53 protein-coding genes and 1 tRNA gene (1 of these 54 running past the window's edge) are annotated in these 57,671 nt (G+C 40.3%); 19 read left to right on the top strand and 35 right to left on the bottom strand.

Translation table 11 applies throughout. The annotated features are described in order from the left end of the window. Positions 1-266, top strand: the 3' end of a protein-coding gene (locus tag CWC04_RS02550) for a chorismate mutase (RefSeq protein WP_055253024.1). It extends 892 nt beyond the left edge of the window; 266 of the gene's 1,158 nt are visible here — the last part of the coding sequence; its start codon lies beyond the left edge, outside the window; it ends in the stop codon at positions 264-266. Positions 267-370: 104 nt separating this feature from the next. On the opposite strand, the gene tyrA is transcribed toward CWC04_RS02550, so the two are convergent. The 6 genes from tyrA to ffh form a co-directional block, all read right to left on the bottom strand. Continuing rightward, the gene (gene tyrA / locus CWC04_RS02545) at positions 371-1,504 is read right to left on the bottom strand and encodes a bifunctional chorismate mutase/prephenate dehydrogenase (protein WP_029773468.1); all 1,134 of its coding nucleotides are present in this window, start codon (positions 1,502-1,504) and stop codon (positions 371-373) included. Between the two features lie 252 nt (positions 1,505-1,756). Further along, the gene (gene rplS, locus CWC04_RS02540) at positions 1,757-2,116 is read right to left on the bottom strand and encodes a 50S ribosomal protein L19 (RefSeq protein WP_004587324.1); all 360 of its coding nucleotides are present in this window, start codon (positions 2,114-2,116) and stop codon (positions 1,757-1,759) included. A 33-nt stretch (positions 2,117-2,149) separates the two neighbouring features. After that, complete coding sequence (gene trmD, locus CWC04_RS02535; protein ID WP_138684523.1) at positions 2,150-2,917, bottom strand: tRNA (guanosine(37)-N1)-methyltransferase TrmD; 768 nt, start codon at positions 2,915-2,917, stop codon at positions 2,150-2,152. Next, the gene (gene rimM / locus CWC04_RS02530) at positions 2,917-3,453 is read right to left on the bottom strand and encodes a ribosome maturation factor RimM (protein ID WP_004587326.1); all 537 of its coding nucleotides are present in this window, start codon (positions 3,451-3,453) and stop codon (positions 2,917-2,919) included. The genes trmD and rimM overlap by 1 nt, the downstream gene beginning before the upstream one ends. Positions 3,454-3,470: 17 nt before the next feature. After that, entirely contained in the window at positions 3,471-3,719 is a 249-nt protein-coding gene (gene rpsP / locus CWC04_RS02525; RefSeq protein ID WP_004587327.1) for a 30S ribosomal protein S16, read from the bottom strand. 250 nt (positions 3,720-3,969) lie between these two features. Then, the gene (gene ffh / locus CWC04_RS02520) at positions 3,970-5,349 is read right to left on the bottom strand and encodes a signal recognition particle protein (RefSeq protein WP_138684522.1); all 1,380 of its coding nucleotides are present in this window, start codon (positions 5,347-5,349) and stop codon (positions 3,970-3,972) included. A gap of 253 nt (positions 5,350-5,602) precedes the next feature. Between ffh and CWC04_RS02515 the strand changes: the two genes are divergently transcribed. Both CWC04_RS02515 and CWC04_RS02510 read left to right on the top strand, forming a co-directional pair. Continuing rightward, on the top strand, positions 5,603-6,409 hold the full coding sequence (locus CWC04_RS02515; RefSeq protein WP_024031858.1) for a cytochrome C assembly family protein: 807 nt from the start codon (positions 5,603-5,605) through the stop codon (positions 6,407-6,409). A gap of 61 nt (positions 6,410-6,470) precedes the next feature. Continuing rightward, the gene (locus CWC04_RS02510) at positions 6,471-7,739 is read left to right on the top strand and encodes an HlyC/CorC family transporter (RefSeq protein WP_004587330.1); all 1,269 of its coding nucleotides are present in this window, start codon (positions 6,471-6,473) and stop codon (positions 7,737-7,739) included. 61 nt (positions 7,740-7,800) lie between these two features. Here the strand turns inward: CWC04_RS02510 and CWC04_RS02505 are convergent, their stop codons facing one another. Together CWC04_RS02505 and gshA are read right to left on the bottom strand one after the other, a co-directional pair. Next, positions 7,801-8,412, bottom strand: coding sequence for a transglycosylase SLT domain-containing protein (locus CWC04_RS02505; protein ID WP_024031857.1), 612 nt, complete (start codon positions 8,410-8,412; stop codon positions 7,801-7,803). A gap of 133 nt (positions 8,413-8,545) precedes the next feature. Beyond that, positions 8,546-10,132, bottom strand: coding sequence for a glutamate--cysteine ligase (gshA, locus tag CWC04_RS02500; protein WP_126006354.1), 1,587 nt, complete (start codon positions 10,130-10,132; stop codon positions 8,546-8,548). Between the two features lie 616 nt (positions 10,133-10,748). Between gshA and CWC04_RS02495 the strand changes: the two genes are divergently transcribed. Beyond that, positions 10,749-12,296 carry a methyl-accepting chemotaxis protein gene (locus CWC04_RS02495; protein WP_138684521.1) on the top strand — a complete coding sequence of 516 codons (1,548 nt, stop codon included), beginning with the start codon at positions 10,749-10,751 and terminating at the stop codon, positions 12,294-12,296. A 46-nt stretch (positions 12,297-12,342) separates the two neighbouring features. Here CWC04_RS02495 and clpB read toward each other — a convergent pair whose 3' ends face one another. From clpB to rluD, 3 genes are all read right to left on the bottom strand, one after another. Further along, entirely contained in the window at positions 12,343-14,919 is a 2,577-nt protein-coding gene (gene clpB / locus CWC04_RS02490; RefSeq protein WP_138684520.1) for an ATP-dependent chaperone ClpB, read from the bottom strand. A gap of 97 nt (positions 14,920-15,016) precedes the next feature. Further along, on the bottom strand, positions 15,017-15,748 hold the full coding sequence (gene pgeF / locus CWC04_RS02485; RefSeq protein ID WP_138684519.1) for a peptidoglycan editing factor PgeF: 732 nt from the start codon (positions 15,746-15,748) through the stop codon (positions 15,017-15,019). Then, positions 15,748-16,725, bottom strand: a complete 978-nt coding sequence (rluD, locus tag CWC04_RS02480; protein ID WP_004587336.1) for a 23S rRNA pseudouridine(1911/1915/1917) synthase RluD — start codon at positions 16,723-16,725, stop codon at positions 15,748-15,750. Before rluD ends, pgeF begins: the two co-directional genes overlap by 1 nt. 141 nt (positions 16,726-16,866) lie before the next feature. On the opposite strand from rluD, the gene CWC04_RS02475 reads away from it, so the two are divergent. Then, entirely contained in the window at positions 16,867-17,631 is a 765-nt protein-coding gene (locus CWC04_RS02475) for an outer membrane protein assembly factor BamD (protein ID WP_138684518.1), read from the top strand. A gap of 277 nt (positions 17,632-17,908) precedes the next feature. Here CWC04_RS02475 and CWC04_RS02470 read toward each other — a convergent pair whose 3' ends face one another. Continuing rightward, complete coding sequence (locus tag CWC04_RS02470) at positions 17,909-20,131, bottom strand: TonB-dependent receptor (protein WP_029773462.1); 2,223 nt, start codon at positions 20,129-20,131, stop codon at positions 17,909-17,911. A 414-nt stretch (positions 20,132-20,545) separates the two neighbouring features. Between CWC04_RS02470 and CWC04_RS02465 the strand changes: the two genes are divergently transcribed. Beyond that, on the top strand, positions 20,546-21,136 hold the full coding sequence (locus CWC04_RS02465; RefSeq protein WP_029773461.1) for a LuxR C-terminal-related transcriptional regulator: 591 nt from the start codon (positions 20,546-20,548) through the stop codon (positions 21,134-21,136). On the opposite strand, the gene CWC04_RS02460 is transcribed toward CWC04_RS02465, so the two are convergent. The 6 genes from CWC04_RS02460 to CWC04_RS02435 form a co-directional block, all read right to left on the bottom strand. Then, the gene (locus CWC04_RS02460; protein WP_064386813.1) at positions 21,126-21,971 is read right to left on the bottom strand and encodes a hypothetical protein; all 846 of its coding nucleotides are present in this window, start codon (positions 21,969-21,971) and stop codon (positions 21,126-21,128) included. The two genes, CWC04_RS02465 and CWC04_RS02460, sit on opposite strands and share 11 nt — an antisense overlap. Continuing rightward, positions 21,961-24,372 carry a fimbria/pilus outer membrane usher protein gene (locus CWC04_RS02455; RefSeq protein ID WP_138684517.1) on the bottom strand — a complete coding sequence of 804 codons (2,412 nt, stop codon included), beginning with the start codon at positions 24,370-24,372 and terminating at the stop codon, positions 21,961-21,963. Before CWC04_RS02455 ends, CWC04_RS02460 begins: the two co-directional genes overlap by 11 nt. Continuing rightward, the gene (locus CWC04_RS02450) at positions 24,369-25,010 is read right to left on the bottom strand and encodes a fimbrial biogenesis chaperone (RefSeq protein ID WP_249326018.1); all 642 of its coding nucleotides are present in this window, start codon (positions 25,008-25,010) and stop codon (positions 24,369-24,371) included. Before CWC04_RS02450 ends, CWC04_RS02455 begins: the two co-directional genes overlap by 4 nt. 86 nt (positions 25,011-25,096) lie before the next feature. After that, positions 25,097-25,795 carry a fimbrial biogenesis chaperone gene (locus CWC04_RS02445; RefSeq protein ID WP_138684516.1) on the bottom strand — a complete coding sequence of 233 codons (699 nt, stop codon included), beginning with the start codon at positions 25,793-25,795 and terminating at the stop codon, positions 25,097-25,099. A 54-nt stretch (positions 25,796-25,849) separates the two neighbouring features. Continuing rightward, complete coding sequence (locus CWC04_RS02440; RefSeq protein ID WP_024031845.1) at positions 25,850-26,326, bottom strand: hypothetical protein; 477 nt, start codon at positions 26,324-26,326, stop codon at positions 25,850-25,852. A 55-nt stretch (positions 26,327-26,381) separates the two neighbouring features. Beyond that, on the bottom strand, positions 26,382-26,852 hold the full coding sequence (locus CWC04_RS02435; protein WP_024031844.1) for a hypothetical protein: 471 nt from the start codon (positions 26,850-26,852) through the stop codon (positions 26,382-26,384). Positions 26,853-27,365: 513 nt separating this feature from the next. Between CWC04_RS02435 and CWC04_RS02430 the strand changes: the two genes are divergently transcribed. Continuing rightward, positions 27,366-28,511 (top strand): porin, encoded by a 1,146-nt coding sequence (locus CWC04_RS02430; RefSeq protein WP_138684515.1) that lies wholly within the window; start codon positions 27,366-27,368, stop codon positions 28,509-28,511. Positions 28,512-28,523: 12 nt separating this feature from the next. Then, on the top strand, positions 28,524-28,931 hold the full coding sequence (locus CWC04_RS02425; protein ID WP_126006344.1) for a type 2 periplasmic-binding domain-containing protein: 408 nt from the start codon (positions 28,524-28,526) through the stop codon (positions 28,929-28,931). Positions 28,932-29,159: 228 nt separating this feature from the next. Here CWC04_RS02425 and CWC04_RS02420 read toward each other — a convergent pair whose 3' ends face one another. The 8 genes from CWC04_RS02420 to rlmE all read right to left on the bottom strand — a co-directional run bounded on the left by CWC04_RS02420 (position 29,160) and on the right by rlmE (position 37,240). After that, positions 29,160-30,785 carry a methyl-accepting chemotaxis protein gene (locus CWC04_RS02420; protein ID WP_024031841.1) on the bottom strand — a complete coding sequence of 542 codons (1,626 nt, stop codon included), beginning with the start codon at positions 30,783-30,785 and terminating at the stop codon, positions 29,160-29,162. A 209-nt stretch (positions 30,786-30,994) separates the two neighbouring features. Further along, positions 30,995-31,079: transfer RNA gene (locus CWC04_RS02415), tRNA-Leu, on the bottom strand. A gap of 86 nt (positions 31,080-31,165) precedes the next feature. Continuing rightward, a complete protein-coding gene (gene secG / locus CWC04_RS02410) occupies positions 31,166-31,513 on the bottom strand; it encodes a preprotein translocase subunit SecG (RefSeq protein ID WP_004587340.1) in 348 nt (115 codons plus the stop codon). 1 nt (position 31,514) lies between these two features. Continuing rightward, positions 31,515-32,264 carry a triose-phosphate isomerase gene (gene tpiA / locus CWC04_RS02405; protein ID WP_055253015.1) on the bottom strand — a complete coding sequence of 250 codons (750 nt, stop codon included), beginning with the start codon at positions 32,262-32,264 and terminating at the stop codon, positions 31,515-31,517. An 80-nt stretch (positions 32,265-32,344) separates the two neighbouring features. Beyond that, positions 32,345-33,685 (bottom strand): phosphoglucosamine mutase, encoded by a 1,341-nt coding sequence (glmM, locus tag CWC04_RS02400; protein WP_096042054.1) that lies wholly within the window; start codon positions 33,683-33,685, stop codon positions 32,345-32,347. Continuing rightward, on the bottom strand, positions 33,685-34,530 hold the full coding sequence (folP, locus tag CWC04_RS02395; protein ID WP_138684514.1) for a dihydropteroate synthase: 846 nt from the start codon (positions 34,528-34,530) through the stop codon (positions 33,685-33,687). The genes glmM and folP overlap by 1 nt, the downstream gene beginning before the upstream one ends. Before the next feature lie 70 nt (positions 34,531-34,600). Next, positions 34,601-36,544 (bottom strand): ATP-dependent zinc metalloprotease FtsH, encoded by a 1,944-nt coding sequence (gene ftsH, locus CWC04_RS02390; RefSeq protein WP_004587344.1) that lies wholly within the window; start codon positions 36,542-36,544, stop codon positions 34,601-34,603. 66 nt (positions 36,545-36,610) lie between these two features. After that, positions 36,611-37,240, bottom strand: a complete 630-nt coding sequence (gene rlmE, locus CWC04_RS02385; protein WP_138684513.1) for a 23S rRNA (uridine(2552)-2'-O)-methyltransferase RlmE — start codon at positions 37,238-37,240, stop codon at positions 36,611-36,613. A gap of 88 nt (positions 37,241-37,328) precedes the next feature. Between rlmE and yhbY the strand changes: the two genes are divergently transcribed. After that, positions 37,329-37,625 (top strand): ribosome assembly RNA-binding protein YhbY, encoded by a 297-nt coding sequence (gene yhbY, locus CWC04_RS02380; protein WP_004587346.1) that lies wholly within the window; start codon positions 37,329-37,331, stop codon positions 37,623-37,625. Between the two features lie 135 nt (positions 37,626-37,760). Here yhbY and CWC04_RS02375 read toward each other — a convergent pair whose 3' ends face one another. Continuing rightward, on the bottom strand, positions 37,761-38,906 hold the full coding sequence (locus tag CWC04_RS02375) for a serine hydrolase domain-containing protein (protein WP_138684512.1): 1,146 nt from the start codon (positions 38,904-38,906) through the stop codon (positions 37,761-37,763). 115 nt (positions 38,907-39,021) lie between these two features. On the opposite strand from CWC04_RS02375, the gene CWC04_RS02370 reads away from it, so the two are divergent. From CWC04_RS02370 to CWC04_RS02345, 6 genes are all read left to right on the top strand, one after another. Continuing rightward, positions 39,022-39,825: a hypothetical protein gene (locus CWC04_RS02370; protein WP_138684511.1), complete on the top strand. Its 804-nt coding sequence runs from the start codon at positions 39,022-39,024 to the stop codon at positions 39,823-39,825. Positions 39,826-39,912: 87 nt separating this feature from the next. Continuing rightward, a complete protein-coding gene (locus CWC04_RS02365) occupies positions 39,913-40,770 on the top strand; it encodes a MipA/OmpV family protein (RefSeq protein WP_004587349.1) in 858 nt (285 codons plus the stop codon). Beyond that, positions 40,760-41,143, top strand: coding sequence for a DUF3019 domain-containing protein (locus CWC04_RS02360; RefSeq protein WP_004587350.1), 384 nt, complete (start codon positions 40,760-40,762; stop codon positions 41,141-41,143). The genes CWC04_RS02365 and CWC04_RS02360 overlap by 11 nt, the downstream gene beginning before the upstream one ends. A gap of 195 nt (positions 41,144-41,338) precedes the next feature. Beyond that, the gene (locus CWC04_RS02355) at positions 41,339-42,046 is read left to right on the top strand and encodes a response regulator (protein WP_138684510.1); all 708 of its coding nucleotides are present in this window, start codon (positions 41,339-41,341) and stop codon (positions 42,044-42,046) included. Positions 42,047-42,063: 17 nt separating this feature from the next. Further along, positions 42,064-43,356, top strand: coding sequence for a HAMP domain-containing sensor histidine kinase (locus CWC04_RS02350; RefSeq protein ID WP_138684509.1), 1,293 nt, complete (start codon positions 42,064-42,066; stop codon positions 43,354-43,356). A gap of 205 nt (positions 43,357-43,561) precedes the next feature. Continuing rightward, the gene (locus CWC04_RS02345) at positions 43,562-44,914 is read left to right on the top strand and encodes a sodium-dependent transporter (RefSeq protein WP_138684508.1); all 1,353 of its coding nucleotides are present in this window, start codon (positions 43,562-43,564) and stop codon (positions 44,912-44,914) included. Positions 44,915-45,015: 101 nt separating this feature from the next. Here CWC04_RS02345 and CWC04_RS02340 read toward each other — a convergent pair whose 3' ends face one another. Beyond that, a complete protein-coding gene (locus tag CWC04_RS02340) occupies positions 45,016-45,465 on the bottom strand; it encodes a GNAT family N-acetyltransferase (RefSeq protein WP_004587354.1) in 450 nt (149 codons plus the stop codon). A gap of 58 nt (positions 45,466-45,523) precedes the next feature. After that, positions 45,524-46,267 carry a sporulation protein gene (locus CWC04_RS02335; protein ID WP_029773443.1) on the bottom strand — a complete coding sequence of 248 codons (744 nt, stop codon included), beginning with the start codon at positions 46,265-46,267 and terminating at the stop codon, positions 45,524-45,526. 266 nt (positions 46,268-46,533) lie between these two features. Between CWC04_RS02335 and CWC04_RS02330 the strand changes: the two genes are divergently transcribed. Next, positions 46,534-48,108, top strand: a complete 1,575-nt coding sequence (locus CWC04_RS02330; RefSeq protein ID WP_054982159.1) for a cation:proton antiporter domain-containing protein — start codon at positions 46,534-46,536, stop codon at positions 48,106-48,108. A 405-nt stretch (positions 48,109-48,513) separates the two neighbouring features. Then, positions 48,514-48,735, top strand: coding sequence for a DUF3820 family protein (locus CWC04_RS02325; protein WP_004587357.1), 222 nt, complete (start codon positions 48,514-48,516; stop codon positions 48,733-48,735). A gap of 311 nt (positions 48,736-49,046) precedes the next feature. Here the strand turns inward: CWC04_RS02325 and CWC04_RS02320 are convergent, their stop codons facing one another. The 6 genes from CWC04_RS02320 to ilvY form a co-directional block, all read right to left on the bottom strand. Beyond that, positions 49,047-50,294 carry an ATP-binding protein gene (locus tag CWC04_RS02320; RefSeq protein ID WP_126006328.1) on the bottom strand — a complete coding sequence of 416 codons (1,248 nt, stop codon included), beginning with the start codon at positions 50,292-50,294 and terminating at the stop codon, positions 49,047-49,049. Between the two features lie 23 nt (positions 50,295-50,317). After that, on the bottom strand, positions 50,318-51,010 hold the full coding sequence (locus CWC04_RS02315) for a response regulator (RefSeq protein WP_024031826.1): 693 nt from the start codon (positions 51,008-51,010) through the stop codon (positions 50,318-50,320). Positions 51,011-51,024: 14 nt separating this feature from the next. Beyond that, positions 51,025-51,405, bottom strand: a complete 381-nt coding sequence (locus tag CWC04_RS02310) for a DUF3019 domain-containing protein (protein WP_171038551.1) — start codon at positions 51,403-51,405, stop codon at positions 51,025-51,027. A 1-nt stretch (position 51,406) separates the two neighbouring features. Next, the gene (locus CWC04_RS02305; RefSeq protein ID WP_138684506.1) at positions 51,407-52,216 is read right to left on the bottom strand and encodes a MipA/OmpV family protein; all 810 of its coding nucleotides are present in this window, start codon (positions 52,214-52,216) and stop codon (positions 51,407-51,409) included. A 164-nt stretch (positions 52,217-52,380) separates the two neighbouring features. After that, positions 52,381-53,427, bottom strand: coding sequence for a GGDEF domain-containing protein (locus CWC04_RS02300; protein WP_004587362.1), 1,047 nt, complete (start codon positions 53,425-53,427; stop codon positions 52,381-52,383). 121 nt (positions 53,428-53,548) lie between these two features. After that, entirely contained in the window at positions 53,549-54,454 is a 906-nt protein-coding gene (gene ilvY, locus CWC04_RS02295; protein ID WP_121637162.1) for an HTH-type transcriptional activator IlvY, read from the bottom strand. A gap of 139 nt (positions 54,455-54,593) precedes the next feature. On the opposite strand from ilvY, the gene ilvC reads away from it, so the two are divergent. Both ilvC and CWC04_RS02285 read left to right on the top strand, forming a co-directional pair. After that, entirely contained in the window at positions 54,594-56,066 is a 1,473-nt protein-coding gene (gene ilvC, locus CWC04_RS02290) for a ketol-acid reductoisomerase (RefSeq protein ID WP_126006323.1), read from the top strand. A 164-nt stretch (positions 56,067-56,230) separates the two neighbouring features. Beyond that, positions 56,231-57,671, top strand: a 1,441-nt coding sequence (locus tag CWC04_RS02285) for a methyl-accepting chemotaxis protein (RefSeq protein WP_138684505.1), incomplete at its 3' end; no start/stop codon positions are given.

Here is a 57,671-nt window from a genome sequence, read left to right as displayed (position 1 = left end):
TTATTATGGCCACTAAACAACAAGCAGGTTCATTGGCTGATGCGCTAATGGTGTTTAAGCAACATCAAATAAACTTAGTTAAACTAGAGTCTCGTCCTGTACCGGGTAATCCGTGGGAAGAAGTGTTTTATGTAGACTTAGAAGCAAACCTTGCCGATAGCCAAGTACAACATGCCTTAGAGGAGCTAAAAGAGCATACTCAATATGTGCGCGTTTTAGGCTGTTATCAAAGTGAGTCTTTACAAGCTGTGAGTGTAAATACCTAACCTAACACGCAAATACTAAAAAGGGCCTAAGTAGGCCCTTTTTTAATCGCTGATTTAAAATGCTTTCAACGTATAGCTTAAGTAACTACACATTTTTAACCCTTTTAATCTAATACCTTGGCGTCATTTGCTTTATTTAGCAGGCTACGGCTTTGCGTTAAAAAGTGCGCGGTCGAGTCTGAAAAATACGCTTTAGCATCAGCAAATGCATCGATGAGTGCGCCTTTATCTCCCGCTTTTAGCTTTTCAAGAGTTTGTGCAAAGGTCTCTTGGTATTGCGCTAGTAAACTCTCAACATTATCAAACTGGGCCAACATTATATCTGAGTATAGCTCAGGAGATTGTGCAAATAGGCGCCCTACCATCATCAACTCTAACTGATAAATAGGAGACGAGCAGCTTCTTAGTTCCTCAAGCGTATGGCTTTGCTTTGCTAAAAACTGCCCATAAACAAAGGTCGTTAAGTGGCGCATTACTTGTATAATTTGCATTGCTTCATCATGCTTTTTAGCATCTAGCTCAACAAGTTGGCAGCCCCATACTTGCAACTGCTGTAGTAAGCCTTTTGCAGCATCATGCGCTCGGCCTTCACACACAACAACAGTTTGTTTAACCCAGTGAGAAATATCAGGGCCAAACATAGGATGTAAACCAACAACGGGCCCAGAGTGCGCCGCCTTTAATGCCTTAATGGGTGATTGCTTAACTGAGGTAATATCAACAAGCAAACAGTCATCATCAAGTTTAGGTAGCTTAGCAACAACGGCCTCAAGTGCATTGATAGGCACACTGATCATCACTAATTTTGCGCCAGCTAAAATGGCTTTAGCATCGTTTTGCTGATCTTTATCTAAAATCTTAACTTCATAACCTGAACGAATAAACTGCTGAGCAAATAACTGGCCCATTGCCCCTTGCCCACCTACAATTACAATAGGTGATAAATCAGGGGCGGCACAGGCAAGTTTAGCTTGTTGGTTTTGATAGGCTTCGCGCATCATGCGCCTTAATATGTCTTCAACAAGTTCAGGGCTGACTCCTTGTTTAATCGCTTCATCACGACGAGCAGCGAGCAAAGCAGCTTCTCTTTCAGGGGCATGCAGGGGGGCGCCATTTTGCTGCTTAATAGCACCAATTTTTTGGGTTATTGCATTTCGCTTTGCAAGTAAAGCAACTAATTGCGCATCGCATTCATCTATGCCATCTCGTAATTGTGATAAATCACTTAATTCAGCCACGTTTCTCATTCCACCTATAAACAACTCATTTCGTAAATATATATTTACATTTAAGTAAACTAATCAATACGTTAAATACTAACAGGATCAAGTATGGGTTAAAAGGTTAATGTAGCAACACGAGTGAAGATTACTTAATACAGAGGGGTGCTTTTGTGAAGAGGTAGTATGTTATTTAATGGCTTAAAAACCAAAACGGGTTGCAACCGTGAGGCTGCAACCCGTTTTCTTTGCGTTGATAAACAGCGCGTATTAGTTAAGTTTTTCTCTAATACGTGCAGATTTACCAGAACGCTCACGTAGGTAGTAAAGCTTAGCACGACGAACCGCACCGCGACGCTTAACTGTTACGCTATCAATAAGAGGGCTGTGCGTTTGGAATACACGCTCAACACCTTCACCGCTCGAAATTTTACGAACTGTGAATGCTGAGTGAAGACCACGATTACGCTTAGCGATTACAACACCTTCAAAGGCCTGTAGACGCTCTTTGTTACCTTCTTTTACACGTACCTGTACAACTACTGTATCACCAGCGCCGAATGCTGGTACGTCTGTTTTAAGCTGCTCTTCTTCAAGCGCTTTAATAATATTTTGGTTTACTTTTGCCATTATGTTTCTCACTTTCCTAGGTGTAACTGTCTTCTAGCCACAAGCTTTTTGGTACTCTTGCTGAAATTGTGCGAGTAATACCGCTTGCTCCTCAGTCAGAGCTAGGTTATGCAACAAGTCAGGACGTCGTAGCCAAGTTCTGCCTAATGACTGCTTAAGCCGCCATTTTGCTATCTCTTGGTGGTTTCCACTGAGTAGTACAGCAGGCACCTGTTTGTCGTCCAATGTTTCTGGCCGTGTATAGTGAGGACAATCTAGCAAGCCATCCGAAAATGAGTCTTGCTCTGCTGACTGGTTATGACCTAACACGCCTGGCACTAATCGCGCTACTGCATCAATTAATGTCATGGCAGGTAATTCACCACCACTCAAAATAAAATCACCAATTGACCATTCTTCGTCAACGTATGACTCTATTATTCTCTCGTCTATACCTTCATAGCGACCGGCAATCAAAATCAGCTTTTCAGAGTTTGCGAGTTCGCTAGCCCCTTGCTGATCTAATTTGCGCCCTTGCGGGGACATATAAATTACTTTTGCGCCATCACCTGCCGCTTTTTTAGCGTCAAGAATGGCTTGTTTTAATGGTTCAACCATCATTAACATACCTGGGCCGCCCCCGTAAGGACGGTCATCTACGGTTCTGTGCTTATCTAAAGCATAGTCACGTGGATTCCAGCAGTTAAAGTCAATTAAGCCATTTTTCACTGCGCGACCAGTGACACCTTGGTGTATAATAGCATCAAACATGTCTGGAAAAAGGCTTATCACCCCTACCCATAATGAACTAGTTTGAGTCATTAAAACCCAGGATCCCAGTCTACGGTAATTTCTCTCGCTTCGTATTTAACTTCTTTAATTACTGAATCAGTTAAAAAAGGAATCAAACGCTCAGCTTGACCAAATGCATCTTTACTGTTTGCCTTAACAACCAGTACGTCATTCGATCCTGTCTCCATCAGGTCATCAACAGTGCCTAAATTGTAACCTTTATCAGTTACAACCGACATGCCAATGAGATCTCGCCAATAAAACTCGCCTTGCGGGAGTTCTGGTAATTGCGCTGAATCAACAGATATTTCTGCATGGGTATAAGCCATTGCTTCGTCTCTGTCGTTTACTTGCGCAATTTTAGCGATAAAGCCTTTGTTGTGGCGACGCCAGTCGACCACTTCTAAGGTCTGCCATTTACCTTGTTGCCCTATCAACCACGGGCTGAAATCGAAGATCCCTTGGGGATCATCAGTAAATGAATGTACCTTAAGCCAGCCCTTTATACCATATGGGGCACCGAGCTTTCCTACGACAATAATTGATGAGGTGTTCTCTTGACTCATGGTTACACTTACGCCTATTAAGCCGCTTTACGAGCGTCTTTAACTAACTTAGCTACACGATCAGAAAGACCTGCGCCCTGACCTACCCAGTGATCAACACGAGGTAAATCTAAACGAAGTTTTTCTTCTTGACCTGAAGCAATTGGGTTAAAGAAACCAATTTTCTCGATGAAGCGACCGTCACGCGAGAAACGGCTATCCGCAACCACAATTTGATAGAAAGGGCGTTTTTTAGCGCCACCACGTTGCAAACGAATAGTTACCATACCGTCCTCTAAATAGATTGACTGTTTTCATTAATAAGATTTACTCCCCAGTATGGGGAGCTGGGGAATTGTACGAGTTTTTAGCAACAATGCAAGTAAGAAGTGAAGCAAAAAGCCACTTTAGTAGGTTAAACTGTGATCTGAGCCACAATTAATAAATTATCATGCACCACGCGCATAATTTATTCAACAAAAAAGGGCCAATTAGCCCTTTTGTTATACATTATATAGCGGCTATTTAAGCGCTATATTAAAATTTAGGGCCACCGCCACCCATCATTCCAGGTGGTAACATGCCTTTCATGCCGCGAATCATTTTTTGCATGCCGCCTTTACCTTTCATTTTTTTCATCATTTTTTGCATTTGCGTAAACTGTTTTAGCAGTTTATTTATCTCTTGTACCTGTGTACCAGAGCCTGCGGCTATACGCTTTTTACGAGAGCCTTTAATAATCTCAGGGCGCGCGCGCTCTTGTTTGGTCATAGAGCTGATGATTGCTTCCATTTGAATGAAGGTTTTGTCACCCACTTGGCCTTTTACCGAATCGGGTAAGTTTTGCATACCAGGCAGCTTATCTAGCATCGACATCATGCCACCCATATTTTTCATTTGCTTTAATTGCTCTGCAAAATCATCAAGGGTAAAGCCGTTGCCTTTAAATACTTTCTCGGCGACTTTAGCTGCTTTTTCCTTATCGACTTTCATTTCGACTTCTTCGATTAATGAAAGTACATCACCCATGCCTAAAATACGCGATGCGATACGATCGGGATGGAAAGGCTCTAGTGCATCTGTACGCTCACCCACACCCATAAATTTAATTGGCTTGCCGGTAATATGACGAATAGATAAAGCAGCACCACCGCGTGCATCACCATCTGTTTTAGTTAAAATAACACCGGTTAGAGGTAGCGCTTCATCAAATGCTTTAGCGGTATTCGCCGCATCTTGACCCGTCATTGCATCAACCACAAATAATGTTTCGATTGGGTTGATTGCTTTATGAAGGTCTTTAATTTCGCCCATCATTTCGTTATCTACGTGCAAACGGCCGGCGGTATCAACTAAAACAACGTCTATAAATTTCTTTTTAGCATGAGAAATAGCAGCGGTGGCGATATCTACTGGCTTTTGCGAAATATCACTTGGGAAAAAATCCACGTCAACTTCGCTGGCAAGTGTTTCAAGCTGTTTAATAGCTGCCGGACGGTATACATCGGCACTAACAACTAGCACTGACTTTTTCTTACGCTCTTTTAAAAACTTAGCAAGCTTACCAACACTGGTTGTTTTACCCGCACCTTGTAAACCAGCCATCATAACAACAGCTGGCGGCTGTGCATTTAGGCTAAGCTCTTCGTTGGCTTCACCCATCGCTTTTTCAAGCTCTTCGCGCACTATTTTTATAAATACTTGGCCAGGGCTTAAGCTTTTAGTTACTTCAACACCTACGGCACGTTCTTTAACTTGCTTTACAAACTCGCGAACAACAGGCAACGCAACGTCAGCTTCTAAAAACGCCATACGTACTTCACGTAGCGTGTCTTTAATGTTGTCTTCTGTTAAACGGCCGCGGCCACTAATATTTTTTAAGGTTTTACCTAATCGTTCTTGGAGGTTCTCAAACATGTAACGGTTCCGATAAGACGTTTATATTGACCCAATAAGCTCACGCTTATTTGCATTTTACTTATTAGATGGGAGCAATAGTATTAAATTTCAATTAAAAACAGTATACCGTAAATGATGGCGCACAATACAGTATTGAAGCACAGCTTATTGAGTTTCTTTTTTTAGGTCTATGCAATTGCTTTGCTATAAAATACAATGTGCTTATAACAACAAGAATTATTTGACTCTAATTATAAGTGGCCCAAGCACAATGCTGATTATTAGTTTAACTATTATTGCCAGTTTATTTTATGTGTTAGCAACGTCTCACGTGTTAACACGCCTGTTTCATCAACAAGGTCCTAGCCAAAAGGTAACGGTTATTTTAAGTACCGTGGCTATACTAGCGCACATGCTGCTGTTGGTTAATTCGGTGTTTCGCTCCGACGGGCAAGATTTAAGTATTGTTAATGTTGCACTGCTGACCTGCTGGGTTATTGTGGTGTCGGTTACTGCGGTGTCGTTAAAGTTCCCTGCTACATTGCTATTACCGGTCGTCTATGGCTTTGCAGCCCTACTCACCATTGCGAGTTTGTTTATACCGCACCATATTTTATTACAAAGCTTTAATATTGAAATAGGCCTTATTACACATATATCGCTATCACTGTTAGCATATTGCGTGTTAATTATTGCCACTTTATACGGCGTGCAGTTTTACTTTATTGATAAACGCTTAAAACGTAAAGATTTAGCAATTGTGCATAGCCATTTGCCACCATTAATGGTGGTAGAACGTCAGCTCTATCAACTATTAAACTTAGGTACGGTGCTACTTACCTTTGCCTTATTAACAGGATTTGTGTTTTTAGATGGGATGTTTGCAAAAGAATTTATCCATAAAACCATTTTATCGCTTGTCGCATGGGTTATTTTTGTCACTGTTGCGCTTGGGCACATGAAAAAGGGCTGGCGTGGTAAACCTGTGGTTATTACCATCATGGTCGCTGCATTTATCCTCACACTTGCTTATTTTGGCAGCCGTTTTATACAAGAAGTGGTGTTAAATAAGTTTTAACTTGACTCTGTTAGCTCACTCTAGCTTAATACGCATTGGTTTATAAAAAAAGGATCCATCGTTGGACGACATATCGACAAGTACCTTGTTTATCATTTTAGGTTTATTGGTGCTTTTTTCTGCTTATTTCTCGGGTTCAGAAACCGGGATCATGTCAATTAATCGTATACGCTTGCGCCACCTTGCAAAAGAGGAACATCGCGCAGCTAAACGAGTCAGTAAATTACTTAGCCGTCCTGATAGACTCATTGGCCTAATATTAATTGGTAACAACCTTGTAAATATCGCTGCTGCCCAGGTAGCCACTATCATTGGTATTCGTTTATACGGTGATTTAGGTATTGGTATTGCAACCGGTGTGTTAACGCTAGTGGTACTAATATTTGCAGAAGTAACCCCAAAAACGCTTGCTGCGTTGTACCCTGAAAAAGTAGCCTTTCCAAGCTCTATTATTCTCAAAGGGTTACTCAAAATACTATTCCCATTCGTGGTTGTTGTGAACTGGATGACCAACGGTATTTTACGTCTATTTGGTATCAGCTCAGCACAAATAGATGAGCACAGCATGAGTAAAGAAGAGCTTAAAACAGTGGTGAATGAGTCAGGCGCATTACTGCCAGCTCGTCACCAAAGCATGCTGACTTCTATTTTAGACTTAGAGCAAGTGACCGTTGAAGATATTATGATCCCTCGTAACGAAATCGTGGCGATTGATATTAACGACGATTGGAAGCTCATTAGCCGCCAATTAACTCATGCTCAGCACACCCGTGTATTACTTTATCGCGACAATATTGATGACGCGGTAGGTTTTATCCATTCGCGTGACGCTCTTCGTCTTTTAACCAAAGAGCAATTTGATAAACCGTCATTATTGCGTGCTGTACGTGAGATTTACTTTATTCCTGAGGGGACGTCCCTAAATACCCAGCTATTAAAGTTCCAACAATCAAAAGAGCGTATTGGTATAGTGGTTGATGAATATGGCGACATACAAGGCCTCGTAACCCTTGAGGATATTCTTGAAGAAGTGGTTGGCGATTTTACTACCACGCAAACACGTACGCCAAGTGAAGAAGTGACCACACAAAGTGATGGCTCTTACCTTGTTGATGGCGGCGCTAACGTGCGCGACTTAAACAAAGAGATGGGCTGGGAGTTTCCTCTTGATGGCCCTAAAACACTCAGCGGTTTAATTGTGGAATACCTAGAAGATATTCCAGATGCTAATTTAAGCCTTAAAATAGCCGGCTACCCTGTTGAGGTGTTAGAGGTAAAAGAGAATATGATCAAACAAGTAAAAATTAAGCCAAATCAACGTAAGTTGTAAGTTTAAATAATGCATTAAAAAAAGGAGCCTTGGCTCCTTTTTTTGCCTTTAAGGTATGTAGTTAGCCAAAAAGCAGTCGCTCAAACCAGCCTTTATCAAGCTCCTCTTCACAACGTTTAAGCTGCGCACCATAACGGCTTGCGCGGTGTTTTACTTTATTAGCAACACTCATTAGCCACTTTTTCTTTTTATAGGTACCGCGTTTATAACCGCCCCACCCTTCGTGATAATTTAAGTATTGGGCGTAAGCATCCCATTTAGAGATACCATTTACTTTATGTGTTTTATAAACAAACCATGCCATAAAGTCGATTGCATCGTCAAAATCATCTCTATCAGCCCCACTGTTACCCGTTTCACGAATATAGTCAGACCAAGTTGGAGTTTTTGCTTGTGAGTACCCGTAAGCATCACTGGCACGCCCAGTTGGAATTATCCATAAAAAATACTCCATGGGTGGTGCGGCATCATGACGAAACGAACTTTCTTGGTACATCATGCTCATAAGAACATGTTTAGGTGAGCCCCATTTTTCTTGTGCATCTTTTGCATCAAAGTACCAATCTGACTTTTCTTCAAAAATTTTACAAAGATCATTAGGTTGCTTTGGCGGCGCAGTGGCACACCCAGCTAAAGAGAGGGCAAAAGATAAAATAATTGCATTTTTTTTCATTTTTATAAGATCTCACTGAACTTTTTAAAAAAGCGTGGGTCTGAGTATATGAATGCAGCAGTATAGCATTGTTTCATCCCTGAAGAATATTTACGCAGCCACCTTGGGCTGCGTTTTTTTTGCTTAAAAAAACTTAAGCAGATGCTTTGGCATTAAAATATTCATCTAAAAAGTCAGTAAAGCTTAGCGTGTCGGCGCGCTCTATTTCTTCTCGCGCTTTATCCGAGAGAACAACTTGTTGCTCTAGCCATTCTTTAGAAAACACATTGTAGTTGGCTTGAGCATGGCTTTGCTTATATTTATTAGCCAATTGAATAGCAAATAAACCGTTATCTATACCCGCACTTTCTAGCTCGCGCACATAACGCCCTGAAAAAGTCAGCGCTGGGTTATCAACCCAAGTAGCCATTTGTGCGATGGTTTCGCTGTAATAGGTCACCCCATACGCCTTATCCATATGCTCAGCGACTTCACTTAGTTGGTCAAAAATTTCTCTCCCCCAACTTTGTAACGTACGCTGTTGGTTGTTGTCGTTAAGCATAACACCTAACTGACGCCCCTGATTAACCACTGTATCTAAATTCTCAGTGCTACGGGCTTGCTCTTTCCACTGCATTTCTGGAGAGTCTTTCAACAAACAATACGTTAAAAACACATCTAAAAAATGAATTTGCTCTATATCAATGCCGGTTTCACTAAACGGGTTTACATCCAGCGCTCTAATTTCAACATACTCAATGCCTGCTCTTAATAATGCATCCGTTGGTTTTTCACCACTTTTAGCATTACGTTTAGGGCGGATCGGCGAATAAAATTCGTTTTCGATTTGCAGAATATTTTTATTAAGCTGCTTAGGTGTTGCTGTGGTGTAGTCATCAATATCGCCGTATAAGTCAGAAGGCGTGTTGATTGCTTTTTTAAGCCCAGCAACGTACTCATCAAGTGAGTTATACATTACGCGTAATGAAGATTGCGCACTGTTGGTGTAACCTAAATCACCCAAGCGTAGCGCGGTTCCTACTTCTAAATAAAGTGTGCCTTTACCTAGCTTTTTAAACGGTAGGTCAGTTTTGCGCCCTTGTAAAAAAGAATTACATAATGCAGGTGAGGCACCAAACAAGTAACTAATTAACCAAAGCTCGCGTTTAAAATTACGAATAAGCGCTAAATAACCATCCGATATAAATGCTTCTAGGCTTTGCTCACTTTGCTTTAAGGTGTGTAAAGATTGCCAAAGTGTTTCTGGAAAAGAAATATTAAAATGAACACCCGCAATCGCTTGCATCATACTACCGTAACGGTTTTTTAATCCTTCACGGTATAGGGTTTTCATACGCGCAGTATTTGAGTTACCAAATTGAGCCAGTACGATGTCGTCTTGATCTTCAATAAAGCATGGCATACTGATGGGCCATAAAAGCTCATCACCCATGTGCTCAAGTGTAAACTTTTGCAGGTCTTTTAATTGCGCTAAGGTTTCTGTCGCTGATTCACTAACAGGGGTAATAAATTCAAGTAATGACTCTGAAAAGTCGGTAGTAATATGTCCGTTTGTTAATGCACTACCTACGCCTTTAGGATGTCCTAAAGTGGAAATGGCGCCATTACCTTTAATACGCAACGACTCTCGCTCAATACCACGTTTGATCCCTTTAATTGCGTGCTGATGCGGTGTTGCTGATAACGCGTTTAGCGCGCTAGATAAATCATGTATAGTCAAAAAATGCTTCCTCGGCCACGTGGCTTAATCTTAGGGTTATGGGGGCTAATTGCCCATACTCAAGATTAAATTGTTAAGAACAATATAATTTTTCAAAATTTTTAGCTATTTACCCTGTTGAGCATGCGCTTGATACAATAAGCATCAACCAGCAAGCTAATCTTGCCACTGCTCACGCTAATATACAATCGCTTTGCTAGGGCGTGTTGGCCTTTGTGAATTGAAATTTGTCCAAACTAAGGGCGATTCAATCGCAGCGCGATATTTGTAACCTAATGGGCTCGATAACTACTCTGCATTATTCTAATAACTTACATCCATGTAAGAATAAGTAAAAACCGAACAAAGCTTTCGCGTCCTGCTCATACCCCTTGCCTAAAAACCAAACACACTGCTGTAAACTCAGCCACCAAAAATCCTCACGCCCCAAACATAAAGACCCTGAATTAATAGATTACACTTCATAAGCTTTAACATTTTAAACGCAGTATTTGATATAGATCATAAAAAGTCGCAATTTTGATGACAATTTTATTTAGCGCAGCGCCTTTACTTCACCTCCTTTTGTTTACCCAATACAATGACAAGTTAATTAAAAAGGATGGTTAAAACTAACATGCGTCATAATCAAAGCTTAATAAATGAAGAGGTTCACTTTAGTGATGCTCAGCAATTGGTATCCACAACCGATTTACGAGGAGTCATTACGTATGCAAATAAGGCATTTTGCGATGTAGCAGGCTTTAGTGCCCAGGAGCTCGTTGGTAAAAATCATAATATTGTGCGTCACCCAGATATGCCCAAAGCAGCATTTAAAGAAATGTGGAGTACGCTAAAAAGCGGCCACTCATGGCGCGCCATAGTAAAAAATCGATGTAAAGATGGGCGCTATTACTGGGTTGATGCATTTGTAACCCCTATCTTTGAAGGTGATCAGTTAGTTGGCTATCAATCTGTACGTACAAAACCAGATAAAAAACATGTTTTAACAGCCCATAAACTATACGAAAAATTAAATAGCGGTAAAGCCGCTTTTAATTTTAAAGAACGCACACACTTGCGCCAAATGCTTACGTTAGCCATTGTATTTAGCTGGCTAATAATGAGTGGGTTTGCCTTTTCAACCATGGCAGCGGTTATCAACGTATTAATTTGCGTGCTTATTTTGGCCTTAAATTATCAAGAGCTTGTGGCAACCCCTGCTAAATTAAACACCTATAAAGAACATTCTGACTCTATCTCGCGCTATGTTTTTTGCGATAACTCATCGCTAAGTGTGAGTGACTTTAAAGAGCAAATGTTACTTGCTAAGCTCAGAACTGTATTGGGGCGCGTAAAAGATGCTACCTATGCCTTTAATAACATTGCTGAAAACCTAGATGATAAATCGGCGCTCACCGAAAAAGGCATTGAGGCGCAAAGCACACAGCTTACACAAATCGCCACTGCTATGGTGCAAATGACCGCCACTATTGGTGAGATTTCGAATAGTACAACAACTACCGCCGACAAAGTTAATTCTACTCAGCACAGCTGCGCGGATATAAAACAACATATTGCTGATAACAAAAAAATGGTATCTGAGCTGGCAACCCACGTAGATCATGCTGCCAATACGGCTAATAACCTCGCGCAGGAAGCAGATAAAATAGGCCAAGTAATGAATGAGATAGAAGGTATTGCTGAGCAAACCAATTTACTAGCGCTTAATGCAGCAATAGAAGCCGCAAGAGCAGCCGAGCATGGCCGTGGTTTTGCCGTAGTTGCTGATGAAGTACGTGCCCTTTCATCTCGTACGCAAAGTGCTACGGGGCAAATTCACAGCTCGATTAAAGATATACAAGATACATTGGTTAATTGGTCAAAGGTAATGCAAAGTACAAAACTACAAGCTGAGGGCTGCGTACAAACAACCGAGCAAACACACCAAGAGCTCGATAGTATATTCAATCAAATTAGTGAAATAGCATTACTTACAAACAGTATATCGACGGCTGCAGAGGAGCAGCAGATGGTGAGCCATGATATTGCTAATAATGTAGATAATATAAAAGAGGTGAGTAACGAAAACTTAGCTTTAAGTTTTGACGTTGCTAAAGATGCCGCAGAATTAGTTGCCGGCTCTCAAAAAGTAAACAACCTACTTTATACATTTAAAGTATAAAGCAAGGCAATAAGCCGCCTGCTTGGCGGCTTATTGTGCGTCTATATTAGCGTTTTGAAAAAATCAGGCCCTGCTCGTTTGCATCTATCACGACAATATCGCCAGGGTTATATTCTCCCCCTAATAGCTGCTGAGCCATTGGGTTTTCAATTGTTTGCTGAATAGCTCGTTTTAATGGCCGAGCACCGTAAACAGGGTCGAACCCGCTAGAGGCAATTTTTTCAAGCGCCGCATCACTGATCTCTAATAAGTAGCCCATTTCTGTTAAACGCTCACGCAATTTAACAAGCTGAATATCGGCAATTTCTTTAATATGCTCATTGGCAAGTGGATGAAATACGACGGTTTCATCAATACGGTTTATAAATTCTGGCCTAAATTCGTTAACGAGCACATTCATAACTTTGCTCTTAAGCGTTGCGTAGTCGTTTGAACCCGCTTGCTCTTGAATAATATCTGAGCCTAAATTTGAGGTCATAATAATAACCGTATTTTTAAAATCAACCGTACGCCCTTGCCCATCAGTAAGGCGGCCATCATCGAGTACTTGCAATAAAATATTAAATACATCGGGGTGCGCTTTTTCTATTTCATCAAGCAAAATTACAGAGTAAGGCTTACGGCGAACGGCTTCGGTTAAATAGCCGCCTTCTTCGTAACCAACATAACCGGGAGGCGCGCCCACTAAACGTGCTACAGCGTGTTTTTCCATAAACTCTGACATGTCGATACGCACCATGGCATCTTCTGTATCAAACATAAAACCTGCAAGCGCTTTAGTAAGCTCTGTTTTACCCACCCCAGTTGGTCCTAAAAATAAAAATGACCCTATTGGTCGATTAGGATCGGCAAGCCCCGCACGAGAGCGTCGTATCGCATTCGCGACCGCAACAACTGCTTCGTCCTGCCCTATCACTTTACTGTGAAGTTGCTCTTCCATTTTTAACAGTTTTTCTCGCTCACCTTGCAGCATTCGCGATACTGGGATCCCGGTCCAACGAGAAAGTATTTCTGCAATTTCGTCTTCGCCTACTTGGTTTTTTAGTAAGCTCATTTCTTGCATTTCAGCTTGCGAGGCTAAATCAAGTTTTCGCTCAAGCTCTGGAATTCTTCCGTATTGCAGCTCCGACATACGCTGTAAATCGCTTGCTCGGCGGGCAACCTCTAAATCAAGTCGCGCTTGTTCAAGCTCAGCTTTAATTACTTGCGTACCTTGTAACGAGGCTTTTTCCGCATTCCATACTTCATCAAGCTCTCGGTATTGCGCTTCTAAGTCGGTGATGAGCTGCTGCATTTCGCTTCGCCGCTTTTGGCTTGCATCGTCTTTTTCTTTAGCTAAAGCGTTATCTTCAAGTTTTAATTGAATAATACGGCGCTCAAGCTTATCTAAAGACTCAGGCTTTGAATCTATTTGCAAACGAATTGACGAGCCAGCCTCGTCAATTAAATCAATAGCTTTATCTGGTAATTGTCGGTCACTAATATAACGGTGCGATAAATGCGCAGCGGCGACAATTGCCGGGTCAGTAATATCCACAGAGTGATGTAACTCGTAGCGCTCTTTTAAGCCACGTAAAATGGCAATGGTGTCTTCAACTGAGGGCTCTTCAACCAATACTTTTTGAAAACGACGCTCAAGTGCGGCATCTTTTTCTATGTATTGGCGGTACTCATCAAGCGTAGTGGCGCCCACACAGTGTAGCTCCCCTCTAGCAAGCGCTGGCTTTAACATATTGCCAGCATCCATAGCGCCGTCGGTTTTACCTGCGCCCACCATAGTGTGAATTTCATCAATAAATAAAATCACTTGGCCTTCTTCTTTAGCCAGCTCGTTGAGCACCGATTTTAAACGCTCTTCAAATTCACCACGGTATTTAGCACCCGCCACCAGCGCGCCTAAATCTAGCGATAAAACACGCTTACTTTTTAGGCCCTCTGGCACTTCGCCATTTATAATGCGCTGCGCTAACCCCTCTGCAATGGCCGTTTTACCTACCCCTGGCTCACCAATAAGCACGGGGTTATTTTTAGTACGGCGCTGCAAAACTTGGATCGTGCGCCGAATTTCGTCATCTCGCCCAATAACGGGGTCGAGCTTACCTTGCTCTGCGCGCTCGGTTAAATCAATGGTGTATTTTTCAAGTGCTTGTCGGGTTTCTTCGGCGTTAGGGTCATCGACCTTTTGGCCACCGCGAATTGCTTTTATAGCACTTTCTATTTTAGTTGCAGTGATATTAAGCGCTCTAAAAATATCACCTAAAGGGCCTTTGTCGTCACAGGCAGCTAATACAAATAATTCGCTCGAAATATACTTATCTTTACGCTTTTGCGCGTACTTATCACATAAGTTAATAAGCGAAGCCATATTATTAGAAAGCTGTACGTCGCCCCCTACTCCTTCGACTTTAAACAGCTTTTCTATTTCTTGAGAAAGCTTGGTGTTGAGCTCATCTGCACTCACGCCGGCTTGTGCAAGCAAGGCGCGCACACTAGAGCCATTTTGCTGTAAAAGCGCATACATTAAATGTACGGGTTCAATAAATTGATGATCGCGCCCTAGCGCTAGCGACTGAGCATCTGAAAGCGCAGATTGAAATTTACTTGTGAATCTATCTAAACGCATGAGGGTTTACCTATTTAATAAACTAATTGCTTAATAAATGGGTATGTTAATAGAATTGTTCAAGGTGTTAAGAAGAATATTGTGGGGAAATAGTGTTTTATTTGCGCCAGATCAAACTTGCCATACGTCCGGTTTTACCTTCTCGCCGATAAGAGAAAAACAATGATGGCTGAGAAACAGTACAATAATCGCCTCCGCTAATATTAATAACGCCTAATTGCTCAAGCTCAATGCGAGCGATTAGGTAAATATCGCACAAGTATTTATTATTGCTTTGTAATTTAAACGCCTGTTTAAACAACGGGGATTTTGCAATAAATCGCGTAGCAACCTCAGCGCCAACTTCAAATTGCTCAGCACCAATAGCAGGCCCAAGCCACGCATATACTTGCTTACTAGGCGTGCTAAAACAGGCAAGCGTATTTTTTATGATCCCTTTTTCAAGGCCGCGCCAACCACCATGCACTGCTGCAACTTCATGGCCATCATGACTTGCAAACAGAATAGGCAGGCAATCTGCACTCATAATAGCAAGAGGCTGATTTTTAACTTGGGTATACAACGCATCAGCACTGTGTAATGTTTGAAAATTAAAATCTGCATCAACACAGAGCACATCGCCACTATGCACTTGATTAAGCCACAGTGGCGGGTTTGGCAGGGATTGCTCAACCAAAGCACGGTTTTTTAGCACGTGCTCTGAATAATCATCAACATGTAGACCTAAATTTAAGCTATTAAAAGGCGGCTTTGACACGCCGCCTTCTCGGGTGGTACTGAGCGTACCTACCGAGGTTAAATTAGGCCAAGGGGCTGACAAAAAAGCCATTAATACTCTATGTTAGGGTTAGCTTTCGTATCTTCTCTAAGCACCTGAGTCATTGCCACCATGTCATCTGGAATAGGCGCTTGCCAAGTCATCATTTCGCCCGTGATAGGGTGCGCAATACTCAATTTTACTGCGTGTAAGGCTTGGCGATTAAATGTACGTAACATTTCAAACAGCTCTGGCGTAGCACCTTTAGGTGGACGAGGACGCCCGCCGTAGGCTCTATCGCCAATTAACGGGTGGTTTATATACGCCATATGAACACGAATTTGGTGTGTACGTCCGGTTTCTAGGCGAAGGCGTAAACGTGTATGAGCACGGAATTTTTCAGCAACACGGTAATGTGTAATAGCAGGCTTACCCATTTCGTGAACTGCCATGTGTGTACGCTGCGTTGGGTGACGGCCAATCGGCTTTTCAACCATGCCACCTGCGGTCATAGTACCATTACATAAAGCTTCGTATTCACGCGTAAAGTTTTCGCGTTTTTGCAGTGCTTTAACTAAATGTGTTTGCGCCTGAATAGTTTTAGCCACCACCATTAAGCCTGTGGTGTCTTTATCTAGACGGTGCACAATACCTGCACGCGGTACGTTAATAATATCCGGAAAATGATGCAGCAATGCATTTAGCACTGTGCCATCTGGGTTACCTGCACCTGGGTGAACGACTAGGCCCATAGGTTTGTTGATAACCAAAATATCATCATCTTCATAAACAATGTTTAATTTGATATCTTGTGCTTCGTATTCGCGTGGTGCTTCAATGCTGGTTTCAACATTTACAACTTCACCACCGAGTAGTTTTTCTCGTGGTGTGTTATAGATTTCACCGTCAACGGTGATTTTATCATCCAATATCCATGTTTTTATACGTGAACGTGAATAATCAGGGAACAATTGCGCTAATACTTGGTCTAGACGTTTACCACCTAACTCGGTAGGAACCTCGGCTTGAAGTGAAATTTGTTCTGACATTAGTAACTTTACCCAATTTACCAGTGCAAGCTGTGCCTGACTGGGTTAGAATCGCTTTTAATAAAAGCATAATATAATACGCATAGTTTACTCGGTTTTACCGCCGTGGCCTAGCCGAAGACATCGAAGGTAACAAATAAAATGATAAATAAAATAGGGAAACGTGCATTCGCCATTGTTTTTTCAGCTTCTGTACTTACTTTAGGGGCCTGTTCTTCTGCGCCTGACCAAGAAGATATCCAACGCGTTCCTAACAAATCTGCACACGCTTTGTATGAAGATGCAAAACAGACGCTCGACTCAGGTTTATACGCCCGAGCAATTGAGCTGTTAACCGCTATTGATTCACGCTACCCATTTGGCCCTTTCTCAAAGCAAGTACAAATGGATTTAGTGTATGCCCATTACCAATCAGGTAATACAGAGCAAGCATTAGCGACCATTGACCGCTTTATTCGTTTAAACCCAAACCACAAAGATTTAGATTACATGTACTACATGCGTGGCTTGGTTAACATTAAAGCAGATAAAAATGCCTTCCAAGAGTATTTTGGCATAGACAGAGCTGACCGCGATGCAAACCGAACACGTGTTGCATTTACCGATTTATCGACGCTTGTAAAACGCTTTCCAAAGAGTGATTACGCACCAGAGGCTAAACGTCGTTTAGTGTGGCTTTTAAACCGCATGGCGCGTTACGAGCTAAAAGTGGCTAATTACTACTACGAACGTGAAGCTTACCTAGCGGCCGCTAATCGTGGTAAGTACGTTGTTGAGCATTACTCGCAAAGCAGCTATTTAGAGCCTGCACTTGAGATGATGGAAAAAAGCTACGAAAAGCTTGGCCTGACAGATTTAAGTGAGCACGCAAGACTAACGCGTGAATACAATAAATCTAACAAATAAGAATGGCAGAGGTTTTTATTTAAACCTATGTTGATTGTTTAAAAGCCCTCTCTGAGGGCTTTTTTATTGCCTAAAAATAAGGCTAGTTGATGCCTGTGGCGCTTTTTAATACTTAGCGATTAGCCTTCGCACCACACTAAATATATCAATAGCAATTGCACTACACGATTGTATAGCGCTTGTTACAAAAAGATTCGCTGTTGATCTAAGTTTTTCTTTTTACAGGCGAAAAAAAGGTAAGCCTAAGCTTACCTTTTAATTAACTCATTGCGGGTGATTAAAGCTCAAAGTCTTTTTTGAATTTTAAACCAAACTCGCTACGGTCATTACTGCGCATTACACCAACAAAACCTGACTGCTGTAAACGACCTACATCGTAAACCTCATTTAATACGTTTTCACCGTATAAGGTTACTTCCATATCGCCATAAGGGTTAGTGTAAGAAATATTAAAACCAACTAATTCACGCGAATCAATAGTCTCGCTTTCATTGTAAACCGACTGGCCTTGCATTTCGCTTCTGAAAGAGTAGTTAGCGTTAAATGCGACGGTTGCACCGCTGTCTAAATCCATAAAGTAAGAAGGGGCAATCATTACAGTCCAACGTGGTGTTAATGCCGGTGAATCACCTTTACCAATACCTTGTACGCCTGCATCTACTTCTGTAATTTCAGAATCTAAGTAACCTACAGAGCTGCGAATTGTGAAATCGTCTGTAATGGCAACGGTAGTTTCAAGCTCAATACCTTGCGCTTTAGATTCACCTGCATTTTCAACAATCGTTACAAAACCACCGCCTGCAGTAGGGTCAGAAAATGGTAAAGCAAGGTCGGTGTAATCAGTTACAAATACAGCCAACATCATAGATACATTTTCATGTACTTGGCCTTTTAAGCCCATTTCGTAGTTAATTGCTTTAGTTTCATCAAACGATACAAACTGATCGGGGCCACCAAATGGACGTGGAGGGAAACCGCCTGTTTGGTAACCTTTTTGAATTTGACCATAAACATTCATGTTATTGCTGATTTGATATGATGCGTTTACATCCCATGTTACAGCGTCAAACTCTGCACTTACGTATTTACGTTCAGCAAATGTTGGGAAAATCGCATCGGCATCTTTCTCATCTTTTGAGTAACGAAGGCCACCACCAATACTTAAATCATCTGTTAAATCGTAACTTGTATTAAAATATACAGCGTATGAGTTTGTTTCTTGGTTAATTTCAAAATCGCCATAGCCACCAAATGAAGGTGTAACACCATCGTTTAATAAGCCATTAGGTGTATTGAATGGGCTAAAGACAAATGGACCTGAACGTGTAAAGCCATCTTCATTAAAGAAGTAAAGGCCTGATACAAAGTCCATATTGTCGTAAGTCGCATTTAGTTGAATTTCAAACGAGTATTGGTCTGCACCACCCTCTTCTGGGAACTCAGATAAATTAAGAGGTGACGCATCATCATCAAGTCCACCTTCGTATTCAGAAGTACGGTAACTTGAAATAAATTTAGCCGTGTACGTATCATCAATTGCCCAATCAGCAGTAAATGACGTACCCCACCCTGAGTAAGACGTAGATTCAATACCAGCAACGGTAGTGCCTAAATCATCAGGGTCAGATGGGATCATATCCTGTGTTAATAAAGGAAAGTCACCATTAAATACATCATTTGCATCAAGCGGCTCAGTTAACTCAATAGTGTAAGGCGATTGACCCGACTCGTTATCAACACCGTCAAGTGAAAAAGTAAACGCTAAATCGCTATTGGCTTGCCATTTAAGGGCTACGCGACCGCTAAACTCTTCTTCTTCACCAATTTCTTTTTCTGGGTTAGCTAAATTGACAGCTTCACCCACACCATCGCGCGTTTTGTATGATGCACTTGCAGACATACTTACTTCATCTGTTAGCGAGTTATTAAAGTATACATCGCCAGCAATACGTCCACGGCTACCAATTTTAGCTGTAGTTGAAACAATCCCTTCATCACCTGGTTGCTTAGTAATTACATTTACTGCGCCACCTAAGGTATTACGACCATATAATGTACCTTGTGGTCCACGTAGAACTTCAACACGCTCTACATTTGGTAACGATAAGTTTGACCCCATTTGACGGCCTAAGTAAACACCATCTAAATAAACACCTACACCCGGATCGGTTGTAATTATGTGATCTTGTAGACCAATACCACGAATAAACACAGAGGCATGCGCCGCATTACCTACACCGTAGCGAGTGATATTTAAGTTTGGAACGTATTTACCAATATCTTCTAGGTTACTCATATTGGCTTTATCAATTAGGTTAGCACCAATTGATGTGATAGCGGTTGGAGATTCAAACAAGCTCTCTGTACGTTTACGAGCTGTAACTTCGATTTTTTCAAACGCGTCTTGTTTTGCTGTTGTTTTAGCTTCTTCAGCATTTACTGAGGTAGTTAGTGCAGCGACAATTGCGAGGCTTAACTGTGAGAGTTTGCGTAGTTTCAAAATATTCTCCAAAGGATACCGTATAATTTAGTTATGCGAACTTATTGGCTTGGGCAATAAGTTTTGGGCATAAAAAAAGACGCCTAATAGCATCTTTCCTCTGGAAGGGCATTATATTACATATTTGTGAAGAAATGTATAAAAATTTTCATTTAATAAACATACAGGTACAAATTAATTATAACTTTTGATTATTGTTGGATAACCTACACAAAAAAATGGGCCTTTTGCTAAAAAGTAATCACGTTATACACACTCTAATTTTGTGCACCTTTTATGTTTACATATAAGAGAACCATTATTCCATAAAGCACATTAATTAAAGCTTCGTATAGCTTATCGAACTATGCACTATGATTGATATTAACCAAAAATAGCAATATAGTATTACTATTGCATCTACGGACAGAAATTATGGATATTAAAAATACTCCAATACGCTATATAAAGTGCTTTAATAGTCCAGACTATACTTCACTTTTCTGTGTAGCAGCTAACTACAACATTTTATTAGTTAATTACCAAGCACTTAATGTAATCACAACTTATGAACTTATCAATAAGTTTATGCAAGATAACGGTTATAAAAGCTTAGTTATTTTTGATGTTCCAAAAAATAGTGACGTATTAGCTTTAAAAGAATGGCCTAATTTAAAGGGACTTTTTTACGAAAGTTCAGATGACTCCCTTTTTCAACAAGGCCTTGAAGCTATTGAACAAGGTAAGCTCTGGTTTCCCCGTGATGTCACTGACAGCTGGATGAGACAAATGTTAGCCACTGAACAGCAAACCACCCTGCAATCAAGTAACCTTACTTGTAAAGAAATTAAAGTATTAAACTTGCTTTTCTCCGGTCTACACTCCACCGCTATTGCAGATAGCTTATTTATAAGTGAAGCCACTGTCAGAGTGCATTTACATAAAATTTATCAAAAAATATCTGTAAAAAACAAACAACAAGCATTGCTTTGGTGCCAAAAAAACTTAAGTAAAGTTAATAATTAAGTGGGCTTATTTGAAAACGAATAACATCTGAATACTCTCCAGCGGCTTGACGTGTGAAGTCCTCCAATTGAATGCTAAGCGGAATGTAAAACTCAGTCTGGCCAGAATACGAAAAGTTTAGACTTGAAGCTTTTACTAAGTTAATTTCTTCTGAGCCTAACTGCAATGTATAGCTAATACCATATTTATTACTAAAAATAGAGTGTAATAAACGACTTTTATTCTCTGAGGTTACATTAAGTTGAACATCCGTATTAGTCACTATTTGTAAGCTAGGTAACATGGTGTATTTTTCTGCGGGCTTCAATTCTCCCAAATAAACAGTATTAGAAAAAGTGTTATAACCTAATAAAGATAAACTAGTTCGGGGTTGAATATTAGTTTCAATCTCGATTTCTATTTCATCTACGGTTTGCTTATTTTCATCATAGAGTCTCAACTCAAGCCTATCAGTGTAATACCCTGCTTTTACTGGCGTCCCTGCGGGGATCACTAGCCTGATATCTACTTTGCTATTGTTAAGCTTAACCTGATTGATGCTCCTACTTAACAACTGATTTTCTAGACGAATTTGATAGTCAATAAATTGAGAGTTACTTTTAAGGTATCCTTGGTTTTGCGAAGAAAGACTAAAATACAAAGTACAATCCGACGTATTTATTGTGTCTACTCGAATTGTCTTCTCAGCATCGACTTGTGATTTTACGTGATAAAAAGACAGGTCATCAAACAAATATTCAATTTCCCCAATACTTGCATCACACTGAGCATTAACTCTATATGCCATAGTTAGTAAAAATATACTTATTGCTAAATACACAATTTTAATGAACATAAATAACCCCTTTTCGTTGAAGTTGCTCTGCATCACGAACCTCTATTAAAAATGTAGTACTATCTTTATTTTGTAAGGTCACTTTATACTGACAAGGAGCAAGGCCAGTTATTGCAAAGCGGCCCCGCTTATTTGTGAAGAATGTATACTCTTTGGCCGATGCTTTATCTTGACAAATAGCCTTTCCAACCATTAAGGCTAAGGGGCTCTCGTCCTTACTTCGAAGAGTTGCAATAACAGAAATATTTGCTGCAGTCCCAATTATTGCCTTATGTCCAGTTTTGTATTTAGGGTAAAAGCTAAGCATGCCAGAGCCCATATCATAGCCAGGGGCTAGATCATCAATATCAACAGGAATGTTGATATTGTCATATGAGCTCAAATCATTAAGTAATATAGTTTTGAAATCTCTATTATCAGCTCTATAGTCATTTTCAACTCGGCCTAATGTAATCACTTTATTTTCTAAACTTTTGTGGGCGTTAACCAAAGCAAAGCTATCGTATATTGGCTTTCCAAATGCCCATGCATCATCTGCAAAAGCTATGCTAGATGAGAGGCTTACACGACTTTGATGATAAGCAGAACGAGCATTTAAATCTTTATAAAAACTTGCATGTTCAAGGTTAGCAGCAAAACGGTTTGCGTTATATTGCATGTTTAAATCAAAGATAGTTTTATTTAATTCGTTGCTCTCTAAACCAGCTCGAAAGTTCAAAGCACCGACAAAACGCTGATTACTGTCTTGAGTAAATTCTAGTCTCGTTTTATCACGTCTAGACTGGTGGGATAGTTTAACTCTATGCTGATTATTAAATTTATAGGTAAATGATAAATTTATACCCCACTCTCGCTCACCTTTTAACTCATCCCATTGCGCCCCTGCAGTATATCTCCACTGACTATTTACCAAGTCGCCTGAGAAATTGACTCCCAGCGATTTATCAAATTGAACACTTTGATGATCTCGGGAAATATTTGTAAAAAAAGAGGCTAACGTTCTATCGTTAACATAATAACTATAACTCGCCTGTGCATAGTGTTCTCTATAGCGGTTATTAAACGTATCTTGAGACCTAAAACCTAAAGCTGTAAAGTCTTTTGAACTGTATTCATAACCGAGCGTTAGCTCACTTCCTAAGTTGCTCATATTATAGCTACTATAAACAGTACGGTAAGCGTATCCTTGGCGTTCCGCGAAGCTAAATGCGCCCTCAAATGCCAGTTGGCCTATTTGAGCTGCATAGATTTGTTTAAAGCCAATTTGTTGCGCATATTTATCTCCCTGCGCTGTAACCCCTGCAGTCCAACTTGGGGTCAGGCCATAATCCAGATAGGCACTGAGGAAGGGAGAATCTGGTTCATACTCGAGTTTATCGCCAGCCTCAGCAGGAACGCCTAAGTGAATTTCATATTCAAGCTGCCCTTGTGCAAATAGATCTAAGCCAGTTGCAACATCAAAGTTTACATAGCGCACAACGCCAGCTATATCAGTAATTTTTAGAGAGATATTATTGCTGCCTTCGCTCAAAGGTATGTCATCTAAAGAATAAATACCCGCAACCAAATTAAGGCGCTGAATAATTCGTTCATCGACATATACCTCTACACTTGAAGGGCTTTGAAGAGTAAAGCTACGTGAAGCAGTTGGCCTTATGGGCCTGTCTGATAATAGAGAAAAATCATGTGCTATTGAAAAGCCTAACAAACGAGAAGAGTTCTGGAAGTAGCCACCAGAGCTAAAATTGTCTCCAAGAGAAAGACGCATACCTAAATTTGGTAAATCATGAATAAGCCGAGTTCCTCGCCGCTTAAAACTTGATGAGGCTGGCTGCGATATTTTATTATATTCGAATTCATTTTCTACCACCCAGCCTTGCCAACTCGCTACAATTTCGGATCGTAATGCGTATTGCTCTTGAACTTGCTGTTGCTCCTTATCATCTTGGTGAACGTAGCTTGCATATGCGTTAACAAACCCACTCGCATTGGCTGGTTCAATAGCCTTCAACCTTTTCCTTTGCATTTGCGCACTTAATTTTTGCGGGCGGGTTAATTCTACGGGAACAACAACGTCCAAACTAAAATCACTCATATCAAACACAACACTAAAACCTAGTTCCCTTAATGAAGTTACCGCTAAAGTATTGCCTTTTAATACCTTAAATAGCTCCCTCTCTTTTTCTTCAAGTAAAATTTCGCGAAGGTGTGGCTCTAATTCGTCCCACTTTAAAAAAAGGGCATCATTTTTATCAACTTTAAGGGAGACTTGACCTATAGGGCTTTTATTTAATTGAACTGACACATTAAGTTCAATTGTCCTACTAGAAGGGTTTATTTTTGCTAACACGCTAAGTGGTAAAAAAAATACAGCAAAGAGGAACACTGCTAAAGTTTTCATTGCACCAGATCTAAACTTAAATACTCTACCTCACGGCTTTCAATATGTTCAGGTAGCTTAACTTTTATGGTCTGTGTGGCATAAGGCGCAAAAAAAACATCGTACCCCTTCTCCAATAAAGCTTGTTTTTCAAAAGTAGTTACAACGGATTTATTTGTAGTTACTTTAATTTTATAGTCACTGAGCCGCGCAGCCCCCTCTCCTTCATTTTTGACTTGGGCTAAAACCTCCCCACTTTCTATTCTAGAAGTCAGTATTTTTAAGTTAGGTAAATATATATCCCTGTCTACGTGAACAACTAAATTTACATTCATTAATATTTTTAGTTGCGAGGTACCACTTCCGATATTAGAAGCTAACGGCTGCTCTATTAAACTGACCTGATAACTCTTATCCTGCAGTGGGAGCCTCTGTCCAATCCATCTAAATTGAATCCTCTGACCTTGCCCTTCTTGTAAAAATAGTGAGGGAGGAAATACCCATAATGGAGAATCTTCCAGCTTAATTAAAGAAGGACTCGGTGTAGAAAAATCGATTTCATATATTTCAATGTCAAATGCAATCTCTCTAGGCAGTTGATTGTAAATTAGACTGGAAGGTATTTTTGAAGGCTTCTCCGGAGATAATGTAATCACCATAGGTGTTACTTCCAGAGCCTCTACCGATATAAAAATACTACATATTAGTATCATTAAACATCGGGAGAGCCACTGAACACAAAACATTAGAATATAACCTCTAACTCACTATCAGCAGCTTGAAACTCTTTTGGTATTGAAATTGAAATATTGCTTTTTGAATTTGGAAGTAAAATTTTACCTGATAGGGCTCTACTCAGATCCATTCCTTCTAAAGTTAATACTTTACCCTTAGATTTAATATTCCACTGACCTTTTGAAAGGCGTACATATTTGTTCCCTTGGTTTTCTAACGACACACCCCATTGATTTTCTGCTAATTGTTTTTTTTCTTTAATTATTAGGTTAGCTTTAGCATTATCGGGAACAACGTTAAATAGCGTTCTAAAACTAAGTGACATACCAACACCAGATTGGGCATTATCATTCAAGTTAACTGACACTTGTTCTACGGTAATTCGATAAGACTTAGAGTGGTTAATAATGGGCTCCCCAATATATCGAACGATTACCGATTGACTATTTCCCGGTGGGATAATCGTTGTCATAGGAATAATTAAGAAGTCTTCTTCGTTTACCTCTAAAGACTCAACGCCATTATCACTTATACTCATATTAAAAGCAGAAACATCAATAGTTAAGGGTTTATCTGATGGGTTTATTATTCGAAGTGTTTGCTGCGACTGACTACCTTGAGAGCTGAGATCGGCTACCATAGGTCTCACTTGAAAGGCATTGACTGAAAATGAAAGCAAACAAAATATAAAGATAAGTAAAATATGCATAGAATTCCCTCCTGAATAAAGGCAGTGCATAGTCACTGCCTTTTCTATTTAACTTTAGTTTGCTGTTACAGTTAGCATTAAAGTATCTGCATACGTACCTGCATATACAGGAGTCTGAGTAACTTCTAGGTCAATCATTCCTGTTACGCCTGTCGTTGCTAATGTGTTACTTCCACCATTGCTTTGAAAAGCACTCTGATCATTCGTTCCATCTTCAGCTGACAAAGTAAAATCATAAGGACCTGCTGTTAAATGAGCAGTGTATCCTACACCTCTGTCTTCGTGATCAGCGTTTTGAAGGTGTCCCTCAGAAGTAGTTAAAGTAAGTGTTGCACCATCCACATCATTACATTTCAAGTCAAAATTAACTGTTTTTGTATTCCCCAACGCAAGAGCTGGAAAGTAGTGTGTTGTTGCAATATTGCTTACTTCACATACAGACTCAACGGCACCACCTACATTTAAGTTTTCTGCTAGTGCTGAACCTGAAGATAGTGCTGCGATTGCTGAAATTACGATTAGTTTATTCATTGTTATATTCCTTATCCATGTGACATATAGTTTGTTATGTTTAATAAATGTGCGTTTAAAGCACGCCACCCGATACTACTGATGGTGTCATTTCTATGCGGATCACATCCTGGTAGCTTCCTGCATATATCAAGGGCTCATCTAGAGTTAACTGAATCTCAGCAATGCTATCAAATAAAATATCATTAATATTAAAACTATATGTCGATTTGGTTGCCTGTGCCGATACAGACACATTGTTGTTGGCACCTTCCAACTTCCAGTTAATATTATATGAACTTATTCTACTGCTTTGCTCATGACTCAAACCGCCATTAAGTGACTGCATTGATATTCGCATTGGCGAATTACAGTTTATCTCTAATGTTGTATTAGCAACGCCATCAGAAGAAAACTCTAGGTTATTATTTTGTGAGGTAAATTCACACACCGGAGAAATATGCCCCACCAATGTAATACTTACTTCATCGTTACTATATGCATAGGATGCAAAGCAACATAATACTAACCATGCTAGCCTCTTCATCACTGTCACTTCCTTTGAACTACCTTGCTAATACAGTGGTAATGTTAAGCTAAAATTCAGGTTTAGGAAGTTGTTATTTGATTACAAAACAAAGGGTAAGACTAAATACACTGTAGCTAAGCATACCTTTTGGTATAAACATTTAAGTGACTCGTAATCGATAAAGGTAGCCTCTTTATTATTATCACTCTCTTAAAGTCCGCTTTAACGCTATGTTTAATGTTTATAAACAAGCAAAACGTAAGATAAATAAGAGATAAACAATTAATTAAACAGTAATTACTATTTTATAAATTATTAGATAAACAACTTTAATAAATTCAAATAATTTTTAACTTTAATTAAATCAACAACTTTGATTACTAAAACCTCAAAATTAACAATTGTAAACTTCAATATAAACTAAATGCTCACTTCTTTTTTTACTAACTAGCTAAAATTATTAGATAAAAACTAAAATCACTTCTATAATCCCCATGAAATCAACATCTAAATAACAAATAGGAAATACATATGAAAAAGCTATCTGTAGCAGTAGCAATATGTGCCGCACTTGCATCTAGTTACACGAGTGCTGAAGTTCGTATAAATGGCTTTGCATCTATAGTGGGTGGTAAAAGTCTAGACAGTGATCAAACTTTATACGGATATGATGACGATATCTCATTTAAAAATGAGAGTGTATTTGCATTACAACTATCTGCCGATCTTCAGGAAAAGCTCAGCGCAACAGCGCAAATTGTGGCTCGCGGCGAGAATGATTTTGATGCCGATTTTGAGTGGGCGTATTTAACTTATGAGTTTAGTGATGAATTACAACTCAGCGCTGGTAAAATGCGTGCGCCATTTTACAAATACTCTGACTTTCTAGATGTAGGTTACACTTACCGCTGGGTTCGCCCTCCTCAATCGGTTTACAATTTACCATTTTCTACTTACGAAGGGTTGAGCTTACTATATACATCACAAATCGGTGATTGGGACTCAACTCTTCAAGTCATATATGGTAGCTTTGAAGATAATATTGCAGTAGTGTCAGTCAATGGTGAAACTGAGCTTAATGATATCGTTGGTCTTAACTGGTCACTTAGTTACGATTGGTTTAGCGCACGTGTTGCCTATTTTGTGGCAGAGACCACCATTGACATTGAAAATGATACTGATGCTGGTATCGCCCTTAATGGCCTAGAGGCAACTCTTCGCAGCTCGGGTTTCACAGATCAAGCTGATAGCATTGCTGTAAATGAAGACGATGGGGCATTTTTCGCACTTGGCTTTTCAATTGACTACAACAATATTTTATTTGATGCAGAGTATACTCAGTTTGAAGTCGATAACAGTGCTTTAGCTGAGCAAACTCAATACTATACCTCTCTAGGCTATCGTATGGATGAGTGGCTTGTTCACGTTACCTATGAAAACAACGACGATAAACACGATAACAACCGTTATGATTCACTTACAGCTGTGCCGCAATTAAATGCAGGTATAAATTCAGCATTAGAAGGCTCTAAAGCAAAAAGTAATGTTTACACCATCGGCGCCCGTTATGACTTCCACCCATCAGCTGCATTTAAAATCGACTTTAGTCGCTTAGATGACGACATAACAAACATTGAAACTGATGTAGTAGCTGTCGGCGTTGACTTAGTATTCTAATTGGAGCGAAATATGAAAAAATTAATCCTAGCCAGTGTACTGTCGGTATGTGCGTTTAGCGCCTATGCTGAAGTTGCGGTAATAGTAAACCCTAGCAATGCAAGTGCACTTGATGCCGATACTATTAAAAAGATTTACCTAGGAAAAGCAAAGTCATTTGCTAACGGTAATAAAGTGAACCCAGCTACTCAAAATGGTACCGCTGTTGCAGATGAATTCAATTCTAAAGTAGTTGGTAAATCAAGTAGCCAATTAAATGCCTATTGGTCAAAACTTGTTTTTACCGGTAAAGGTACACCACCAGAGAAATTTGATTCTGACCAAGCTGTTATTGATTTTGTTGCTAGTAATGGCGACTCAATTGGTTATATAGACAGCAGTAAGGCAACAGATAAAGTTAAGGTAGTTGCTACGTTTTAAGCGCGGTAGCTAGATATAAAAAAAACCATCGATTAGGTGGTTTTTTTATATCAAAATATTACGGCTTTATACTAATACCCTTAAATAAATGAGCAATTGAGAGGCAGGCAAAGTGTGTAGATAGCTAGGCAAAAAAAACGTTATTTAGTTGCTCTAAATAACGATTTTTTAATGCAGCTACCGCCTAGCTTAGCCTCTAAAATGATTAAGTATTATTACGGGTTAATATTACTCAATTTTAAACTTCGCGGTGGCATCTAAAAGGTTATCTGAAAGGTAGTGTAGGTTTTTCGCTACATCCCTTACCGCCGCGAGTGAGTCCATGGTGTCTTCAAACGATTCATGCATATTCGTCACATTTTCTACCACCATCGCAGCAACCGATGTTTGCTCTTCTGTTGCAGCGGCGATTTGTGAGTTCATACCATTTATTTCTAACATTTGCTCTGCAATTTTTTCTATCGAAACGCCAGTTTTCTCTGCGGCTGTTGCGTTATCTGTGGCCATATCTCGCGCTGATGTCATCGCCGTCACAGACTCATTTGCAGCCTCAGTCAAGGTGCTTAGTAACTCTCGAATTTCATTCGTTGAATGTGCTGTACGTGATGCAAGCTCTCTTACTTCATCCGCAACCACGGCAAAGCCTCTACCATGCTCACCTGCACGGGCCGCTTCTATAGCAGCATTTAAAGCTAATAAATTAGTTTGCTCAGCAATAGATGTGATCACATTAAGAATTTGAGACACATTTTTTGTATCATCAGCTAACTTATTGATAGTTGAGGCGGCTTGATTTATTTCATCACTTAACGTACGTGAGGCGGTGACTGACATTTGAACTTGAGTTCTGCTTTGTTCTACCTCTTTTTCTGCTGTTTGCGCTGCATTTGATGCACTTGCCGCCGATTGAGAAATATCCCCCACGCTTTGCTTCATCTCTTCCATAGACTGTTTAACCACCTCAGCCTCTGTTGTTTGCTTTGTGGTAGCGCGTTCAGCCTGCTCCATACCTTGCACTAAGCGAGTTGAGTTCTCCATTAGTGGCTCACATACCGCGATTACTTCAAGTACTGTTTTTTTCAGCAAAGCGATGAAGGAGTTGAAGTTAATTGATACTTGACCAATTTCATCCTCTGAATTAACGCTCAGATTAGTGCTCAGCGACCCTTTACCGTTTGCGAGTAGACTCAGGTTATTAGCGGCATCACTTGCAGAGGCAGCAATACGTTTAGCAATCCAAATAGCCATAAATAGCAGTAAAATTAACGAAACAATAGATACTACCAACATAAGTGTCAGTGCGTGATCAGAACGCTCTTTAGTACTTGCAACTAACTCAAAAAAGCGATCGTCCGCTTTTGCTTGAGCGGTTTTAAACTTTTCAAGCACATCATTATACAGTGCTGTTTTTCTTTGTGCTTGTTGCTGAATTTTACTGAAGTCAGCGGTTCCATTTACCATGCCATTGGCAATACTGGCTGATATTTTTTCGTAATTTGCTAACTGAACTTTCGTGTCACTATGAATATACGAAGCGTTTATTTGCTCAACCGCATTTATGTTGTTGCTTAGTGCATTGTATGTGTCAGCCGCTTTCTCTACTAACTCCTGCTCACCAAATGTAACTGCTTGCGTATAAAGCTCATCGAGCTTTTCTAAAAGACTTACATTTGCTGATGTTAACTTAACAACCTGATATGAAGACTTTTCCATTTCATCAAGTGCGATTCTATTGTCATTCATTGCAAAGTAATTAATCAAAACGATTGCTAAAAATGCTACAACCGCAATGCTGGTAATCGCATGTATTTTTTTACTTATGCTGAGGTTTTGAAAAGAGAAGCCTGAAGCCATTGTGTATACCTTATTTTGTTGTCTATATCTATTATCGGCTTATTACCTATAAGTGTTAACTAAATTTGTAATATTTCTAGTTTTTTTTACAAATACAGCGAGTTTTAAACAACTAATAAACGCAAAAAGGATCAAGCGATTAATAAGTGAGCAAATTGAAAATTTCCCATAAAAAAACCAGTAACATTGCTGCTACTGGTTTTATAATTTGGTGCGGATGGGGGGACTTGAACCCCCACGCCCGAAAGCACTACCCCCTCAAGGTAGCGTGTCTACCAATTCCACCACATCCGCATTTTTTAAGCTTTCGCTTAGGTGTTAAACTTATTGACTTACTTGAGGAGTGAGTATAAGTCGTTTAACGTTATCTTTACGCTAAATTAGTTTGGTACGTCAGAGCTCTGCTGTTGAGTAACAGGTACGTCTTCTTCTGCTGGCGCTACAGTTTCTACTGCAGGTGCTGCTTCAAGGTTTTCCCACTCATCGGTCTTTTTAATTTGACCGGCAGTTAAGTTACCTAACACAATACTTAAAACAAAAAACACTGTTGCTAAGCTTGTTGTTGTTTTGGTCATGAAGTTACCTGCACCTGATGAGCCAAAAACTGTGCCCGAAGCACCGGCACCAAATGAAGAACCCATGTCTGCGCCTTTACCTTGCTGGATTAAAACCATACCAACTAAAGCTAAAGCAACAACTAAATAAACTACTAATAAAATTTCGTACATCTTATACGGTCCCTTTTGCACTGTTACAGATTGCAGTGAACGAATCTGCTTTTAGACTAGCACCGCCAATAAGGCCGCCGTCTATATCTGGTTGTGCAAATAATAATTCGCTATTTTTTTCGTTAACGCTACCACCATACAAGATGGTAAGCCCTTGTGCTAAATCGCTATCTAATGATGCAATTTTGTCACGGATAAATTTATGAACAGCTTGTGCCTGTTCTGGCGATGCAGTCTTACCTGTGCCTATGGCCCAAACGGGCTCGTATGCTATCACAGAATCTTTCAGTGCTGCTACACCTAATTTCTCAATTACTGCATCAATTTGTGCAGCAACCACATGTTCGGTTTGACCGTTTTCTTGTTCGCTCTCGCTTTCACCTATACACAAGATAGGTGTTAGTCCTACTTGCTGTGCACGGGCAAATTTTGCGGCTACGGTTGCATTGCTTTCTTTGTAAATACTGCGTCGCTCTGAATGACCTACGAGTACGTACTTAGCACCTAAATCTTTAATAAGCTGAGCATCCACTTCACCGGTAAAGGCGCCTGGGGTATTTTCACTTAGCGTTTGGGTACCCGTGGTAACACCACTGTCAACCAGTGCTGATACTAATGGAAATGGAGGAAATAAAACAATGTCTATCTCATTTGATTTAACACTGTTAATGGCATCAGACAGTTGAGTGACAAGCTCTAAAGAGCCATTCATTTTCCAGTTGCCTGCGACCATTGCCTTACGTATTGCCATTTTCCACTCCAGATTAGAAAGCGGGCGAGATATTAACTTTTCTCGCCCTAAGTTACAAGAGGTTATTGTTCTCAATCAGTTTATTTGCTCATAGATTCGACAACTGCTGCAATTTTTTGCGCACTGTCTAAGACTATTTTTTCTTGTTCGGCTTCAACCATAACACGTACTACCGGTTCAGTGCCTGATTTACGCAGTAAAACACGGCCTTTTTCGCCTAAAGCTTGCTCTACTTGCGCAACTGCATCTTGTACTTCTGGTGCTTGTGTAGGGTCTGTGCCAGGTGTGTAACGTACATTAATCATTTTCATTGGGTACTTTGTAAAACCAGCCCCTAAATCTTGTAATGTGCGATTTTGAGCCACCATTGCAGCCAATACCTGAAGGCTTGAAATGATACCATCGCCCGTGGTGATTAAATCGAGGTTTAATACATGGCCTGAGCTTTCACCGCCAATTCTCCACCCTTTTTGCTGCAGCATTTCCATTACATAACGGTCACCAACTTTACTGCGCGCGAATTCAATTCCTTTTGCTTTTAATGCATTTTCAAGCCCCATGTTCGACATAACCGTGCCAACAACACCACCACCTAGCATATGATCTTCAGCCGCTTGGCAGGCAATAATGTAAACTAAGTCATCACCGTCAAATACGCGACCGTTGTGATCAACCATCATTACGCGATCACCATCACCATCGTAAGCAATACCCACATCAGCTTTATGCTCTAGCACTTTGCGCTTTAACGTATCAACGTGTGTAGCACCACATTCATGGTTTATGTTCACCCCATTAGGCTCACATGCATGAGTAATCACTTCAGCGCCTAGCTCACGCATTACCGACGGTGCAATATGGTAGGTTGCGCCATTGGCACAATCTAGTACAACTTTTAAACCTTCAAGTGATAAGCCTTGTGGAAATTGGCTTTTACAAAATTCAATATAGCGCCCATCAGCACTTACTAAGCGCGAGGCTTTACCAAGTTTATCTGAGGCAACACAGGTCATTGGTTCATCAAGCATCGCTTCAATTTGTAGCTCAACGTCGTCATCCAGTTTCAAGCCTTGGCCATTAAAAAACTTAATCCCGTTATCGTAATAAGGGTTATGCGATGCACTAATTACAATACCTGCTTCGGCTCTAAACGTTTGCGCCAAATATGCTACAGCGGGCGTTGGCATTGGCCCAAGCAGTACGACATCTATTCCTGCGGCAATTAAACCAGCTTCAAGCGCGGTTTCTAACATGTAACCCGAGATACGGGTATCTTTACCTATAATTACTTTTTTTGTTCCACTTAGAGACAAAACTCGACCTGCGGCCCAGCCTAATTTCATTGCAAACTCAGGGTTAATTGGAGCTGTGCCCACTAAACCACGCACCCCATCGGTACCAAAATATTTTCTTTCGCTCATTATAAAGCTCCTTTTTCGCAAGCTTGGAGTACACCAAGCACATCTGCTGTTTCTTTTACATCGTGTACACGAATAATTTTTGCGCCATTTTGCGCGGCAATTAGCGCACCGGCTAAGCTGCCCGCTAATCGCTCATCTGTTTTTCTGTTTAGCAAATTGCCTATCATCGACTTGCGTGAAAGACCCGCTAAAAGCGGTAGTTCAAACTTATTAAATGCATTAAATTTAGCAAGTATTTCAAAATTATGCTCTAGGGTTTTGCCAAAGCCAAAACCTGGGTCGAGGATAAGTTGCTCCACCTTAATACCCGCTGTTTCGCATGCGCTTATGCGCTGCTCAAAAAAGAGGTTAATTTGCGCTAGCAAGTCAGTATAAGTGGGTTCACTTTGCATTGTCCTTGGCTGCCCTTGCATATGCATTAAACAAATTGCTACATCGGGATACTTAACGAGTGTGCTAAGGGTGTGGGGCTCTTGTAATGCACGTACGTCGTTAACTATATCAGCACCTGCTAAAATCGCCTGCTCCATGACCTGCGCTTTACTGGTATCTACCGATATAACGCAGTCACTTTTAGCTCTAATGGCTTTTATTGCAGGTATCACACGATTAAGTTCATCGTCTAAATTAACATCTGGCGCGCCTGGACGTGTAGACTCCCCGCCAATATCAATGATAGTTGCACCCTCGTCTAACAACTGCATTGCCTGTTGCACCGCGTGCGCTGTATCTAAAAACTTTCCACCATCAGAAAATGAATCTGGGGTCACATTTAAAATACCCATCACACATGGTTTTTCTAAATTAAGTTTACGCCCACGGGGAAGGTTTATTATGTTAGTCATCGCCAACCTTTTAGTTATTTGATACAAAAAAGCCCCGAAGTACGGGGCTTTTAAAGTATTATTTTAACGATTATTCAGCTTTATCATCAAGGTTTGTTTCATCTTTTTTCGATGAATCATCCGGTTTTTGGCTTTCATCAACCGGCTTTTCTTGAGGTGCAACTGTTTTAGTTGGCTTATCGTCTAAACGGTCGTGTGCATCACGTGGTTCACGCACAGGCTGACGCGCCATTAAATCATCAATTTGTTTAGCATCAATTGTTTCGTATTTCATTAATGCATCTTTCATCGCATGAAGAATATCAATATTTTCTTTTAATATATCTTCTGCTCTTTGATAATTACGGTCTGAGAATAAGCGTACTTCGGCATCAATTACTTTAGCTGTTTCATCAGACATGCTCATTGCGCGACCACCGCCGCCACCCATGTACATCTCGTTTTGATCTTCAGCGTAAAGTAACGGACCTAGTTTTTCACTCAAGCCCCACTGCGTTACCATTTTACGTGCAATATCTGTTGCACGCTCAATGTCGTTACTCGCACCCGTTGTTACTTTGTCTTCGCCATAGATAAGTGCTTCAGCAATTCGGCCACCGTAAAGGCTTGAAATCATTGACTCTAAAAGCTCTTTAGAATGACTAACACGGTCCTGTTCAGGTAAGTACATAGTTACACCAAGGGCACGGCCACGTGGAATAATCGACACTTTATAAACTGGGTCGTGCTCTGGCACCATACGGCCAACAATAGCATGGCCCGCTTCATGGTAAGCCGTCATTTCTTTCTCTTGCTCACTCATCACCATGGTCTTGCGCTCTGCACCCATCATGATTTTATCTTTAGCAGCATCAAATTCAGCCATACTTACAACACGTTTATTACCACGTGCGGCATAAAGTGCGGCTTCGTTTACAAGATTTGCTAAATCAGCACCAGAGAAACCAGGCGTACCACGTGCAATAACTGCCGCTTCTACGTTATCGCCTAATGGCACTTTACGCATATGTACTTTAAGAATTTGCTCACGGCCGCGAATATCAGGCAAGCCAACCACTACTTGACGGTCAAAACGACCAGGACGTAGTAATGCAGGGTCTAGTACGTCAGGGCGGTTAGTTGCCGCTATAACGATAATACCTTCGTTACCTTCAAAACCATCCATTTCTACTAGCATTTGGTTTAGTGTTTGTTCACGTTCGTCGTGTCCACCGCCCATGCCAGCGCCACGCTTACGACCTACAGCATCAATCTCATCTATAAAGATAATACAGGGTGCAGCCTTTTTAGCTTGCTCAAACATGTCACGTACACGCGATGCGCCCACACCAACAAACATTTCAACAAAGTCAGAACCTGAAATGGTGAAAAACGGTACTTTTGCTTCACCGGCTACGGCTTTAGCAAGTAATGTTTTACCCGTACCAGGAGGACCCACCATTAGTACGCCCTTAGGAATACTACCACCAAGTTTTTGGAACTTAGAAGGGTCACGTAAAAAGTCTACTAACTCTGTTACGTCGTCTTTTGCTTCATCACAACCTGCTACATCAGCAAAAGTTGTTTTAACTTGGTCTTCGCTCATCAGGCGCGCTTTGCTTTTACCAAACGACATTGCGCCTTTACCGCCACCGCCTTGCATTTGACGCATGAAGAATATCCATACACCTATAAGCAGCAACATTGGGAACCAAGAGATAAAAATACTTGCTAAAAACGATTGTTCTTCAGGCTGAACGCCTTTCACATTTACATCGTTTTTAAGTAAATCATTAATTAAATCTTCATCGTACATTGGCATTGTGGTTTGAAAACGTTCACCACTGCTTTTAGTACCTGTAATATTACCCGTTCCACGGTCAATAATAACTTCTTGTAAAGAGCCGCTACGCACGTCTTTTACAAATTGAGTGTAACTTGTTTGACGATCAACTTGATCGCCGCCATTAAAGCTCTGAAATACTGACATTAGCACAACTGCAATAACCAGCCAGAGTATTAGATTTTTCGCCATATCGCTCAAGGGGTTAACCTCTTGTATCCAATTAATTTAAATTCAACTAAACGCCAAGCAACTGTACTACAGTTTGTAGCCGGTCGCTACTATATATACTTCCCGAGAACGGGCACGTGAGGCATCAGGTTTGCGTATTTTCACTGCTTTAAAACTATTACGAACGTCTTGCAAGTATTGATCAAAGCCTTCACCTTGAAACACTTTAACAACAAATGCACCATTTTTCTTTAATACTTGATGACACATATCAAGTGCTAATTCTACCAAATACATGCTACCCGCTTGATCTACCGAGTTATTACCGCTCATATTTGGTGCCATGTCAGAGAGTACCACATCAACATTTTTACCATCAATGCGTTTTAACAATGCATCAAGTACGGCTTCTTCACGAAAATCGCCTTGTAAAAAGTCAACCCCCGCAAGTGAGTCCATAGGTAATATGTCACACGCAACAACCTGACCTTTATCAGATACTTTCTCGGCTAAGTATTGTGACCAACTGCCAGGTGCAGCACCTAAATCAACAACGGTCATACCAGGGCGAATCAGTTTATCTTTATTTTGGATCTCATCTAATTTGAAAACAGCTCGAGAACGCCAGCCTTTTTTTTGCGCTTGCTGAACATATTGATCATCAAAATGTTCTTTCAGCCATCGCTTTGAACTGGCTGAATGTTTTTTATTTGTCATAAATTAACACGCAACTAATTAGTAATATTCTTTAGATGGCGTTAGAATACCCTTAATTCAAGCCATATTCAGCAAAATTTGTATAAACATGACATTATCAAACAAACAAAAGCAGTTTTTAAAAGGTCAGGCACATAGCCTTAAGCCTGTAGTTTTACTAGGTTCTAACGGTTTAACCGAGGGCGTAGTAGTCGAAATTCAAAGTGCATTAGAAATTCACGAATTGATTAAAGTAAAAGTACCTACTGACGATCGTGAAACAAAAGCACTTATTTTTGATGCAATCGTTCGTGAAACCGGCGCTACTAAGCTACAAACAATAGGTCACACTGTTGTATTGTATCGTCAAAGTGCAGAAAAAAAGATTCAATTACCACGCGCATAAGTTAATTGTGCAGTGAGCTTTTTATAAAAAAACCAGCATTAAGCTGGTTTTTTTATTATATGTACTTATTTATGCTTTTTACCTTTAAACAATAAATTTAAAGCACGGCGCTTTTTAGGCAATTTTAGGCCTGTTTTATTTAGTGCGTTTGTATTTTAATAAACGGTCTAAAAATTCAGTAGTTAATTCATTTATCACGCCTGTTTCCGCGTTAACAATCAAGCTAAAACCCACATTTAAATGCGGTATAACCACTAAGTCACTGCGATAGCCTTGCACCCAGCCACTATGATAATAAAGCGTTTCATCGTTATAGTTATAAACACGCCAGCCTAATCCATAATAAGCTTGTTCTAATTCCTTTTTCCATACTCGTCTATAACGCTCTTTTTTTGTAAGTGTATAAGGACGTGTTTGTGTAGCAAGTGCATCTAAAGAAAGTACATCTAGGTTTTGCCCTAATTGCGCATTTAACCATTTTGCCATATCGGTGGCACTTGCATTTACGCCCGCAGCCGGGCCGACTTTATAATAGTTTTTTTTCAGCTTGGCTGTGTACCAACGTTTTTTGCCTCTAACATGCGGCAGCGCATAATTTTTATCCTGCACCATTGCATCGTAGCCTAAGCTGGTATCGCTCATTTTTAATGGTGTAAAAATTCCCTCTTGCAGCCACTGGTCATATTTTTTATTGGTACTGCTGTAAATGACATCATCAATTAAACTAAACATCACATTTTGATAGCCATAGCATTGGCCTGGTTCGCAAATGGGCTTTACTGTTAATAGCTTTTCGACAATATCGGGGTAATCCATTCTTGATTCGATTAAATTGTCATACGCATTAGGAACCAAACCGCTGGAGTGGCTTAATAAGTGAAATACTTTTAAATTATCTTTATAAACCGTGCCTTTAAAGGCAGGTATATACTCACTTACCGGTTTAAATAAATCTATTAACCCTTCACTTGCAAGCTTTGCAGTTAACGACCCTGCAAATGTTTTTGACACCGAAGCCAACCTAAAGCGGGTGTGGCGGTTAACCTGTGTGCCACTTCTTGCCTTGGTGCGGCCCATGGTGTGGATATAATCGGCGTTACCAATACTCACTATCGAAAGCGCAGCGCCAGGAATACCTTTACTGTTGAGTTTTTTTTCTGCGTAGCGTCCATACTGTTTTACGAATCCATCCCAGCTTGAGTCTGCTTTAGCTATTGCCTGAAGCGATAAAGATAGACAAATAGCGACCCAAACATACATAAAATTAGTGAGATACTTCATTCGTTACAAATTTATTCTTTTTTAACTACATCTATGTGCATAATATCATGAAGTTTTGATAGGACTAACGTACAATGTTGCGATTATTGGCTTTTTAAGTGGATGTTAAGTATTTATGCGTTTTATAGTTGTATCACTTTTTATATTATTATCAGCAGGTTGTGCAATTACCAAGCAGCCGGCCGAGCCTTTGGCTTTACCGTTAAAGCCAACATTAAAGAGCGAAACTTACCAGCTTGAGTATAAAACAGAGCACGCATCGCCAAAAGTTAAGTCTGTACAGTTACCGGCGCACAAAGTAACACGCGGCCAAACAGTGCGTATTACAACCGATAAAGCAAGCGTAACTGACACGCTATTAAAGCAAATAACCCAAGCCTTGAACGATAAAGGCTTAGAAGTGACTGATAGCAAAAACAGTGACTACACGTTAGCTATTCATCAGTTAGATTTAGCATTTACTGACGATACAAAATATGCGTTAACTCAACCTGAAAACCCTTACCCTTTATTTGCCAAAGTAGCGCAGCAATACCCTACTCAACAATGCGCCACCATACTAGCGCAAGTGAGCATGCGCATTACGCACCGCGCCTCTGGCGATGTGGTGTGGTTTGCAAAATCATCAATAGACAGCGCAAGCTTCCACCGTGAGCCTTTATTGTTTAGCTTTGCCCGAGAGCAAAAAATTACTAATGAGTTAGAAGTGGCAACATTTGTACATCAACAAAATACCGAGCAAGCCCGTATAGCGCGCGCAGGTAAGGAAGTAACTGTACCGCCCTTTAAAACCATTACTAAATTAAGCAGCTTAACTAAACTACAAGGCCCATGTACGCGTACAGAGGTGAGTGCCTTAACGCCTATGATGCAATATTACTTAAGCAGTATTTTAATTGACAAAATAAAAGTGCAATAACGTAAAAAACTACATTTTTTTACAGATTCAAGGATTCACTTACCAATATAATACGCTTAATAACAAATAATAATTAGGTCCCCAGGGATGAAAAACGCTTTCTTACAGCATACTTTTATTAATAGCGTATTGCTTTGCGCCAGTTTTTTGAGCTTTCAAAGCCAGGCAAGCAATCGATACTATGCTGATAACACGCTAGAGCCCACCCAAGGCTTTGCGTGGGATTGGAGCGCTGGGGCTGGTTATTATGTAGAAGACTCTTACCTAATTGGCCTTGATTCCTACGACGATGGCATTGAACTCGATTTAAGCCTGGCTATTTCCTACGAAAACTTTTATCTCGACTTTGATCATAACCAATTAAGCGGCGGCTTAGTTGTGGGTTACAGCCTTATAGATAAATTTGATTGGGGCTTGGATATATTAGGCACCAATACTCAGGCTGGCTTTGATGACAAAGGTTTAGGTTTTTACAACCACGGTGTAATAGAAGAGCTTGCGGGTATAAAATCGCGTAATTACGATTTTGATGCTGGGCTAAGATTAACGCGCCGCTTTGAAAACTCGCAAATTTCGTTTGAGTTTTTACATGATATTACAGGTACACATAATGGCTGGGTGTTTAACACCTTTTTTAGCCATATTTTGCCATGGCGTAATTGGGAGTTTAGATCTGGGGTGGGTATTAGCGCTTATTCGGGCAGTTTTACTAACTATTACTTTGGTATAGATGCAGACGAAGCCACCGCTAATCGCCCTATTTACACCCCTAATGGCAGTACCAGTATTATGTTTGAGTTTCATGCTGAGTACCCTATTTCTCAAGATTGGGTGTTTTTGTCTGGCTGGTTAACAACGTGGTTTTCAAAAGAAATAGACGACAGCCCCATTATTTCTCAAGGGTATCAACATAAAGCCAAGGTAGGCCTACGTTATGTATTTTAGATGGATCTGTTTATTATTGATCTTCCCTGCTATTTCATCTGCTAAAACCACAGATAAAACGGCCCCATTAATTGCGCTGCCCGACACTTGTGTTGCACTACGTGAGGGCCGTAATTGCTACGCTGATGTAACGCTTAGCTGGCAGCAACCAACTATTGGTAATTACTGCCTAAGAGACGCAACATCAAAATATATAATGCAATGCTGGTTAAAGCAGCAACAAGGCGTATTTGAATATACCTTCGACTCCCAGCAAAGTATTTCTTTTGAATTGTTTGATAGTAATACAGCCCAAGTTATTGCCACAACAGAGGTTAAACTGCAGTGGGTTTATCAAAATAGACAAAAAAAACGCCGCTGGCGCTTGTTCTAATTAGAGGTGTGACCTTTCGTGATTGATTTTACAGCAATGTGTTTGGTAATTAAGTAAGTCAGCGTTTATAAAGTGTGGTCGTTCACCTAAATAGGCACTAACGCAGCATAAATCCCAAACCTATGCAGCCCTTAGGGTTATTTAAGGGCGAGTTTCAATCCACACACGGCAACCCTCTAACACTAAGGAAGCTTTATGGATAATTACGGCACTATTTTATTAGTTGAAGATGACATCTCTTTAGCCCAATGGGTTGCAGAGTACTTAACCGAGCAAGGCTATACCACCCATGTTTGCCACCGCGGCGATGAAGTAATAAGCCACGTAAAAAACTTAAACCCTAACATAGTCCTGCTCGACATTATGTTGCCAGGCCAAGACGGTATAAGTGTGTGCAGAGAGCTACGTAGCTTTTACACCGCGCCCATTATTATGCTGACCGCCCGCGATGATGAAATGGATGAAGTAATTGGTTTAGAAGTAGGTGCGAGTGATTACATCATGAAGCCAGTGCGCCCTCGCGCATTACTGGCTCGCATAAAAGCAGCACTGCGCCTTACCAGCGAACCGACTAAAGTAACCACTAACGAGAGTGTGATTACTGTAGGCGCACTCAGTATTGATACTCAATCACGCAGTGTAACGCTTAATAATCAAGATATGGCTATTTCTAGTGCTGAGTACCTCCTACTGCACTATTTAGCCAGTAATGCAGGCCAAGTAGTCTCGCGTGATGCTGTGTTTAAAGCAACCAAAGGCCGTGAATACGATGGGCTTGATAGAAGTGTTGATGTACTAATATCTGCGCTGCGCAAAAAGTTTCATGATGACCCGCAAAACCCAGAAAAAATTAAAACAATTTGGGGGCGTGGTTATTTACTTGTTGCCACTGCGTGGGAATAGTAACCGTGGCGGTTTAAATGAAAAAATTTTACATTTCACTACTCGGTAGTGCGCTGCTTTCTATTGTTGTATTGGGCTGGCTAATCGATGCATTTAGCCAACAAACTCAAACACCGCATGATGAATTTAGCCTACAAAGCCAAATGATCAACGGCTTTAGTAAACATTTGAGTAGTGTAGCGACCTCAGAGCGCGCAGCTTATGTAAAGCAATTGGCAGATGACTTTAATGTAAAGCTTGATTACAAAAACAATGAATCTCTTGCCCTGCCGCCGTCTTTAATACTACAAATGCATACCCAAAGCGGCCTTATTTTAGAAGATCAGCAAGGTTTTTATATGCTCTACAGTAGCGAAGTATTGTCGCCTTATCATCTTTCCATGCGCCTAGATAAAGGCTTTGAAACAGATCAGCGCAACGATATTATTTTAACTTTGTTGTTTTATGCTGGACTCTGCATTTTTATGGGCTTTATTATTGCCCCACTAGCTAAACGCTTAACAGTATTAAACGATGCGGCTAAAAAGTTTGCCGCAGGTGATGTACAAGCGAGAATAAAGGTCTCTCACTTTACCTACATAAGAGATGTTGAGCTTACATTTAACCGCATGGCTAGCCAAATAGAAAAGCTCGTGGCGGAAAACAAATTAATGGCATCGAGCTTATCGCACGATATTAGAACCCCTATCGCATGTTTACGCTTTGGCTTAGATGCTGCGCTCGACAGCGCAGATATGCCTAAAGTTAAACAATACCTTGTGCGTATGGAAAACGATCTCGATCATATGGAATCGATGCTTAAAAGCTATTTAGCCTTTGCAACCCTTGAGCAAAATGCCAACCAGCTCACCTACTCGCAAACTAATTTATCGCACTATCTTGAAGATTTACTTACACAGCTTTCGCCTAAAATTGAAACCAGCCAACTTAAAATACAACTAAACAGTAGTGACGATATGGTTTTTGCTGACTTACATTGGCTTGCTCGGGCTATTAGTAATTTAATTGGCAATGCCTGCGACTTTGCAAAAGACACCATTTATGTCAGTGCAAAGCGCGATGAGCATTATTTATATATTACAGTTGAAGATGATGGCCCAGGCATCGCACCAGAGAACTTTAATAACGTTTTTAGCCCGTTTTTTAGAGAAGAAAGCCACCGTAACCGTGCTGATAAAAGCTATGGCTTAGGCTTAGCCATTGTTGCAAAAGTGGCAGATTGGCATCACGGCAGTGTAAGTGTTAGTAAAAGTTCGCGGCTTCAAGGGGCGTGTTTCACCCTTAAAATTGGCCAGCATCACGATTCGTAAAACATTATTTACACAACTGTAATTAACATTTATTACACAAAATCAACTCCTTATTCTAAACCTGTTGATAACATTAATTAAATGCATCGCGTGATAGACACACCAGACGATAATTATTGTCACAATTGAGCAAATAAGTACTTTTTATTTATTTGCAATTCCAGTAGATTGTCAGCGCCGTCAAAAAATAGAGAAGTACAACAATATGAGCGCAGTTAGAGGTGAGTTTAGCTCTCGCTTTGGATTTATAATGGCCGCCGCAGGCTCTGCAGTAGGTTTAGGTAATATTTGGGGTTTCCCTACCCAAACAGCAAGTAATGGTGGTGCCGCTTTTTTAGTCGCTTATTTGGTACTCGCGTTCTTTTTAGCATACCCCGCACTTATGGCTGAGCTTATAATTGGCCGCCACGGACAAGCTAATGCGGTGTCTTCTTTAACAAAAATAACATCACACGCGTGGCAAAAGCGCTTTGCTTTTATCGTTGGTTTTGGCGGGATTTTATGTGCGGGCTTTATTTTAAGTTTTTATGCCATTGTGGCAGGCTGGATGCTCAGCGCAACAATTGAACCTATCACTACATTAGCTGGTGCAAACCAAGCTTCAACGTGGTTAAGTGAGCAGTCACTTTCACGAAACATCATTTTTACAGTGGTATTTATCATACTCACCGTGGCTATTATTAGTCGTGGCGTAGAAAACGGCATAGAAAAATGGTCTAAGCGTCTGATGCCTGCGCTTTTAGGTATTTTATTTGCCTTAATTGCCTACGTTATGACCCAAGAAGGTGCTATGCAAGGGCTTAAAGCCTATTTAGTGCCTGATTTTTCATCTATATTTGATGCAAATTTACTCGTAAGTGCACTCGGGCAAGCGTTTTTCTCTTTGTCATTAGGCACCAGCGTGATGATTATTTATGGCTCTTACATAAGTAAAAAAGAAAACCTAGTCACGCTAGGCGCATATGTAACCTTAATAGATGTGTTTATCGCGTTTGTAGCGGGCCTTTTAATTATACCAGCCATGTATGTCGCACAAGCTCAGGGCGTAGAAATTTTTTCATCTACAGGCAAACTTCTCTCTGAAGACACACTGGTGTTTCAAGTGCTACCAGCATTGTTTGATGGTATGGGCTCTGTGGGTTTATTTATAGGCTTTGCATTTTTTGCCCTAATGAGTATAGCCGCACTTACCTCCTCTATTTCAATGTTAGAGGCGCCGGTATCGTATACGGTGGAGCGCTTTGCAATGAGCCGCCTGCAGGCAACATGGCTAATTGGCGCGCTAATAAGCGCAGTGAGCATTACCATAGTATGTAACTTAGGAAGCTTATTTGGTTTAGTGATTACCCTAACAACTAAAGTTGCTCAGCCTTTGCTTGGCTTAATGTGTTGTATTTTTGTTGGCTGGATTTGGTACCGTGGCTCACTACTAAAAGCAATACAGCAAGGTAACCCTGAGGTTCATAACACACTATTTTGGAAAGTATGGCCTGTATACACTAAGTTTGTGTGCCCTATAGCTATTGGTGCTGTGTTTTTACATTCGGTGTTAAGTTAAAACGTTATTTTTAACTAACCCGAGTTCAGATTAAGTTCTAAATTAAGTAAAGCCCACGCGTGAAGTGGGCTTTTTAATAGCTTAAATTTACTCGTAATAAATTAGCTTAGCGTATTTAACACCATATCTTGATGAGGGATGCCATCTTCTAGGTATTGCTCCCCTACTTCTGTAAAGCCAAAAGAGCGATAAAATGCTAATAAATAGGTTTGTGCGCCTATATAAATATGACGCTGTGGCCACTGCTTTTTACAACATGCTATGGCCGCATTTACAAGCTCAGTAGCCCGCCCTTTACCTCGCTCACTTTTGCAAACCAGTACACGGCCTATTGCACTGTACTGCTCGTTTTTTTCATAGCAGCGGGCATAAGCTAATAAACTATTATCTGCAATTGCATATAAATGCTGAGTACTAGGGTTAATGTCTACTTCATCAAGCTCAGGGTAAGGACACGTTTGCTCTACTACAAATACATCAACACGGCCGCGCATTATCGTAAATAAAGTACGCGTATCAAGCGCATCAAAATGCGCACATTTAAACGACATATAAAATCCTAAAATAAAAAACCCAGCCTAAGCTGGGTTTAGTTAAATTACGCATCACTTAGGCAAACAAACGCTCTAATTGGTCGCACAACTGCGATAAATTCACATGGTCGTGCTCTATGGTTAAATCAACATAACCATCGCCTCTAAATGCTCTATCCAGCTCAATTAAAACATGCGTTTTGTGTGCTTCTGGTACAAACGATAATTCAATCTCTTGAATACCAAATAAGCTGCGGCTATTAGGCTTGTATTCTAACTCTTGATAACACCCCGATACCGACTGAAAAGTAGGCGCACGTAAATGGCCTTTTTCAACATCAGCTTTTAATAAGCTAAACCCTAATTTATCCATTGCTTGCATACAGGTTTTAACAGCTTCGTTAGGGTAAATATGCAAATGGTCTTTATCTGTAGGGTCTAGTGCTAAATCAATATCAAGGCCTGTTTCAATCCATACATGTGATTGGTTGTAGCCGGCATTAATTTCAGTAATTGGCGTTTCTGGATGAAGGCGCGCTTCAAATGGAATACTTTTAACTTCACCTGGCTCAATGGTGCCTATATCGGTTATACGCCACTGATCAATTACGTGATTAGTAAAGTACTCACCTTCTTCTCCATCAACTTTAACGCGAGTCATTAAAAACAAATCAAGGCCAGCAATTTCTTGAGCCACATCGCCTGCAGTTATAACGATATTAGCGTTAAAAAGCTGCCCTGGCTGAAGATGCTCAGTTTCTAAAATTGTATCTACTTTTGCAGCGCCAATACCTACCGACGCTAAAATCTTTTTAAACATATCTATCTCCTTAAGCTGAGCGGCACAGTTTTTTGCTCAAGCTTAAACTCCTTCGTTAAAGCATCTTAACCATATTTAAAAGCCAATGTCAGTGAAAAAATGTTATTTACATGCTATTTACGATTAAATACGTGTTTAATGTGCATTTTTTATACGCAGCTGGGCAAGTAATTGATTAAACGCGCTCATTTTTAGGGCTATTTTTATTTTCAATGGTATAAAATTTTCGCTACACTGCAATCCCAAATGAAGTGATATTAAGAATTATGGAACTAATCTATTTTGCCGCCGCGTTTGTTTGTGGCTTTGGTGTTTATCAATTAAAACTTCCTCCCCTTATTGGCTTTTTACTTGCCGGTTTTGCATTAAATTTATCTGGCTATAAAAGCACCGAACTACTCGATACCATTGCGGCACTGGGTGTAACACTTCTTTTATTTAGTATTGGCTTAAAACTTAAAGTAAACAGCTTAATCAAGCCCCAAGTATGGGCACCCGCTACCCTACACATTATTTTTAGCAGTGCATTATTTAGTGGCTTTATGTTACTGCTAGGTATTTTTGCTGTGCCTATGTTTGTTGATTTAAGCTGGCAAAGTGCCTTATTAGTTGGGTTTGCGCTAAGCTTTTCAAGCACTGTATTTGCGGTAAAAGTACTTGAAGAGCGCGGTGAAATGGCAAGCCTACACGGAAAAATAGCCATTGGCATTTTAGTTATGCAGGATATTTTTGCGGTTATATTTTTAGCCATTAGCACTGGCAAAGTACCTAATATGTGGGCTCTTGCTTTAATTATTGCACTCCCTTTAGTGCGCCCACTTATGTATGCAGTGCTTAACCGCTCTAAACATGGTGAGCTATTGCCGTTATTTGGCTTTTTCTTTGCGTTGGTAGCCGGTTATAACGCATTTGATTTTGCAGGTTTAAAAGGCGATTTAGGCGCACTCATTATGGGGATGATGTTTGCGCCACATAAAAAGGCGGGAGAGCTTTCAAAGTCGCTGCTTAATTTAAAAGATATTTTGCTGGTCGGTTTTTTCTTAAGCATTGGTTTAAACGCAGAGCTTACAGCTAATTCATTAATTGTAGCGTTAATCCTTATATTTGTGCTGCCAGTTAAAACCTTACTTTATTATGTGTTTACGAATACCTTTAAGCTCAGAGCACGCACCTCGTTACTCACTGCATTTAGCCTTGCTAATTTTAGTGAGTTTGGCCTTATTGTGTGTGCTGTGGCAGCCTCTACAGGCATGATCACCTCAGAGTGGCTGGCGGTAATGGCTATTGCGGTGTCTATTACCTTTGTTATTGCATCGCCTCTTAATAAACGCTCAAACGAGTTATACGTAAAAATTGAGCGCTGGTTATTAAAATTCGAAAGCAAAACCCGCTTAGCTGAAGAGCTACCCGTTAATTTAAACGACACTAAAATCGTTATATTTGGTATGGGCCGCATAGGTACAGGTGCCTACGAAACAATAAATGCGACTCACCCTAATGTAGTGGCGGGCATTGATATAAAACCAGAGGTGGTAGAAAAACATATTAAACGCAATAGAAAGGTACTCCTTGCCGATGCCACCGACCCTGACTTTTGGCAGCGCGTTAACCACTCCCATGTTGAAATGGTCATGTTAGCTATGCCAAAGCATATGCAAAATATTTTTGCACTAGAGCAATTACAAGCCTCAGGCTATAACGGCCAAGTAACAGCTATCGCCAATTACCCTGATCAACAAAAAGAGCTTGAACAGATGGGCGTAAACTCGACCTATAACTTTTATTTAGAAGCAGGAAGTGGTTTTGCCGAGCACGTAAAGCAAGAGCTATTCGAAAAATAGCACTTTTATACTAAACAATAAAAACAACCAAATGAAAACGCCTTATTTTTAACAATGCTTTTTTATTAGTTTTAGTTTAAAAACTCATTTTATTTACATTCCTTTACATTACTTCTCTCTATCTGTAAAAAAAACAGATAAACTACCGGTGTTGTTTAAATAAACGCCTTCGCACCTATGTCGCATAATTAGACTCCAGCTAATTAATGCAGGGTAAGCATTTATTTATCAACACAAATTTATTCAATCAGAGGGCCTACTCCCTCGTTCAATAGGCTGTTTCTTGCCCGTCACAGCCTATTTTATTTCTGTTTACTTGCCCGCTTACCCAGCCACTATTTAATGCGTTTATTATTAATAAGCAGTAGTATTACTATTATACGTTTTATCAATTACTGACTTATTATGGATACAGCCGAACTCAAGCTCGCCATTAATACAATTATGCCCTTTGGAAAATACGCAGGCAGACCTCTGCTGCTTTTGCCAGAGCCCTACCTAGTGTGGTTTAAACAGCAAGGGTTTCCAGAAAGTAAACTCGGAGCGCAGCTTGCAATGATGTACGAGGTTAAATTAAATGGGCTTGAGCAAATGCTGATGCCCCTACTTAAAAAAAATGAAAAATAATTGAGAACTTTTTCCACGTAGCCGGGTCTACTATTTTGCTACTTGTTGATTTTGGTTTTTAACCACAAAAAGCGCCTTAGGCGCTTTTTTTATGTCTGGCGTTTTTAGGTGAATTGCTTTTATACCAATCCGCATAATAAAGTGATCTATTTTGAGGATGGAAAACGTGTGGATAGCTAAGCAAAAAATTCGCTATTTAGTTGTTCTCGGCAATTACTCCTGCATTGCTCTACCTTCTGCATCCATGCAATCGTAAATGAGAATTTTTAACGTAGGTAGCGACACATTTGGCCCCACAAAATGATTAAGTATTATTGTGGATAGGTATTAGGTAAGGTAACTATAAACTTAGCGCCACCAAGCGATGAGTCAGTGATTGAATAGTGCCCTTTATGCCACGATACAATTTTTGCCACTATTGCTAAGCCTAAACCAAAGCCCCCTGTGCTTTTATCACGGCTTTTATCTAAACGAGTAAAAGGTTTAAATACGCTTTCTCTGTCGCTTTTTAAAATACCTTCTCCGTCATCTTCCACAATAAAGTAAATTGCATCACCCTGCGCTTTGAGTGTGACATCAACACGACTAACAGCGTACTTTAACGCATTGCCCACCAGGTTTTGCATTACACGCGCAATAAAGTGCGCATCACACTTGTACACTAGAGCCTGTGGTAACACCGCATTAAACTCTATGCCGCTTGCAAAATTTAGCTTATTAATGACCGATTGTGTTAAGGCAGCCAAGTCAACGTCGCTTCTAGCTAAGCTTGGTTGCTGCGAATCAAGCCGAGCATATTCAAGCATTTCACACACAAGCGCTTCAAGTTCGCTTATATCTGCCTGCATATTAGTTAGGTAATGCTGCCCTTTTTCCGATTGCAGTGTTTCTTCTAACATGGCTATACCAAATTTTAATCGTGCAAGGGGCGTTCTAAATTCATGAGATACAGAGGAGGTCAGTTCTTGTTGCGCACTAAGAAGATGCTCTATGCGCTGCTGCATTACTTTTAGAGTATCAGTAACGGGTAAAAAAAACGATTTAGAAGGACTGCTTAAGTTAAAGTCTTGCGAGCCATCTACCGCTTCGCACGCATGGCGTAACTTAGAAAAATCACGCCATAGTAAAAAGCTCCACAGCCCCACAGGTAACCCTACAATAGCCAGTAACATTAAATACGGGATAACAGAGCTTTCAGGTGCTTTTATAACGCCTACAGGACCAATTTGAAGTAGTTTGTTATCACCAAGCTCAACATACCACACTATGCGCTGCTTTTTATCATACAGGTACAGGTAATGATTTTTATCTAATGAGGCTTGCTGCTTAAGGGGTAAAATAAGATCTTTGCGGGCAATAACTTGGCTTTCAAAGCTGTGTTTTAGCTTATCTAGACCATCATCGGTTTGCGATAATAACCAAAGTGCTTGGCCAAACTCATCATCTAACAGCACTTGCTGCTGCGTCTCTTCGTAAGGCCAAATTTGTTCTATAACACCACTAACAATAAATAAAGAAACAATGATATAAACATATAAACTTATAAATAGTTTGCCCATTATTCCTTATTTACCTTCATATATTATTTTTCCCAGGCGTCTGATACAAACAAGTAACCTTGCCCCCACACGGTTTTTATACGGTAAGGTTTATCGCTGTTATCACCTAGCTTTTTGCGAATTCGTGACACGCGTACATCAACGGTACGGTCAAGCCCGTCGTATTGACGACCAATCATATGTTGATGAACATGTTCACGGCTTAGTACTTCGCCTGCATTTGAGGCAAGTAGCCATAATAGCTCAAACTCATGGGATGTCAGTACTATTTCGTTTTCGTTTAATTTAACAATTCGGCTGGTTTTATCAATGACTAAATCACCAAACTGAATCTCTTCTGCGGCCTTAACCACGGGTTGCCCGCGACGCAGTAATGCATTTACACGCGCCAGTAAAACACGCGGTTCTGCAGGTTTTACCACATAGTCATCTGCGCCAAGCTCTAAGCCAATCACCTGATCAAAGTCTTCACCTTTTGCAGTAAGCATTAAAATTGGCAACGAAAACTTATCACGTACTTGTCGACATACGCTAAAGCCATCTTTACCTGGCAACATAATATCTAAAATCATTAAATCAGCAGCGTTATTCTCAAGATAACTAAATACTTCATCACCACGGCTTAATACGTCTACTTCTAAGCCATTATGTTCAAGATAATCTTTTGTTAGTTGTTGTAAACCTAGGTCATCTTCAACAAGTAAAATTTTTGGCATGAGTTGCTCCTAAATTAAAAATAGCTCCATGGAGAGCGAAGCCTGCGCCTACTTTTTTTAGCATCAGCACTTTGCACTTCAACGTGTGTTTTAGCAATTAACACACCGGTATGAGGATTGATTAAGGAGTATATGGTCTCTACCTGAACACGCGCTTTATACTCAAACTCACCAACAGCCTGCTGTTGCCAGCATTTAATCAGTTTGTTTTGTTGGTACAGGCATGCATCGCTTGACGATGGTTGCTGCCAATTAAACTTTAAATCGAGATCGCAAAACGCTTGCTGCTCAGACACAACACACACTTTGGGAGAGACCTTTAAAGACGCATTTTGCGCTACAACGGGAGGGCTAAACAGAAAAACTGTAAGCACAATCAACATTAAATACTTCATATTAAAAAGTATGATCGAATCCTATAAAAGCAGTCATTGAATAGTTACGTTCAAAAAGCGGACTGCCATCCATAGCTGAATAGTCGTAATATGCTACATGAAAACGAAGACTGTTAGCCTCACTCAATGGCCAACTGGCGTCGATTTTAGCATAAGGTTGCCAGCTACTACCAACGTCAATTTTACCTAATGAGGTTTCGTGTGCTTTTAAACCATAATAGTAGCTGTTTAATTCAGCTGATTTATAGTTAACCCCAAGCGTTGGCTTTAACTTTAAACGCCCTACTTCACTGTGGTACTGCCATTGTATAGCGCCCCGAGTACCGTTATAAACATTACTTATATCGTGTAATAACTGTATCGATAGCACATGGTTTTGCTGCACATAATGATAGCTTCCCCCAGCATCTAGGGCTAAATGGCGATTATCAATATTATCGATATTTATTTTTTTAGGCTGGGGATTATTTTGCGCTAATGCAGAAGCACCTGCGGTTGCTGGTAAAACAAAGAGGTTATTAGGATGCCAATCAATAAAAAAGCGTGACTCTGCGTTCAGTTCTGAAACGATATTAAAATGATGCTTTTGATTTTCTTTAAGTGTGAAGCCAAGGCGACCATTATCGAAAAACCAACGCTCGCCATAAAAAGCAATGCGCGGGATCACAGGGAGCGGGACGTTTTTTCCGCCATGCAGAGGGTTGGTAATAACACCCGCGCCGACACTTAGATTTACATGCCACTTTTTAACAGTAATATGTTGCTGCGCATACTCTTGTTCGTTGTAGGCCTGCGAAGCTGTGCTAGGCACGCAAACAAAACACACCACAAAGCAAAAAATGTAAATAAAAGTATTGAGCCGCATTAACCTAATCTAAATGAGTAAATAAGTAAGTGACCCATACTAGCAAGGTAAGCACAAATGTGCGCCACCTGGTTACAATCATTCACAATTTTTATACATGCGTATCACATTTAAATATCAGGGGCTATTTCAATACGGTTGCGACCATGTGTTTTAGCTATATATAAAGCACGGTCGGCGCGCTCAATAAGTACCGAACCTTTCGTGAATGGACGTAAAATAGCGAGCCCAAAACTTGCAGAAATTGCACGTTTAGAATTTACATCATCTTTTTTACGGATAGTTAATGAGGCAATATCTAAACGAATTTTATCAGCAAACACCATAATCTCGTTGATGCTGTCAAAATACCCGGTAATACAAAACTCCTCACCACCATAGCGGTAAACATTCAGGCTATCGGAAATATTTTGCGAAACTTTTTTGGCTACTAATTTAAGTACTTCATCGCCTTTTTGATGACCAAAATCGTCGTTAAAACGTTTAAAGTGATCAATATCAAACATGATTAGTACCGCCAATACGCTCTCGTCAGCTTGCTCTGAATAGGTTTGACAAAACTGCTGAATATCATCATCAAACTTTCTTCTATTAAAAAAGCCTGTCAGGGGGTCTGTATCGGCTGCTTCTTGAGAAAGGTTAAGTGCTTCTTTTAAATCTTTAATTTCGTTATAGGCTACCGCAAGCTTAGTTTGAAATTCTCGCGCATAGTCTTGCATAGCCACCGACTCGTCGGTTAAGCGTTCAACACAACCGAGTATTTCGTTAAACGAATTTACATTAGCTAAACTTGCTAACTCATTTTGAGAATCTACCAACGACGTGGTAAAGCTTTTAGAGTGATCGAGGGTAACGCTTATATCATGCTGTACTTGCTCCATAGTGCCATGGAAGCGATCTGCCATTTCTTGAAAAAACACTAAGTCATCTTCGCTTAAATGCTTATCAAAAATTTCTTTTGCTTTATTTTGAGTACATGTTTGTTGCTCAGCAATGACGTGATCAAGCTCAGCATTTAATGCTGGCTTACTGCCTTGCACATAGCAATACCAAATAGCGTAATTGATAGGCGTTACCGGCATTCGGTATTTTACCATCAGAGGAATTGCTTTTTTTAAACATTGAGCAGAATGAGCGAGCGATACAGCATGATCCATAATTATTATAAACTCTCGTGCGTCATTATTTTTTATTATTAAGCTTTCATGTTAAGTAATAGTAAACTCATACGCAACTGTTAATCATACTATTTACTGAATTATATTAATCGTTAAAAGCTTAAATAACATTTGCGCCTAAAGTTTGTGCAATATTCCATAATGCACTGATTGCAGGGTCGTTAAGCTCTTTTTTTAGCACCGCCAAACCAATATCGAACCCTTCTGGCTGGTAATTTTCACTGGGCAGTACGTGTACCTTGTCTTGTAGCGGACTATTATCTAGCACTATTTTGGGAACCATGGCGACACCTAATCCTAGGCTCACCATAGACACCATAGCTTCGTGCCCGGCTACTTGTGCATAAATTTTTCCATGCACATTATTTTTCCGCCACCACTGCTCTAACCGCTGCCTAGAAAAACCTTGCTCAGGTACAATAAACTCCAGTTCTGACCAATCAATATGTGGGGCGTTTTTCGCTATTTTTTCGCTGATTGGGCATTGAATTTTAGGGCCAATAAGGACCAGTGGAGAGTGGCCTATATTAACAAAAGCAATTTGAGCAGGCAGTTTACTTGGCCGTGCAGCAATAGCCATTGATTCATGGGCATCCAGCACACGGTTTATTGCCAACGCCGGATCGCCGGTATTTAGCGTTATTTCTATATGCTGATGCTGCGCGCGGAGCTGTTCTAATATTTGATGCAAAAAACTATACGAGGCGGTGACTGAGCAATAAATACTCACATTACCGTAAATATGCTGGGTTGGGTCTTTCACATTCGCTTTAAAGCGCTGCCAATTCGCCAGTGTAGAGGTGGCGTAATCAATAAACGACTCCCCTTCTTTAGTTAATTTTACACTTCGGTTATCGCGTATAAATAAAGCAACGCCTACCTCATCTTCAAGCTGCTTAATATTGCGACTTAATGTAGGTGCACTTATATGGCATAGCTCGCTCGCCCTGGCAAAATGGAGTGTTTTAGCTAATGCCAAAAAGTAATTTAAATGCTTATGATCCATTACATGCCTCTACGTTTCATTTTTTGAAATACTTTAGTGCAAATATATCATTTTACGCAAGTAAAGTTTTTTTTTATGGTGTGTTTAAGCAAAGCAAATACGCTTTGCATCTAACAAACACGAATTATAGGACACTAACATGGCGAATTATTTTAATACCTTACCTTTACGCGAGCAGTTAGCTCAATTAGCGCAATGTGAATTTATGGACCCAAGTGAATTTACCGATGGTGTTGATGCACTTAAAGGTAAAAAGCTGGTTATTGTTGGCTGTGGCGCACAAGGTCTTAACCAAGGTTTAAACTTACGTGACTCAGGCCTAGATGTATCGTACACGTTACGTCAATCAGCAATTGATGAGCGTCGTCAGTCATACCTAAATGCATCTGAAAACGGTTTTACTGTAGGCACGTACGAAGAGCTAATTCCGACCGCTGACGTAGTATTAAACCTAACACCAGATAAGCAACATACTGCCGTTGTAACTGCCATTATGCCTTTAATGAAACAAGGCTCTACACTTGCTTACTCGCACGGTTTTAATATTGTTGAAGAAGGCATGCAAATTCGTGAAGACATTACGGTAATCATGGTTGCTCCTAAGTGTCCTGGCTCTGAAGTTCGCGAAGAATACAAACGCGGCTTTGGTGTACCTACTCTTATTGCTGTTCACCCAGAAAACGACCCACAAGGTCACGGCTTAGCACAAGCTAAAGCCTACGCTGCGGGTACCGGTGGTCATCGTGCCGGTGTACTTAAGTCATCGTTTATCGCTGAAGTTAAATCAGACTTAATGGGCGAGCAAACAATTCTTTGTGGCATGTTACAAACCGGTTCAATTTTATGTTTTGATAAAATGATTGAAAAAGGCATTGATGCGGGTTACGCATCAAAACTAATTCAATACGGCTGGGAAGTAATTACCGAAGCCCTTAAATACGGCGGCGTTACTAACATGCTTGACCGTTTATCAAACCCTGCAAAAGTAAAAGCGTTTGAACTAAGCGAAGAACTTAAAGTTATTATGCGCCCGCTTTATAACAAGCACCAAGATGACATTATCGACGGTACTTTCTCACGCGTAATGATGGAAGATTGGGCAAACGACGATGCAAACTTACTAAAATGGCGTGCAGAAACTGCCGAAACTAACTTTGAAAAAACCCCTGCTGGTGATGTAGAAATCTCTGAGCAAGAGTTTTTCGATAACGGTATTTTAATGGTTGCTATGGTTAAAGCGGGCGTTGAGCTTGCATTTGAAACCATGACTGCAGCGGGCATTATTGACGAGTCTGCTTATTATGAGTCTTTACACGAAACACCGTTAATTGCCAACACAATAGCACGTAAAAAGTTATTCGAAATGAACCGTACTATTTCTGATACTGCAGAATACGGCTGTTACTTATACAACCATGCGTGTTTACCATTATTGGCCGATTTTATGAAAAACATCGACACCGATGTTATTGGTAAAGGCTTAAATGAGCAAAGTAACCAAGTAGATAACCAAACATTGATTCAAATTAACACTGCACTACGTGAGCACCCTGTTGAAATTGTTGGCGCTAGACTACGCGGCTACATGTCAGCTATGAAGAAAATTGTATAACTAGTTTCGCTTGTTAGAAACCAAGCCCACATGCATACGCTGTGGGCTTTTTCGTGCTAGTAATAATAAAAAGCGAGTATACCCTTTTAGATATATTGCAATAATTAGCGCTTAATTAATAATGTGCTAACATGGCTATCTACCTAGTTGTAAAGTTAAATAATATGACGATAAAAAACCTAACTATCACTCAAAAAATCACCATTTTAGGCAGTACCATTGCAATCTGTGTCGCTGCATTAATTGGTTTAACGTCTTTATATAGCTCTGAAGATATTATAGAACGACGTATGATTGAATCTGAGCTACCCAGCAAATTACACAGTATTAGTAATCAAATTGGTGGCGAAATAAACGAACTACTAGGTGCTGCACAGCAACTATCATCAAATGAATTTATCTTAGAGTGGGCGCGCTCAAATAACCAAGACGACACTCTACTGCTCAAAGAATTAAACCGCGTAGCAAAGCAGTTTGATTTAGCAACGGCGTCGTGGGCTAACCGTGATACAGCACAATATTGGAACCAACACGGATTTTTACGCGTGCTTAAAAACGATGCGGCTGATGGGTGGTTTTTTGGCTTTACCAACTCAAATAACCCGTACTCAATCAGTATTTATCAAGAATCCCCGACTGATGTAAAAATGTTTGTAAATCATCAACAAACAAATGGGCTTGGATTAGCGGGGCTTGCAAAAAGCATTACCGACATGCAAAAGCTATTACAACAATTTAAAATTGAGCAAACAGGCTTTGTGTTTATTGCAGATAAAAGCGGCTTAATTCAGTTACATAAAGATGCAAATAAAGTGGCTAAAGTAAACATAGACACACTTTATGGCAGTAATGTTCATAGTACTTTGTATAACCCTTCTGGTTTTGCAATTACAGAATTATCACTTAATAACGAAGCCACATTTTTAGCAGCCATGCCAATAGCCAATACCGACTTATACGTATTAGCCCAAGTACCTAAAAGTGAGGTGTTTGCGACAGTAGGTACATTGGAGTGGCAAATATTTACCTTTACGCTAGTGATAGCCCTCGTTGCTAGCATGCTAAGTTACTTGTTAGCACGTTCTTTAGCGTCACCGCTTTCGGATATGGCCGAGCTGTTCTCACGTTTAGGATCAGGCGATGCTAATTTAGCGTACCGTTTGCCAGAGTCTAATCAGCCAGAGCTAAACAATTTAAGCCATGGCTTTAACCAGTTTATTCATAAAATTGAAACTGCCATAAAGCAAGTCGCCAACGAAAGTACAGAAATACGCCAAAGTTCTAATCATGTATTTGAACAAGCAAAAAACAACTCGCAGTCTATTGATAATCAAAAAGAGCAAACCATTTCGGTAGCTGCAGCCATTAACGAAATGGGCGCAACTGTACAAGAAATAGCACAAAGTGCGGCTAATGCAGCCAAGTTAACGCAAAGCAGTCAAGAAAACACCAGCCAAAGCCATCAGCAAGTACTGCAAAGCCAAGCTACAATTTCAGCGCTTGCCACTGATATTGACGGCATTACCGAGCAAGTAACACTGCTTTCTAAAAAAACAATTGATATAGCGAGTATTGTTGACTCTATTCGCGGCATTTCAGAGCAAA

This window comes from Pseudoalteromonas sp. S2893 (assembly GCF_005887105.1).
In the GTDB taxonomy this organism is placed as follows: Bacteria; Pseudomonadota; Gammaproteobacteria; order Enterobacterales; family Alteromonadaceae; genus Pseudoalteromonas; species Pseudoalteromonas atlantica.
The sequence above is the reverse complement of the archived record's forward strand: the minus strand, read 5'-3'. Positions and strand labels throughout refer to the sequence as shown.

What these genes read in the sequence shown, in the direction of transcription:
- rplS (WP_004587324.1), bottom strand. Translation starts at nt 2,116, where the DNA reads ATGGCAAAAGTAAACCAAAATATTATTAAAGCGCTTGAAGAAGAGCAG.
- trmD (WP_138684523.1), bottom strand. Translation starts at nt 2,917, where the DNA reads ATGACTCAAACTAGTTCATTATGGGTAGGGGTGATAAGCCTTTTTCCA.
- rimM (WP_004587326.1), bottom strand. Translation starts at nt 3,453, where the DNA reads ATGAGTCAAGAGAACACCTCATCAATTATTGTCGTAGGAAAGCTCGGT.
- rpsP (WP_004587327.1), bottom strand. Translation starts at nt 3,719, where the DNA reads ATGGTAACTATTCGTTTGCAACGTGGTGGCGCTAAAAAACGCCCTTTC.
- ffh (WP_138684522.1), bottom strand. Translation starts at nt 5,349, where the DNA reads ATGTTTGAGAACCTCCAAGAACGATTAGGTAAAACCTTAAAAAATATT.
- CWC04_RS02515 (WP_024031858.1), top strand. Translation starts at nt 5,603, where the DNA reads ATGCTGATTATTAGTTTAACTATTATTGCCAGTTTATTTTATGTGTTA.
- CWC04_RS02505 (WP_024031857.1), bottom strand. Translation starts at nt 8,412, where the DNA reads ATGAAAAAAAATGCAATTATTTTATCTTTTGCCCTCTCTTTAGCTGGG.
- CWC04_RS02495 (WP_138684521.1), top strand. Translation starts at nt 10,749, where the DNA reads ATGCGTCATAATCAAAGCTTAATAAATGAAGAGGTTCACTTTAGTGAT.
- clpB (WP_138684520.1), bottom strand. Translation starts at nt 14,919, where the DNA reads ATGCGTTTAGATAGATTCACAAGTAAATTTCAATCTGCGCTTTCAGAT.
- pgeF (WP_138684519.1), bottom strand. Translation starts at nt 15,748, where the DNA reads ATGGCTTTTTTGTCAGCCCCTTGGCCTAATTTAACCTCGGTAGGTACG.
- rluD (WP_004587336.1), bottom strand. Translation starts at nt 16,725, where the DNA reads ATGTCAGAACAAATTTCACTTCAAGCCGAGGTTCCTACCGAGTTAGGT.
- CWC04_RS02475 (WP_138684518.1), top strand. Translation starts at nt 16,867, where the DNA reads ATGATAAATAAAATAGGGAAACGTGCATTCGCCATTGTTTTTTCAGCT.
- CWC04_RS02465 (WP_029773461.1), top strand. Translation starts at nt 20,546, where the DNA reads ATGGATATTAAAAATACTCCAATACGCTATATAAAGTGCTTTAATAGT.
- CWC04_RS02460 (WP_064386813.1), bottom strand. Translation starts at nt 21,971, where the DNA reads ATGTTCATTAAAATTGTGTATTTAGCAATAAGTATATTTTTACTAACT.
- CWC04_RS02455 (WP_138684517.1), bottom strand. Translation starts at nt 24,372, where the DNA reads ATGAAAACTTTAGCAGTGTTCCTCTTTGCTGTATTTTTTTTACCACTT.
- CWC04_RS02450 (WP_249326018.1), bottom strand. Translation starts at nt 25,010, where the DNA reads ATGGTGATTACATTATCTCCGGAGAAGCCTTCAAAAATACCTTCCAGT.
- CWC04_RS02445 (WP_138684516.1), bottom strand. Translation starts at nt 25,795, where the DNA reads ATGCATATTTTACTTATCTTTATATTTTGTTTGCTTTCATTTTCAGTC.
- CWC04_RS02440 (WP_024031845.1), bottom strand. Translation starts at nt 26,326, where the DNA reads ATGAATAAACTAATCGTAATTTCAGCAATCGCAGCACTATCTTCAGGT.
- CWC04_RS02435 (WP_024031844.1), bottom strand. Translation starts at nt 26,852, where the DNA reads ATGAAGAGGCTAGCATGGTTAGTATTATGTTGCTTTGCATCCTATGCA.
- CWC04_RS02430 (WP_138684515.1), top strand. Translation starts at nt 27,366, where the DNA reads ATGAAAAAGCTATCTGTAGCAGTAGCAATATGTGCCGCACTTGCATCT.
- CWC04_RS02425 (WP_126006344.1), top strand. Translation starts at nt 28,524, where the DNA reads ATGAAAAAATTAATCCTAGCCAGTGTACTGTCGGTATGTGCGTTTAGC.
- CWC04_RS02420 (WP_024031841.1), bottom strand. Translation starts at nt 30,785, where the DNA reads ATGGCTTCAGGCTTCTCTTTTCAAAACCTCAGCATAAGTAAAAAAATA.
- secG (WP_004587340.1), bottom strand. Translation starts at nt 31,513, where the DNA reads ATGTACGAAATTTTATTAGTAGTTTATTTAGTTGTTGCTTTAGCTTTA.
- tpiA (WP_055253015.1), bottom strand. Translation starts at nt 32,264, where the DNA reads ATGGCAATACGTAAGGCAATGGTCGCAGGCAACTGGAAAATGAATGGC.
- glmM (WP_096042054.1), bottom strand. Translation starts at nt 33,685, where the DNA reads ATGAGCGAAAGAAAATATTTTGGTACCGATGGGGTGCGTGGTTTAGTG.
- folP (WP_138684514.1), bottom strand. Translation starts at nt 34,530, where the DNA reads ATGACTAACATAATAAACCTTCCCCGTGGGCGTAAACTTAATTTAGAA.
- ftsH (WP_004587344.1), bottom strand. Translation starts at nt 36,544, where the DNA reads ATGGCGAAAAATCTAATACTCTGGCTGGTTATTGCAGTTGTGCTAATG.
- rlmE (WP_138684513.1), bottom strand. Translation starts at nt 37,240, where the DNA reads ATGACAAATAAAAAACATTCAGCCAGTTCAAAGCGATGGCTGAAAGAA.
- yhbY (WP_004587346.1), top strand. Translation starts at nt 37,329, where the DNA reads ATGACATTATCAAACAAACAAAAGCAGTTTTTAAAAGGTCAGGCACAT.
- CWC04_RS02375 (WP_138684512.1), bottom strand. Translation starts at nt 38,906, where the DNA reads ATGAAGTATCTCACTAATTTTATGTATGTTTGGGTCGCTATTTGTCTA.
- CWC04_RS02370 (WP_138684511.1), top strand. Translation starts at nt 39,022, where the DNA reads ATGCGTTTTATAGTTGTATCACTTTTTATATTATTATCAGCAGGTTGT.
- CWC04_RS02365 (WP_004587349.1), top strand. Translation starts at nt 39,913, where the DNA reads ATGAAAAACGCTTTCTTACAGCATACTTTTATTAATAGCGTATTGCTT.
- CWC04_RS02360 (WP_004587350.1), top strand. Translation starts at nt 40,760, where the DNA reads ATGTATTTTAGATGGATCTGTTTATTATTGATCTTCCCTGCTATTTCA.
- CWC04_RS02355 (WP_138684510.1), top strand. Translation starts at nt 41,339, where the DNA reads ATGGATAATTACGGCACTATTTTATTAGTTGAAGATGACATCTCTTTA.
- CWC04_RS02350 (WP_138684509.1), top strand. Translation starts at nt 42,064, where the DNA reads ATGAAAAAATTTTACATTTCACTACTCGGTAGTGCGCTGCTTTCTATT.
- CWC04_RS02345 (WP_138684508.1), top strand. Translation starts at nt 43,562, where the DNA reads ATGAGCGCAGTTAGAGGTGAGTTTAGCTCTCGCTTTGGATTTATAATG.
- CWC04_RS02340 (WP_004587354.1), bottom strand. Translation starts at nt 45,465, where the DNA reads ATGTCGTTTAAATGTGCGCATTTTGATGCGCTTGATACGCGTACTTTA.
- CWC04_RS02335 (WP_029773443.1), bottom strand. Translation starts at nt 46,267, where the DNA reads ATGTTTAAAAAGATTTTAGCGTCGGTAGGTATTGGCGCTGCAAAAGTA.
- CWC04_RS02330 (WP_054982159.1), top strand. Translation starts at nt 46,534, where the DNA reads ATGGAACTAATCTATTTTGCCGCCGCGTTTGTTTGTGGCTTTGGTGTT.
- CWC04_RS02325 (WP_004587357.1), top strand. Translation starts at nt 48,514, where the DNA reads ATGGATACAGCCGAACTCAAGCTCGCCATTAATACAATTATGCCCTTT.
- CWC04_RS02320 (WP_126006328.1), bottom strand. Translation starts at nt 50,294, where the DNA reads ATGGGCAAACTATTTATAAGTTTATATGTTTATATCATTGTTTCTTTA.
- CWC04_RS02315 (WP_024031826.1), bottom strand. Translation starts at nt 51,010, where the DNA reads ATGCCAAAAATTTTACTTGTTGAAGATGACCTAGGTTTACAACAACTA.
- CWC04_RS02310 (WP_171038551.1), bottom strand. Translation starts at nt 51,405, where the DNA reads ATGAAGTATTTAATGTTGATTGTGCTTACAGTTTTTCTGTTTAGCCCT.
- CWC04_RS02300 (WP_004587362.1), bottom strand. Translation starts at nt 53,427, where the DNA reads ATGGATCATGCTGTATCGCTCGCTCATTCTGCTCAATGTTTAAAAAAA.
- ilvY (WP_121637162.1), bottom strand. Translation starts at nt 54,454, where the DNA reads ATGGATCATAAGCATTTAAATTACTTTTTGGCATTAGCTAAAACACTC.
- ilvC (WP_126006323.1), top strand. Translation starts at nt 54,594, where the DNA reads ATGGCGAATTATTTTAATACCTTACCTTTACGCGAGCAGTTAGCTCAA.